The sequence below is a fragment of the Cochleicola gelatinilyticus genome, from assembly GCF_001637325.1.
Lineage (GTDB): Bacteria > Bacteroidota > Bacteroidia > Flavobacteriales > Flavobacteriaceae > Cochleicola > Cochleicola gelatinilyticus.
Genome location: NZ_LRXL01000052.1, coordinates 230686 through 288356, shown reverse-complemented (window position 1 = coordinate 288356; position 57671 = coordinate 230686). Strand labels below are relative to the sequence as shown.

The 57671-nt window shown below is 36.0% G+C and carries 59 protein-coding genes (2 of these 59 only partly in view); 37 read left to right on the top strand and 22 right to left on the bottom strand.

The window, feature by feature from the left end:
* The 3 genes in view from folP to ULVI_RS14230 are tightly spaced (at most 56 nt apart) and all read left to right on the top strand, a layout consistent with a single transcriptional unit that may run on beyond the window.
* Positions 1 to 435: the 3' portion of a dihydropteroate synthase gene (folP, locus tag ULVI_RS14240; RefSeq protein ID WP_068593497.1), read on the top strand. Its footprint begins 348 nt before the window's first position; only the last 435 of its 783 coding nucleotides appear in the window; its start codon lies beyond the left edge, outside the window; the stop codon is at positions 433 to 435.
* Complete coding sequence (locus ULVI_RS14235) at positions 425 to 787, top strand: hypothetical protein (RefSeq protein WP_068593460.1); 363 nt, start codon at positions 425 to 427, stop codon at positions 785 to 787. The genes folP and ULVI_RS14235 overlap by 11 nt, the downstream gene beginning before the upstream one ends.
* 56 nt (positions 788 to 843) lie before the next feature.
* Positions 844 to 1617 carry a diadenylate cyclase gene (locus ULVI_RS14230; protein WP_068593459.1) on the top strand — a complete coding sequence of 258 codons (774 nt, stop codon included), beginning with the start codon at positions 844 to 846 and terminating at the stop codon, positions 1615 to 1617.
* Between the two features lie 42 nt (positions 1618 to 1659).
* Here ULVI_RS14230 and ULVI_RS14225 read toward each other — a convergent pair whose 3' ends face one another.
* Complete coding sequence (locus tag ULVI_RS14225) at positions 1660 to 3423, bottom strand: ABC transporter ATP-binding protein (RefSeq protein ID WP_068593458.1); 1764 nt, start codon at positions 3421 to 3423, stop codon at positions 1660 to 1662.
* A gap of 21 nt (positions 3424 to 3444) precedes the next feature.
* A complete protein-coding gene (gene truA / locus ULVI_RS14220) occupies positions 3445 to 4191 on the bottom strand; it encodes a tRNA pseudouridine(38-40) synthase TruA (protein ID WP_068593457.1) in 747 nt (248 codons plus the stop codon).
* Between the two features lie 170 nt (positions 4192 to 4361).
* Between truA and ULVI_RS14215 the strand changes: the two genes are divergently transcribed.
* Complete coding sequence (locus ULVI_RS14215; protein WP_068593456.1) at positions 4362 to 4853, top strand: metallophosphoesterase family protein; 492 nt, start codon at positions 4362 to 4364, stop codon at positions 4851 to 4853.
* Between the two features lie 112 nt (positions 4854 to 4965).
* On the opposite strand, the gene ULVI_RS14210 is transcribed toward ULVI_RS14215, so the two are convergent.
* Positions 4966 to 5376, bottom strand: a complete 411-nt coding sequence (locus tag ULVI_RS14210; protein ID WP_068593455.1) for a DUF4293 domain-containing protein — start codon at positions 5374 to 5376, stop codon at positions 4966 to 4968.
* Positions 5377 to 5578: 202 nt separating this feature from the next.
* Between ULVI_RS14210 and rho the strand changes: the two genes are divergently transcribed.
* Positions 5579 to 7261, top strand: a complete 1683-nt coding sequence (gene rho / locus ULVI_RS14205; RefSeq protein ID WP_068593454.1) for a transcription termination factor Rho — start codon at positions 5579 to 5581, stop codon at positions 7259 to 7261.
* A gap of 425 nt (positions 7262 to 7686) precedes the next feature.
* Here the strand turns inward: rho and ULVI_RS14200 are convergent, their stop codons facing one another.
* Positions 7687 to 8535, bottom strand: a complete 849-nt coding sequence (locus ULVI_RS14200) for a T9SS type A sorting domain-containing protein (RefSeq protein WP_068593453.1) — start codon at positions 8533 to 8535, stop codon at positions 7687 to 7689.
* Between the two features lie 116 nt (positions 8536 to 8651).
* On the opposite strand from ULVI_RS14200, the gene ULVI_RS14195 reads away from it, so the two are divergent.
* Positions 8652 to 10424 carry a M14 family metallopeptidase gene (locus ULVI_RS14195; RefSeq protein WP_157632640.1) on the top strand — a complete coding sequence of 591 codons (1773 nt, stop codon included), beginning with the start codon at positions 8652 to 8654 and terminating at the stop codon, positions 10422 to 10424.
* Here ULVI_RS14195 and ULVI_RS14190 read toward each other — a convergent pair.
* On the bottom strand, positions 10392 to 11015 hold the full coding sequence (locus tag ULVI_RS14190; RefSeq protein ID WP_068593452.1) for an NUDIX hydrolase: 624 nt from the start codon (positions 11013 to 11015) through the stop codon (positions 10392 to 10394). The genes ULVI_RS14195 and ULVI_RS14190 overlap by 33 nt on opposite strands.
* Before the next feature lie 7 nt (positions 11016 to 11022).
* On the opposite strand from ULVI_RS14190, the gene pyrE reads away from it, so the two are divergent.
* Entirely contained in the window at positions 11023 to 11664 is a 642-nt protein-coding gene (gene pyrE / locus ULVI_RS14185; protein WP_068593495.1) for an orotate phosphoribosyltransferase, read from the top strand.
* A 66-nt stretch (positions 11665 to 11730) separates the two neighbouring features.
* Positions 11731 to 12123 (top strand): orotate phosphoribosyltransferase, encoded by a 393-nt coding sequence (locus ULVI_RS14180; protein ID WP_068593451.1) that lies wholly within the window; start codon positions 11731 to 11733, stop codon positions 12121 to 12123.
* Here the strand turns inward: ULVI_RS14180 and ULVI_RS14175 are convergent.
* Positions 12120 to 12851 (bottom strand): biotin--[acetyl-CoA-carboxylase] ligase, encoded by a 732-nt coding sequence (locus ULVI_RS14175; RefSeq protein ID WP_068593450.1) that lies wholly within the window; start codon positions 12849 to 12851, stop codon positions 12120 to 12122. The two genes, ULVI_RS14180 and ULVI_RS14175, sit on opposite strands and share 4 nt — an antisense overlap.
* A gap of 82 nt (positions 12852 to 12933) precedes the next feature.
* Here ULVI_RS14175 and rsfS point away from each other — a divergent pair, with 82 nt between their 5' ends.
* From rsfS to ULVI_RS14145, 6 genes are all read left to right on the top strand, one after another.
* A complete protein-coding gene (gene rsfS, locus ULVI_RS14170) occupies positions 12934 to 13305 on the top strand; it encodes a ribosome silencing factor (protein WP_068593449.1) in 372 nt (123 codons plus the stop codon).
* Positions 13306 to 13320: 15 nt separating this feature from the next.
* On the top strand, positions 13321 to 15282 hold the full coding sequence (gene ftsH / locus ULVI_RS14165; RefSeq protein WP_068593448.1) for an ATP-dependent zinc metalloprotease FtsH: 1962 nt from the start codon (positions 13321 to 13323) through the stop codon (positions 15280 to 15282).
* Between the two features lie 115 nt (positions 15283 to 15397).
* Positions 15398 to 16003 carry an LUD domain-containing protein gene (locus ULVI_RS14160; protein WP_068593447.1) on the top strand — a complete coding sequence of 202 codons (606 nt, stop codon included), beginning with the start codon at positions 15398 to 15400 and terminating at the stop codon, positions 16001 to 16003.
* A 1-nt stretch (position 16004) separates the two neighbouring features.
* A complete protein-coding gene (locus tag ULVI_RS14155; protein ID WP_068593446.1) occupies positions 16005 to 16808 on the top strand; it encodes a phosphatidate cytidylyltransferase in 804 nt (267 codons plus the stop codon).
* Positions 16798 to 17448 carry a phosphatidylserine decarboxylase family protein gene (locus ULVI_RS14150; RefSeq protein WP_068593445.1) on the top strand — a complete coding sequence of 217 codons (651 nt, stop codon included), beginning with the start codon at positions 16798 to 16800 and terminating at the stop codon, positions 17446 to 17448. The genes ULVI_RS14155 and ULVI_RS14150 overlap by 11 nt, the downstream gene beginning before the upstream one ends.
* Complete coding sequence (locus ULVI_RS14145; protein WP_068593444.1) at positions 17445 to 17711, top strand: acyl-CoA-binding protein; 267 nt, start codon at positions 17445 to 17447, stop codon at positions 17709 to 17711. The genes ULVI_RS14150 and ULVI_RS14145 overlap by 4 nt, the downstream gene beginning before the upstream one ends.
* Positions 17712 to 17783: 72 nt before the next feature.
* Here the strand turns inward: ULVI_RS14145 and ULVI_RS14140 are convergent, their stop codons facing one another.
* Together ULVI_RS14140 and ULVI_RS14135 are read right to left on the bottom strand one after the other, a co-directional pair.
* The gene (locus ULVI_RS14140) at positions 17784 to 18026 is read right to left on the bottom strand and encodes a hypothetical protein (RefSeq protein WP_068593443.1); all 243 of its coding nucleotides are present in this window, start codon (positions 18024 to 18026) and stop codon (positions 17784 to 17786) included.
* A gap of 107 nt (positions 18027 to 18133) precedes the next feature.
* Complete coding sequence (locus tag ULVI_RS14135; protein ID WP_068593442.1) at positions 18134 to 20764, bottom strand: valine--tRNA ligase; 2631 nt, start codon at positions 20762 to 20764, stop codon at positions 18134 to 18136.
* 129 nt (positions 20765 to 20893) lie between these two features.
* Here ULVI_RS14135 and ULVI_RS14130 point away from each other — a divergent pair, with 129 nt between their 5' ends.
* Positions 20894 to 21289, top strand: a complete 396-nt coding sequence (locus tag ULVI_RS14130; RefSeq protein ID WP_068593441.1) for a DUF1573 domain-containing protein — start codon at positions 20894 to 20896, stop codon at positions 21287 to 21289.
* Positions 21290 to 21345: 56 nt separating this feature from the next.
* Here ULVI_RS14130 and ULVI_RS14125 read toward each other — a convergent pair whose 3' ends face one another.
* On the bottom strand, positions 21346 to 22692 hold the full coding sequence (locus ULVI_RS14125) for an aspartyl protease family protein (protein ID WP_197463518.1): 1347 nt from the start codon (positions 22690 to 22692) through the stop codon (positions 21346 to 21348).
* 102 nt (positions 22693 to 22794) lie between these two features.
* Here ULVI_RS14125 and ULVI_RS14120 point away from each other — a divergent pair, with 102 nt between their 5' ends.
* The gene (locus ULVI_RS14120) at positions 22795 to 23985 is read left to right on the top strand and encodes a pyridoxal phosphate-dependent aminotransferase (protein ID WP_068593439.1); all 1191 of its coding nucleotides are present in this window, start codon (positions 22795 to 22797) and stop codon (positions 23983 to 23985) included.
* Entirely contained in the window at positions 23985 to 24998 is a 1014-nt protein-coding gene (gene murB / locus ULVI_RS14115; RefSeq protein WP_068593438.1) for a UDP-N-acetylmuramate dehydrogenase, read from the top strand. The genes ULVI_RS14120 and murB overlap by 1 nt, the downstream gene beginning before the upstream one ends.
* Before the next feature lie 21 nt (positions 24999 to 25019).
* Here the strand turns inward: murB and ULVI_RS14110 are convergent, their stop codons facing one another.
* A complete protein-coding gene (locus tag ULVI_RS14110) occupies positions 25020 to 25619 on the bottom strand; it encodes a fasciclin domain-containing protein (RefSeq protein WP_068593437.1) in 600 nt (199 codons plus the stop codon).
* Between the two features lie 86 nt (positions 25620 to 25705).
* Here ULVI_RS14110 and ULVI_RS14105 point away from each other — a divergent pair, with 86 nt between their 5' ends.
* The 7 genes from ULVI_RS14105 (at position 25706) to ULVI_RS15355 (ending at position 33083) form a co-directional block, all read left to right on the top strand.
* The gene (locus ULVI_RS14105; protein ID WP_068593436.1) at positions 25706 to 25909 is read left to right on the top strand and encodes a membrane or secreted protein; all 204 of its coding nucleotides are present in this window, start codon (positions 25706 to 25708) and stop codon (positions 25907 to 25909) included.
* A 21-nt stretch (positions 25910 to 25930) separates the two neighbouring features.
* Positions 25931 to 27025: a glycosyltransferase gene (locus ULVI_RS14100; protein ID WP_068593435.1), complete on the top strand. Its 1095-nt coding sequence runs from the start codon at positions 25931 to 25933 to the stop codon at positions 27023 to 27025.
* Positions 27016 to 27588: an RNA polymerase sigma factor gene (locus tag ULVI_RS14095; protein ID WP_068593434.1), complete on the top strand. Its 573-nt coding sequence runs from the start codon at positions 27016 to 27018 to the stop codon at positions 27586 to 27588. Before ULVI_RS14100 ends, ULVI_RS14095 begins: the two co-directional genes overlap by 10 nt.
* The gene (locus tag ULVI_RS14090) at positions 27585 to 28796 is read left to right on the top strand and encodes an Nramp family divalent metal transporter (protein WP_082830883.1); all 1212 of its coding nucleotides are present in this window, start codon (positions 27585 to 27587) and stop codon (positions 28794 to 28796) included. Before ULVI_RS14095 ends, ULVI_RS14090 begins: the two co-directional genes overlap by 4 nt.
* Positions 28797 to 28904: 108 nt before the next feature.
* The gene (lipA, locus tag ULVI_RS14085; RefSeq protein ID WP_068593432.1) at positions 28905 to 29777 is read left to right on the top strand and encodes a lipoyl synthase; all 873 of its coding nucleotides are present in this window, start codon (positions 28905 to 28907) and stop codon (positions 29775 to 29777) included.
* 6 nt (positions 29778 to 29783) lie between these two features.
* Positions 29784 to 30782 (top strand): type I glyceraldehyde-3-phosphate dehydrogenase, encoded by a 999-nt coding sequence (gene gap, locus ULVI_RS14080; RefSeq protein WP_068593431.1) that lies wholly within the window; start codon positions 29784 to 29786, stop codon positions 30780 to 30782.
* Between the two features lie 114 nt (positions 30783 to 30896).
* On the top strand, positions 30897 to 33083 hold the full coding sequence (locus tag ULVI_RS15355) for a response regulator (RefSeq protein ID WP_241780997.1): 2187 nt from the start codon (positions 30897 to 30899) through the stop codon (positions 33081 to 33083).
* Here ULVI_RS15355 and lpxK read toward each other — a convergent pair.
* On the bottom strand, positions 33080 to 34093 hold the full coding sequence (lpxK, locus tag ULVI_RS14070) for a tetraacyldisaccharide 4'-kinase (protein WP_068593430.1): 1014 nt from the start codon (positions 34091 to 34093) through the stop codon (positions 33080 to 33082). The genes ULVI_RS15355 and lpxK overlap by 4 nt on opposite strands.
* 177 nt (positions 34094 to 34270) lie before the next feature.
* Between lpxK and ULVI_RS14065 the strand changes: the two genes are divergently transcribed.
* The 3 genes from ULVI_RS14065 (at position 34271) to msrA (ending at position 36944) form a co-directional block, all read left to right on the top strand.
* Positions 34271 to 35365 (top strand): Nif3-like dinuclear metal center hexameric protein, encoded by a 1095-nt coding sequence (locus ULVI_RS14065; protein WP_068593429.1) that lies wholly within the window; start codon positions 34271 to 34273, stop codon positions 35363 to 35365.
* Between the two features lie 3 nt (positions 35366 to 35368).
* The gene (locus tag ULVI_RS14060; protein WP_068593428.1) at positions 35369 to 36151 is read left to right on the top strand and encodes a zinc ribbon domain-containing protein; all 783 of its coding nucleotides are present in this window, start codon (positions 35369 to 35371) and stop codon (positions 36149 to 36151) included.
* A gap of 109 nt (positions 36152 to 36260) precedes the next feature.
* On the top strand, positions 36261 to 36944 hold the full coding sequence (msrA, locus tag ULVI_RS14055; RefSeq protein ID WP_068593427.1) for a peptide-methionine (S)-S-oxide reductase MsrA: 684 nt from the start codon (positions 36261 to 36263) through the stop codon (positions 36942 to 36944).
* 52 nt (positions 36945 to 36996) lie between these two features.
* Here msrA and ULVI_RS14050 read toward each other — a convergent pair whose 3' ends face one another.
* The gene (locus ULVI_RS14050) at positions 36997 to 37800 is read right to left on the bottom strand and encodes a class I SAM-dependent methyltransferase (RefSeq protein WP_068593426.1); all 804 of its coding nucleotides are present in this window, start codon (positions 37798 to 37800) and stop codon (positions 36997 to 36999) included.
* 208 nt (positions 37801 to 38008) lie between these two features.
* Here ULVI_RS14050 and ULVI_RS15475 point away from each other — a divergent pair, with 208 nt between their 5' ends.
* A complete protein-coding gene (locus ULVI_RS15475) occupies positions 38009 to 38167 on the top strand; it encodes a lmo0937 family membrane protein (protein ID WP_157632639.1) in 159 nt (52 codons plus the stop codon).
* A 212-nt stretch (positions 38168 to 38379) separates the two neighbouring features.
* On the opposite strand, the gene ULVI_RS14045 is transcribed toward ULVI_RS15475, so the two are convergent.
* Entirely contained in the window at positions 38380 to 38664 is a 285-nt protein-coding gene (locus ULVI_RS14045) for a GNAT family N-acetyltransferase (protein ID WP_082830881.1), read from the bottom strand.
* A gap of 94 nt (positions 38665 to 38758) precedes the next feature.
* Here ULVI_RS14045 and ULVI_RS14040 point away from each other — a divergent pair, with 94 nt between their 5' ends.
* Entirely contained in the window at positions 38759 to 39454 is a 696-nt protein-coding gene (locus tag ULVI_RS14040; protein WP_068593424.1) for a hypothetical protein, read from the top strand.
* On the opposite strand, the gene ULVI_RS14035 is transcribed toward ULVI_RS14040, so the two are convergent.
* Positions 39455 to 41614 carry a T9SS type A sorting domain-containing protein gene (locus ULVI_RS14035; protein WP_068593493.1) on the bottom strand — a complete coding sequence of 720 codons (2160 nt, stop codon included), beginning with the start codon at positions 41612 to 41614 and terminating at the stop codon, positions 39455 to 39457. It lies immediately after the preceding gene.
* 151 nt (positions 41615 to 41765) lie between these two features.
* Between ULVI_RS14035 and kynU the strand changes: the two genes are divergently transcribed.
* From kynU to ULVI_RS13995, 8 genes are all read left to right on the top strand, one after another.
* A complete protein-coding gene (gene kynU, locus ULVI_RS14030) occupies positions 41766 to 43028 on the top strand; it encodes a kynureninase (protein ID WP_068593423.1) in 1263 nt (420 codons plus the stop codon).
* A 39-nt stretch (positions 43029 to 43067) separates the two neighbouring features.
* Positions 43068 to 44483 carry an FAD-dependent oxidoreductase gene (locus ULVI_RS14025; RefSeq protein WP_068593422.1) on the top strand — a complete coding sequence of 472 codons (1416 nt, stop codon included), beginning with the start codon at positions 43068 to 43070 and terminating at the stop codon, positions 44481 to 44483.
* Between the two features lie 4 nt (positions 44484 to 44487).
* Positions 44488 to 44904 (top strand): RidA family protein, encoded by a 417-nt coding sequence (locus ULVI_RS14020; RefSeq protein ID WP_068593421.1) that lies wholly within the window; start codon positions 44488 to 44490, stop codon positions 44902 to 44904.
* Positions 44905 to 44920: 16 nt separating this feature from the next.
* Positions 44921 to 45757, top strand: coding sequence for an alpha/beta hydrolase (locus ULVI_RS14015; protein WP_068593420.1), 837 nt, complete (start codon positions 44921 to 44923; stop codon positions 45755 to 45757).
* A gap of 13 nt (positions 45758 to 45770) precedes the next feature.
* Positions 45771 to 47222, top strand: a complete 1452-nt coding sequence (locus ULVI_RS14010) for an aldehyde dehydrogenase (protein WP_068593492.1) — start codon at positions 45771 to 45773, stop codon at positions 47220 to 47222.
* 166 nt (positions 47223 to 47388) lie between these two features.
* On the top strand, positions 47389 to 48174 hold the full coding sequence (locus tag ULVI_RS14005) for an SDR family oxidoreductase (protein WP_068593419.1): 786 nt from the start codon (positions 47389 to 47391) through the stop codon (positions 48172 to 48174).
* A 216-nt stretch (positions 48175 to 48390) separates the two neighbouring features.
* Positions 48391 to 49476, top strand: coding sequence for an amidohydrolase family protein (locus tag ULVI_RS14000; RefSeq protein ID WP_068593418.1), 1086 nt, complete (start codon positions 48391 to 48393; stop codon positions 49474 to 49476).
* Between the two features lie 35 nt (positions 49477 to 49511).
* A complete protein-coding gene (locus tag ULVI_RS13995; protein ID WP_068593417.1) occupies positions 49512 to 50153 on the top strand; it encodes an O-methyltransferase in 642 nt (213 codons plus the stop codon).
* 90 nt (positions 50154 to 50243) lie between these two features.
* On the opposite strand, the gene ULVI_RS13990 is transcribed toward ULVI_RS13995, so the two are convergent.
* The 8 genes from ULVI_RS13990 to ULVI_RS13955 all read right to left on the bottom strand — a co-directional run.
* On the bottom strand, positions 50244 to 51758 hold the full coding sequence (locus tag ULVI_RS13990) for a S8 family peptidase (protein WP_068593416.1): 1515 nt from the start codon (positions 51756 to 51758) through the stop codon (positions 50244 to 50246).
* Positions 51759 to 51798: 40 nt separating this feature from the next.
* Positions 51799 to 52353 (bottom strand): phosphatase PAP2 family protein, encoded by a 555-nt coding sequence (locus ULVI_RS13985; protein WP_068593415.1) that lies wholly within the window; start codon positions 52351 to 52353, stop codon positions 51799 to 51801.
* A complete protein-coding gene (gene tatA, locus ULVI_RS13980; protein ID WP_068593414.1) occupies positions 52354 to 52641 on the bottom strand; it encodes a twin-arginine translocase TatA/TatE family subunit in 288 nt (95 codons plus the stop codon).
* Between the two features lie 121 nt (positions 52642 to 52762).
* On the bottom strand, positions 52763 to 55069 hold the full coding sequence (locus ULVI_RS13975) for a M1 family metallopeptidase (RefSeq protein ID WP_068593413.1): 2307 nt from the start codon (positions 55067 to 55069) through the stop codon (positions 52763 to 52765).
* 68 nt (positions 55070 to 55137) lie between these two features.
* On the bottom strand, positions 55138 to 55647 hold the full coding sequence (locus ULVI_RS13970) for a DUF6702 family protein (protein ID WP_157632637.1): 510 nt from the start codon (positions 55645 to 55647) through the stop codon (positions 55138 to 55140).
* Positions 55648 to 55700: 53 nt separating this feature from the next.
* Positions 55701 to 56492, bottom strand: coding sequence for a hypothetical protein (locus tag ULVI_RS13965; protein ID WP_068593412.1), 792 nt, complete (start codon positions 56490 to 56492; stop codon positions 55701 to 55703).
* Positions 56461 to 57276, bottom strand: coding sequence for a hypothetical protein (locus tag ULVI_RS13960; RefSeq protein ID WP_068593411.1), 816 nt, complete (start codon positions 57274 to 57276; stop codon positions 56461 to 56463). Before ULVI_RS13960 ends, ULVI_RS13965 begins: the two co-directional genes overlap by 32 nt.
* A gap of 15 nt (positions 57277 to 57291) precedes the next feature.
* A protein-coding gene (locus tag ULVI_RS13955; RefSeq protein WP_068593410.1) for a carboxypeptidase-like regulatory domain-containing protein crosses the window boundary here: on the bottom strand, positions 57292 to 57671 show its final stretch. It continues 424 nt past the right edge of the window; only the last 380 of its 804 coding nucleotides appear in the window; its start codon lies off the right edge, out of view; the stop codon is at positions 57292 to 57294.

Genomic DNA, 57671 nt, shown 5'->3' with positions numbered 1-57671 from the left:
TTACAGGTGCCTTATATCATGATGCACATGCGCGGCACACCAAAAACAATGTCGAAGCACGCAGATTACGAAAATGTTACTCGAGAAGTGTTATTTTATTTTTCGGAACAAATTGCTGCTGCACGGTCGCAAAGAATTAACGATATTATTGTAGATCCCGGTTTTGGTTTTGCAAAAAACTCTGCACATAATTTTGAATTGCTATCAATGCTCGATCTTTTTAAAACACTCGAAGTTCCTATTCTTGGGGGGCTTTCTCGGAAATCGATGATTTATAAAACTCTTGAGAGTACTGCAGAAAAGGCTCTTAATGGTACAACTTCGCTTAATACGGTCGCACTATTAAAAGGAGCTTCAATACTTCGAGTACACGATGTAAAGGAAGCAGTTGAGTGTATTACACTGACTCAAAAACTACATGTCCATGGGGCGTAGAAAAGCACTATTACTTACTATCGCTATCACTATAACCGCAGGAATGATGATCCTATTTGGTACTTCTTCAGATTGTGAGTATCTAATTAAAAATGAAACTGAAAAGTATTTTAGTGGTATTTTAATTGAGAAAAAGCGTGAGAACGGAATCCCTTTAATGGTTCTTTCAGATCATGGAAAATTTAAGAACATATCGTTGCACGGTGAGACTACTGGAGCAAGAGCGTTTTTAAAAATAGGAGATTCCATCGTTAAAAAAGCCGGAGAATTAAACCTTACTATTTTCAGAAATAATACTATGTACACACACGACCTTCGCTATAATTGTCAAGAATTAACAAACAATCTGTAGCCTATTCAAATTTAGAAAAACTAATTTTTAACCTACATTTACATAAAACCTAACGCTTGGAATTTCTAGACATTCGCATTATTGATATTATCGACATCGTTCTGGTGGCGTTTCTCCTTTACTACCTCTACAAACTGGTCAAGGGAACAGTTGCTATTAATATCTTTATTGGGATTGTAATTATTATTGCGATCTGGGAGCTAACCAAGTTGCTTCAAATGGAACTTCTTAGTAAGATTTTAGGAGAGTTTCTGGGAGTAGGAATGTTCGCTTTAATTGTAGTGTTTCAGCAGGAAATTAGAAAATTTCTATTAATGATAGGATCTACAAACTTTGGTGCGCGACGACGATTTTTTAAGCAGTTTAAATTTAATAGTGACGCGGTAACTAAAACGAACGTTGAAGCGGTAATGGCAGCTTGTAAAAAAATGAGCAAAGATGGCACTGGTGCCCTGATAGTTTTTCACCGAAATAACAGTCTCGATTTTGTAAAAAATTCGGGAGACGCCATGCATATGGAGGTTAATCAACCCACTATAGAAAGTATTTTTTTTAAGAACAGTCCGTTGCACGATGGTGCCATTATTATCGAAGAAAACACCGTGACAGCCACAAGAGTAATTTTGCCTGTTTCGAACGATCGTAAAATTCCATTACGCTTTGGATTACGACATCGAGCAGCAGTAGGTATTTCTGAAAAAACCGACGCAGTATGTTTGGTTGTTTCTGAAGAAAATGGGCAAATTTCTTATTTAAAAGATGGAGAATTTGTTTTGTACGATGATTTAGAAGATTTAAAAAATCAACTCAAACAAGACCTTATATTTTAGAGTGAAACTTACTAAATCGATGACGTTTATGTACGTTATTTATTACATCGTTTCTTCTGCCATAAATTGCACTTCGTAAAGATTGCGATAATAGCCATTCTCTTTTTGTAATAATTCTGAATGGGTTCCTGTCTCTACAATTTCACCGTCATCCATTACTAAAATTTTATCAGCCTTTTTAATTGTTGCCAAACGGTGTGCGATTACGATAGAGGTTCTTCCTTTGGTTATTTTTTCGGTGGCCGTCTGAATCATTTCTTCTGAATAGGAATCTACAGAAGAAGTGGCTTCATCCAAAATTAAGATACTTGGCTTACTTACATAAGCGCGCAAAAATGCGATAAGTTGTCTTTGCCCAGAGGATAACATCGACCCACGCTCTTTCACATTATAATGATACCCTCCTGGAAGGGTTTTTATAAATTTATCTACTCCAATGGCTACAGCTGCGGCTTCTACTTCTGCTTCAGTAATATCGGGGTGATTAAGAGTAATATTGTTAAGTATGGTATCAGCAAAAAGAAAAACATCTTGCAACACTACGGCGATCTGGCTGCGCAATGAGGCTAATTTATAGTCTTTTATAGAGGTATTATCGATAGAGATTGTTCCGCTGTTTATCTCGTAAAAACGATTCAGTAAATTTATTATAGTAGATTTTCCAGCTCCAGTGGCCCCTACAATTGCAATGGTTTCTCCCGGAACTACATTAAAAGAAATCCCCTTAATAACTTCTTCTCCCTCTAAATATCCGAAATGCACCTTATCGAAATCGATACGACCTTGAGCATTTTCTAACGTAAGGATTCCACTATCTTGAATGTGCGATTGGGTATCGAGAATTGCAAATACCCTGTTGGCAGCAACCATACCCATTTGAAGGGTATTAAACTTATCGGCGATCTGTCGCAATGGGCGAAAAAGCATTTGAGCTAATTCAATAAATGCAACAATGAGTCCTAGGCTAATCACCCCTCCTTCCACAGCGTTTAAGCCACCATACCAAACTAATAGTCCAATTGCTACCGAAGAAGCCATTTCTGCAATGGGGAAAAAGATCGAGTTGTACCAAACTGTTTTCACCCATGCTTTTTTATGTTTCTCATTAATTTCTTTAAACTGTTTGTAATCTTTTTGTTCTCGATTAAAAATCTGAACGATTTTCATTCCCGTAATGCGTTCCTGCACAAAAGAGTTTAGGTTCGCAACCTGATTTCTCACGTCTTCAAAAGCTACTTTCATAGCACGTTGAAACACTCGTGTTGCATAAATTATAATAGGAAGAATAGCAAACACAATTAAAGACAAGCGCCAGCTTTGATACACCATATATCCTGCAATTACAAACATTTTGAGCAAATCGCTAATAATCATAAACAACCCCTGACTAAAAATACTCGAAATAGTCTCGATATCGTTTACGGCTCGAGTGGTAAGTCTTCCCACAGCACTTTTATCGAAATATTGCATTTTAAAGCTGGTCATAAGTTTAAATAACCGAACTCGCAAATCTTTAATCACACTCTGTCCCAACCAATTTGCATAGAAAATAAAAGCAAATTGAAATAATACTTCAAGTATGAGTACAACTCCCATTACAACAACAAAATACAAAAAGCCTTCTCCATCTTTTGGAACGATAGACTCGTCGATCGCTCGTTGCAAAAGATGAGGACGAATTATGGACAATAACGACATAATAATTGCCGCAAAAGCCACAAAGTAAAAGATCCAACGATAAACATTGGTAAATGCTAATAATCGCCTAAACAACTTAAAATCAAATGCCTTTCCTGAATCTGCCATAGTATTCCCTTCTGGGATCTGTTATTTTGTAAATAGTGTTTCGGGATATGCAACTTCTGTAAGATACAACCCATGAGCTGGAGCCGATGCCCCTGCATTACTTCGGTTTTTCGAATCGAGAATAGTTTGCAATTCATTTAAAGAGCATTTACCATATCCCACTTCAAGCAACGTACCAACAATAGCTCGCACCATATTTCGTAAAAATCGATCTGCCGAAATTTTAAATACCAGTTTTTCGTTTTCTTCTTCCCATTTTGCAGTACTTATATGACAATAATACGTTTTTACATCGGTATTAGAACGCGAGAAACATTGAAAATCTCTATGTGTTAATAGCAATTCTGCGGCCTTATTCATTGCCGTTACATTCGGTATTCGGTGCACCCAATAAGCAAATCCTTCCATAAATGGATTTTTTGAAGTGATAAGCATATATTCATAAGAACGTTTTGTTGCATGAAAACGTGCATGCGCTTCAGAGGTAACGTTACGAATACTTTGAATGGAAATATCCTTCGGCAACAACGAATTTAAACGATATTTTAAATCAATTTCATCTAATTCAAAATCGGTATCAAAATGGGCAAAAAGTTGTTTGGCGTGAACCCCTGTATCGGTCCTCCCTGCTCCAACAACAGGAGTTTCTTTCCGAAGTAATGTGCTTAATGAAGTTTCAACAACCTCCTGCACGGTGATAACAGTGGGTTGGCGTTGCCATCCAAAGTAGTAAGTTCCGAGGTATGCTATTTCTAAAAAGTACCGCAATAGAAAAGATTATTTTTTTGCAAATTTACTAAAACCGTTTCATGAAATTTCGATTTAAGCATGGCAAGTTTTCTTCTGAAATAATACGGGTACTTTTCTTTGTTCTATCTTATTTCTGAAAGAAAAACCATTATTTTTGAAACTATTATTTACTTCTGAAAGCTTTTTGTTTGAAAAAAATACTTCTTCTTAGTGACACTCACAGCTATATGGATGACGCCATTCTGAAACATGTTAAAGAAGCCGATGAAGTGTGGCACGCAGGAGACATTGGAGACCTTAAAGTGACAGACACCATTAAAAAACTAAAACCCTTGCGTGCTGTTTATGGCAATATAGATGACGTTGAAGCGCGGGCAGAATTTCCGTTACACAATCGTTTTGTTTGTGAAGGTGTTGATGTTTGGATTACCCATATTGGAGGCTATCCCGGAAGGTATAATCCTTCAATACGAGAAGAAATTCACAACAATCCTCCTAAATTATTTATTTGTGGTCACTCGCATATTTTAAAGGTAATGCCCGACAAAAAAACAGGATTACTCCATATGAATCCGGGCGCTATTGGTACTCATGGGTTTCATAAAGCGAGAACCATGCTCCGATTTCAGGTTTACAAAGGAAATATCTCAAATCTTGAGGTGATCGAATATGCTAGGTAATTAGTCTTCCGAAGGATCTTTCAAAAAAAAAAAAAAAAAAAAACAGAAAAACAAAAAACCCTTAAAGATGGCATTCTCTAAGGGTCTTGCACTAATAATACTAAGATTGGTTTTAACGTAACCTGTCAACAGATTTTACGAGATCCTCGTCCTTTTTAACGGCCTTATTGGCCAGCACTAAAAAAACGATAGAAATGATAGGAAGTAGCACCCCAATACCCTTCTCTGAAACCAAAGTTTCTCCGGATAATGTTAGTGACCTGTACACGAAAACTCCCAGTAATACAAAGTTTAATATGATATTTAAGCGATTAAGTACAAATTGCAATTGTCGCTTTTTAAAGCTTAAAATAGCGATTATAGCTAATGCAATAGAACCAAATATAAGTCCAAACACTAGCGGTTCGCTACGTGCTATTACAATTCCTCCTTCGGCATCCTGCACTAAAGGAAACCATATATAAAGCGCTCCCATTAATAGGGCTGCAATAATCATATAGATGGTTTGTATTCGTTGTAACATAGATTTATTTAAATTCTCTCAGCAAAAATAGTGTTTCTTTTTAAAAAATTTAAACACAAAATTTAATTTATTGTTGTATTATTGCAGTACTATCCGTAACCAATTCAATAACGGTTACTTAGTCTTCAATAAACTTTTCAATTAATTTACTCTTTCCTATAAGGATTCACAGTAATCAATTTAAACCTATATTCTTACTTACATGTTTGAAATTTCAGAATTAAAAGCAAAAAAGTTACCTGAACTTCAGGAACTAGCTAAAACTTTAAATGTCCCAAAATATCGTACATTAAAAAAATTAGATCTTGTATACCAAATACTTGATTATCAAGCTGCCAATCCTAAAGCAGTCAAAGAAGCCGTCTCAGACGACACTACAAGTTCTTCCGACACTAAATCAGAAGTAAAAAAAGCTCCTGTAGCTAAAAGAGCTCCTAAAAGTTCTAAACCTCGAACTCCTAATCCTAAAAAAGATAATCAGGAAAAGGACACTCGTGATAATAAACCAAATCCGAGAGCTTCACAACCTAAAAAACAAGAAGACTCTAAAAACGATACCAATTCGAAAGATTCTTCTCGTTCGAAACAGGATGACAAACGATCTAACGACTCAAAAAATCAAGACAATCGTCAAAAAAATCAACGAGATAATAAAAAGAACGATAACCGTTCTAACAAATCGAATGACAACCGCAATAGCAAATCGAATGATAATCGCAACAACGGAAATAAGGACAATCGCAACCGTTACCGCGAACCAGATTACGAATTTGATGGTATAATAGAAAGCGAAGGGGTTTTAGACATTATGCAAGACGGCTATGGTTTTCTTCGCTCAAGTGACTACAACTATTTATCGTCTCCTGATGACATTTATGTATCACAATCACAGATTCGCCTTTTTGGGTTAAAAACTGGAGATACAGTTTTAGGAGAGGTACGTCCACCAAAAGAAGGTGAAAAATACTTTCCTCTTATTAAAGTAAATAAAATTAACGGTCTAAATCCGAATGTAGTTCGTGACCGTGTTTCTTTCGAGCATTTAACTCCATTATTCCCACAGGAGAAATTTAATATTGCAGATAGACAAAGTACTATTTCAACTCGAATAATTGATTTGTTCGCTCCTATTGGAAAAGGTCAACGTGGAATGATTGTATCGCAACCAAAGACGGGAAAAACAATGTTGTTAAAAGACATCGCCAATGCGATTGCTGCTAATCACCCTGAGGTATATCAAATAATTTTATTAATTGATGAACGCCCAGAAGAAGTTACCGACATGCAACGTAATGTAAGCGGTGAAGTAGTAGCCTCTACCTTCGATAAGGAAGCAACCGAACATGTTCGTGTAGCAAACCTCGTAATTGATAAAGCAAAGAGATTGGTTGAATGTGGACATGATGTAGTTATTCTCTTAGATTCTATTACACGTCTTGCTAGAGCGTATAATACCGTACAGCCTGCCAGTGGAAAAATATTAAGTGGTGGTGTAGACGCGAATGCATTACACAAACCAAAACGTTTCTTTGGTGCTGCTCGTAATATCGAAAATGGTGGATCTTTAAGTATTATTGCTACGGCACTTACTGAAACTGGATCTAAAATGGACGAAGTTATTTTTGAAGAATTTAAAGGTACTGGTAACATGGAGCTTCAGTTAGATCGAAAAATCTCTAACCGTAGAATCTTTCCGGCGATCGATCTTACTTCTTCAAGTACACGTAGAGATGACTTATTACTTGATGACACAACCATTCAGCGAATGTGGGTACTGCGCAAATATCTTGCAGACATGAACCCTGTTGAAGCCATGGAGTTTATCAACGATCGAGTAAAACAAACACGAAATAATGAAGAGTTTTTGGTGTCTATGAATGGCTAGCTTTTTATTTTAAGAGTACACAAAAAAGGCTGTTGATATTCAACAGCCTTTTTTTTTAAGTATACCTTTAGAGAATACTTTTTACAAGAACCGAGCAATAATTCTCAACGAACTTTTTAAAAGCTAAAAGCATCGGTTACTATAATATTCAGAAAATTATTCTAATTCTCGTAGCACATTTTTTTTGCAATACATTCTAGTTAGTTGAGAGCAGAATTCAAAAGCATTCCCACGTAAAGAAAATGTTCTGTGTTACAAACTAGAGTCAATATTTATTGATCAACAACTGGTATAATTTCGAATGTTAAAATTAAAAAGCTTCAGTAAAACCAGCCGTATAGTCTTTTCATATTAAGCACACGAATAGTATAAAACTAAAAAAGCCTCGCAAATGCGAGGCTTCTTATTAAAGTTTATTGTAAAACTTATTGCTTAACAATCTTCTCTGTAAGTGTTCCAGCAGAAGTAGTAACTTTTAAAATGTAAACACCAGCAGATAAATCAGCTGTATTCATTTTTCCTCCTACTAATTGAGCATTAACTTTCTTACCTAATACATCGTAGATAGCAGCATCCATGATCTCTACAGAAGCAGGAACTTTTACGTTCAACTCATTAGATGTAGGGTTAGGATACACAGCAACTTGAGATAATAAGTTATCATCAACTCCTAAAGTTGCATCAACTACAAGGTTTAATACATAATCATCTGGAAAACCTCCACCAATGTCCTCAGTTGGCGTTGGGTCAGTAATTGCACACCCGTCAGAAGAAAGGTAAGAAGGAGCTGTTTCACCAGAAGTGTTTTGTCCAATTCTGAAGTTTACTGTCTCGTCAGCGTCAAAAACTTCAATAACGATTTCATCAGAAGCTTCAACTCCAATAGGAGCGTCTAAAGTTAAAATCTTAAGTGTGTTAGCATCACTTTCTTCGAAATTTAATTCTTGAGAAGCGATAAGAGTTCTTGTTCCACCAGGGAAAGCTCCATCACTTGTGTAAAGATTTACAGTAACAAAAGATGCTGCTGTTGCACCATTCGCAGAACCAACAGCTACTTCTACTTTAACTACGTTAGTTGCTTCAGTAATATCAAAATCAGCTAAAACGTAAGATCTCCAAAAACTATTAGTTGTTGAGATACCAGAATCTGTATTTGCACAAGCTACACCACCTCCAAAGTTAAGTGCATCTGTTGAGTGAGACAAAATCATCTCTTGAGCAGAAAGCCCCCAAGATGCGATTATTGCCATACATAATAAAGTAATTTTTTTCATAATTATTTGTTTTAAAATTAGGATTAAAGCTCAAATATAGAAAAACGATTTCTAAATATCTATAAAATTTTCAGAGATTTGTAAAAATTAGCCTAAATCACTTAAACCAATACTCAATGATTATTTTTCTTAAAGAAAAGTCATTATTCATTTTTTTTGCATGTGTAAATATTTTCTTTCTTTACAGCTGTTCATCTAAACAAAACGAATCGAATTTTGATTTCACCACTAAATTCGAAACATCTAACGGGACTGAAACCTCAAAGTACCACGAAGTAATTAATTTCTACGAGAAATTAGCAGAGACTCAAAATTCTGTTTCTATTTATACGATGAATAATACCGACAGCGGAGAACCATTACATTTGGTTACATTCAATCCAAATCGCAGTTTCGAATCTGAATTCTCAGGAGAACGTGACAAAAATATACTCCTAATTAATAACGGTATTCATCCTGGAGAAAGTGATGGTATCGATGCTACTATGATGCTAATGAGAGATCTAGCAGATGGAACAATCGAAGCTCCTAAAAATACAATTATTGCAACCATACCTATATATAATATTGGTGGTGCATTAAACCGAAACAGCGCTACACGCACGAATCAAAATGGACCTACAGCATACGGATTTCGAGGAAATGCTAGAAATTACGACCTTAATAGAGACTTTATTAAATCCGACACTAAAAATGCAAAAGCTTTTGCTCACCTCTTTCAAATCGTAAAGCCCGATTTCTTCATAGATAATCACGTAAGTAATGGAGCAGATTATCAATATACACTTACTCATTTATTTACCCAGCATAACAAATTAGGAGGCCCGCTCGGCAACTACCTTCATACTTCATTAATGACACAACTTGAAGACTCCTTAGCTAAGCAAGATTGGGATATTACTCCATATGTAAATGTTTTTAATAGCACTCCAGAAAAAGGATTTACCCAATTTATGGATTCTCCACGTTACTCAACTGGATACGCGACCTTATTTAATACGCTGGGAATGATGGTGGAAACTCATATGCTAAAACCCTACAAACAACGTGTTGAAGGCACCTACGAACTCATGAAACAATTCATCTCCATCGCCGACAAAGACGCAGAACTGGTAAAAGAGCTTCGTAAAAATGCACCTTCCAATTACAAACCTGGAAGTGAATATCCAATTCAATGGACAACAGACAGCACACAAACAACCACCTTACATTTTAAAGGATTCGAAGGCACTATGGAACCAAGTAATATTACAGGATCAAACCGACTTCGATACGATACAAACAAACCTTTTACACGTGACGTTACGTATTACAATTATATAAAACCAACAAAAAACATTACTATTCCTTCTCATTATATTATTCCAAAAGGATACTGGGACATTATAGAACTTTTAAAACTGAATAAAATTAAATATACCACAGTAAAAAAAGACACTATAATTGCTTCGGAAGTGTACCATATAAAAAGCTACAAAACTGTAAATACTCCTTATGAAGGTCACTACCTTCATTACAACACAGAAACCGAAACCACTTCTGAAGACGTATCGGTCCAAAAAGGAGACTATCTAATAGACACACAACAACGAGGAGTTCGTTATCTTCTTGAAACGTTAGAACCTTCAGCTCCAGATTCGTTTTTTAATTGGAATTTCTTTGACCCGATACTTCAGCAAAAAGAAGGATTTTCACCTTATGTTTGGGAGGATAAGGCAGAACAATTTTTAGAACAACACCCTGAAATTAAAAAAGAATTCGAATCGAAGAAACAAAATGACCCCGAATTTGCCGCAAATTGGTATGCGCAATTAGACTGGATTCATAAAAAATCACCTCATTACGAAAAAGCACATTTACGATACCCGATCGTTCGGGTGCGTGGTTAAATATTCCTTTGGAAAGAGCAACTTTATATTTTCATAAGAATCTTGAAGAGCTTTTTGAGCTTTTTCAAAATTTTTCCATCGCACTTTTTTAATCCCTTCTTCTGGTTCGGGAATTAAATCCCCATCGTAATCGGTGTACATTTCGAACCAATAAGTCACTTTTAAGCGAAACTTATCGTTGCGTTTAAAGATGTGATATGTTTTTTTAATAAACCGACGTACTTCGAGATTCTTTACACCTGTCTCTTCTTCCGTTTCCCGAATAGCAGCTTCCTCGTACGATTCTCCTTTCTCCACCTTTCCTTTCGGAAGATCCCACTTTCCGTTGCGACGTATAAATAAAATTTCTTTTTTACTATTGTAAACCAATCCACCACCAGCTTCTACTACCTTAATTTTCTTCCGAAGAAATTGCTCTAACTTCTCAGCATTTTTATGGTAAATATTCACATAGAGCAACTCACCATTTGTAATCTTACGAATTAGTTTTTTAAATTTCACCTCTTTAAGTGGGATCGAGGTATACTGCTTGCCTATTTTTTTCTCTGTTGAGAGAATTATGGGAATTTCTTTAACAAAAACTTTATACATTTGCAGTATGATATTAGACAAAGAAACAGCTCAAAAAACCGCTGAATTATTATTGCAAATTAATGCAATTAAATTACAACCACAAAACCCTTTTACGTGGGCTTCGGGTTGGAAATCTCCTATTTATTGTGATAACCGTATTACACTTTCATACCCGATGATACGAAATTTCTTACGGGAAAATTTGGCGAAACAAATTGAACACCTTTACGGGAAACCCGACTGCATCGCAGGTGTAGCGACTGGAGCTATTGGTATTGGTGCTTTAGTAGCGGACTATCTAAACCTCCCTTTTTGTTACGTTCGTCCAGAAGCTAAGAAGCACGGAAGACAAAATAAAATTGAAGGTTTTATTGAAGCTGGACAAAATGTAGTGGTCGTAGAAGATTTAATAAGTACTGGAAAAAGTAGTCTATTGGCAGTAGAAGCACTACAAGAAGCAAACATGAATGTAAAAGGTATGGTTGCAATATTCACCTATGGATTTGATGTTGCTGAAGAGAACTTTAAAAAAGCCGCTATTCAACTTCATACGTTAAGTGATTATGCCAGTTTATTAATTCAAGCTGAAAAATCTCAATACATCACTACGGAAGATAGTAATCTATTATCCACTTGGCGTAACGACCCATCCATTTGGGGTAAATAAAAGTCATTAAAAAAAGGCACTGTTATTGCCATACATAAGATCCTATAAACCTTCTTAATTTTATCTATGAAACTAAATAGTAAAAAAGTATTAGTAAAAAAATCTGCGGAGGATCTCTGTGTTTTTTTGAGTGATGTCAAAAATTTTAAACAATTAATGCCTGAAAATACATCTAAGTTTGAAGTTATTAATGAAAAAGCATTTGTGTTTGCATTAAAAGGCATGCCCGAAATCGCGTTAGAAGTAAAAGAAGTGAATTCACCAAATTCAGTAATATTAGGTGCTATGAGTGATAAACTCCCTTTTACACTAACAGCAGACATTACCCCAATAGACGAAACGTCTTCAGAAGTTGAACTACTCTTCGAAGGAGAATTTAACAGCATGATGGCAATGATGATTAAAAGTCCGATCTCTAAATTTATTGGAACTTTAAGTGAAAAGATGAGTACACTCTAATATAGAAGCCTAATTTGTTTTACTTCGAATGTTTTAATAACATCTTGCTCTTTTTCTACAATTAATTCACCATTATCCTTAACGCCACGGATAATTCCAGAAAATTGATTGCCATTGGGAGTTTCAAAAGTGGAAACGACGCCTTTTTTAAATAATGATGCCTCGTACTTCGTTTTAATTTCTTCGGAAGAAAACCTCTCAATTTCAGAGAGATGCTTCAGTAGTATTTTTGAAACATGTTGCAATACATCATCTAGATTAAAAATACAACCAGAAGCTAAGTGTAAAGAAGTTGCTTGTGGCAATTCATCAAACTCAGTTTCATTCACATTTAAGCCTACTCCTACTATTGCCGTAGCGATTGTATCTTGTTGCAACTGATTTTCAATTAGAACACCACAGCATTTCTTCCCTCCTGCCAATATGTCGTTAGGCCATTTAATTTCTATATTAGAAATATTTAATTGTTCTAAGGCCTCTTTTATAGCGATGGCCGTGGTAAATAAAACAGTTGCATGCGCAGATATTGGCAACGAATTAAATGACTTAAACACACTAAATGTAAGGCTTTCCCCCTCTTTCGACTGCCATGAAGCCCCTACCTGTCCACGACCATTTGTTTGCGCATTTGCAACAACGACCAAACCATCTTCGGGGCGTGTTTCCCTACTTAAATTTTTAAGGTAGGTGTTTGTTGAGTCAATGGCATTAAGTTTGATTATCTTCACAGCGTAAATGAAACGTTTAGTATTGCAATTTTAAGCGTTTCAAGAAACAAAAAAGTAATAACTTTGCGGAAATATTTTTTTAATGTCGAAAAAGGAAAAAGAAACAGATCAACTTATTACCCAAATAATTATAGGAATTGAAGATGTTAAGGGACAAGATATTGAAATACTTGACCTTAGAGAGATAGAAAACACCGTATGCGATTATTTCATTATCTGTAATGGAACTTCAAACACACAGGTAAATGCAATCGTAAATTCAGTTCAAAAAACCGTTAGTAAGGCTTTGAAAGAAAAGCCATGGCATGTAGAAGGAAGCGATAATTCTGAATGGATTCTTATGGACTTCGTGCATGTAGTGGTTCATGTCTTTCAGAAACATATTCGTGAATTCTACGATATAGAAGGACTTTGGGGCGATGCAAAATCGGTAAAAATTGAAACAACACACTAAAAGAAATTAAGCCTCATGGCAGAAGAAACAAATAAAAAAGGAAAAGACAACAAACCAGAAAAGAAGAAGCCTAAATTTAGTGCTTATTGGCTATACGCAGCCATCTTACTTGGTTTTATAGGAATTCAATTTTTTGGCGGTGGTAGCTGGGCACAACCTGAAAAAACCACACAATCTCAATTTGAATCCTATCTTCGAAATGGCGATGTAGAAAAAGTAGAAATTGTAAATAAAAAAATAGCCAAGGTTTTTTTAACACCCGACGCTAAAACAAAAGAAGTTCATTCTAAAAAGAATGGAAACAGTATTCTTTCGCCTGGACCGAATGACGCTTCGTATCAATTTGAATTTGGTGATTTACAGAATTTTGAAAATGACATCAACACGATTAAGGAAAACAATAATTTAGATACGCAGGTAGTCTGGAACACCGAATCGAATATGTGGGGTGATCTATTAATTACCCTACTCCCATTTGTTGTTATTATTGGTATCTGGATATTTATCATGCGACGAATGTCATCTGGTGCCGGCGGAGGAGCTGGAGGTCAGATTTTTAATATTGGAAAATCAAAAGCAAAATTATTCGACGAAAAAATGGATGTGAAAACATCTTTTAAAGACGTTGCAGGACTTGAAGGAGCTAAAGAAGAGGTGCAAGAAATTGTAGACTTTCTTAAAAACCCAGAAAAGTATACTTCATTAGGTGGTAAAATTCCGAAGGGAGCTTTATTAGTTGGTCCTCCAGGAACAGGAAAAACCTTATTGGCTAGAGCTGTTGCAGGAGAAGCTAAAGTGCCTTTCTTCTCACTATCAGGATCAGATTTTGTAGAAATGTTCGTAGGTGTGGGTGCTTCTAGAGTACGAGACCTTTTTAAACAAGCTAAAGAAAAATCTCCATCGATCATTTTTATTGATGAGATTGATGCAATTGGTAGAGCCCGTGGAAAAAGTAATTTTTCTGGATCTAACGATGAACGAGAAAATACGCTGAACCAACTCCTAACAGAAATGGACGGTTTTGGAACCAACACCAATGTTATTGTTGTAGCGGCAACTAACCGCGCCGATGTACTTGACAAAGCTTTAATGCGTGCAGGTCGTTTTGATCGACAGATTTATGTTGATCTGCCAGATGTAAGAGAACGAAAAGAAATTTTTGAAGTACACTTACGCCCATTAAAAAAAGACGACTCTCTTGACACCGATTTCTTAGCAAAACAAACTCCTGGATTTTCGGGAGCAGATATTGCAAATGTTTGTAATGAAGCTGCATTAATTGCTGCCCGTAAAGAAAAGAAACATGTTGGAAAACAAGATTTTCTAGATGCTGTTGATAGAATTGTTGGAGGATTAGAAAAAAAGAATAAAATTATTACACCTGGTGAGAAAAAAGCCATTGCATATCATGAAGCAGGACACGCTACTGTTAGCTGGATGCTCGAACATGCTGCGCCGTTAGTAAAAGTAACTATTGTGCCTCGTGGACAATCATTAGGAGCAGCTTGGTATTTACCAGAAGAACGCCTTATTGTTCGTCCTAATCAAATGCTTGATGAAATGTGTGCTGCCTTAGGGGGGCGTGCTGCAGAAAAAGTTATTTTTAATGAGATCTCAACGGGAGCCTTGAGCGATCTTGAAAAAGTAACAAAGCAAGCAAGAGCTATGGTAACTGTATACGGACTAAACGAAAAATTAGGAAATCTAACCTATTACGATTCGAGTGGACAATCGGAATATAACTTTTCTAAACCTTATAGTGAAAAGACCGCTGAAATGATCGATAAAGAAATTTCGAATCTTATCGAAACTCAATATCAGCGTGCTATAGACCTGCTAGAAAAGAATAAAGATAAGTTAACCGAACTCGCAGAAGTTTTACTTGAAAAAGAAGTAATTTTCAAGGACAATCTACAAAAAATCTTTGGAGATCGCCCGTTTGAAGGAACACAAGAAGAGAAAGTGGTAACTACATAGTTACCATTTTTTCTTACTTAGCAGAAAGAACAGACATCTAAATCGTAATTTGCTTGAAGATTTCCTATCTTTGAAGAACGAGTAAATAACACAACTCCTCAATTGTTTAAACTAAATGGGTCTATTTAAAAGACTTTTAAATCCTAATTACAAATCGTCGGAAGAAAAATCGAAAAATTCTGACCATGGGAAATATTATCCAGATGAGAAACTTCCTCTGGACGAAAAATTTACATTTAATTTTAACAGAAACGGAGGTAAATTTCTTTATTGTGAAACCAGTGAAGAAGTTATGGAAGCGTTCGATAATATCTTATTGGAAAATGATTGGTATGAAAAAGATGTCTTTTGCATCAATCAACAACTTACTTCCAAATTTGATGGCTTCAATCTTAACTTTGTAAAAAATACCAACGCACCGTTTTTTGTTTCCACTTGCGAAGCATTGGTTGCTGCAAATGGTTCCATCTTATTATCTTCAAATCAGATTAAAGAAAAGAAATTAAAAGAACTTCCATTCAATATTATCATTTTTGCGACTACAAGTCAGCTTATTGAGACCATAAGTGAGGGACTTCGTAAAATCAAAGATCAAAGCGGTACACATATACCTACCAATATCACTACAATTCAAGACTTTGAAACAGAAAAAGAAAAGGACTTTATGAGTTATGGAAGTAGCACAAAAAACCTATATTTGTTGCTACTGGAAGACCTATAATATGAAGGAACTTATTGTGCGAACCCTTTCGGGAGCACTATACATTTCAATAGTACTATTCTCAATGTTCACCTCGCGTGAATGGTTTATGGGACTCTTCTTAGTACTCGCCGTTATTACCTTAAGTGAATTTTTAAAACTAGTACATTTAACAAGCTACCTTGCGTATGCTCTATTAGGACTTGCACTATATTTCTTAAGTTATGATACGTTTGAAATGAATGCCGTGTACGTATATTTAATTCTTTCAGGGTTTGTAAATTTATTTCTCCTTAAAGATGTTCTATGGGTAAATAAAATCCCTATGTTCGAAAAGAAAAAATATGTAACAGTTGTTTTATATATAATTAGTGGGTTTGTCTTTTTAACCTTAATCCCTATGGTTACTGGTGAATTTATACCAACAATTGTTGTTGGGGTATTTATACTCATCTGGGCAAATGATACGTTTGCATATCTAATTGGTAAAAATTTCGGTCGAACCAAGCTTTTAGAACGTATCTCTCCTAAAAAAACAATAGAAGGATTTGTTGGCGGACTTTTAGGGGCGGTTATCACAAGTTTTATTATCTTTAAGTATACCAATATTTACGAACTTTGGGTTTGGATCGGGATTGCTTTTATGGCATCTATCTTTGGAACAATTGGAGACCTCATACAATCTAAGTTTAAACGACAGGCAGGAGTAAAAGACAGCGGTGTTTTAATGCCTGGTCATGGAGGTTTGTACGATCGTCTCGACAGTATTATTTATTCGAGCCCTTTTATATATGCATTTTTAGAAATTGTAGAGTATGTTTCATAAAGAAGGACATAAAATTATTTTAGGCACATTGGGTATTGTCATAGCCTTTAGTCTAGCTGCTAATTATTTTATTGAAGATTCAATAATTAAAGGAGGTATTGTAATTACACTCATAGCACTGTTGGTACTAATTCTTCAATTTTTTCGAAATCCGAAACGTTCTTTTTCCGCAAGTGATCTTCAAATACTTTCTCCAGTGGATGGTAAAGTGGTTGTTATTGAAGAAGTCTTTGAAAAAGAATATTATAACGAAAAACGACTACAAGTCTCTGTATTCATGTCCCCTTTAAATGTGCATGTTACTCGTTATCCTGTAGGAGGTGAAGTGGTATTTAGCAAATACCATCCTGGAAAATTTTTAGTGGCGTGGCATCCAAAATCTTCCGAAGAAAACGAGCGAACTACCGTAGTGGTACGAACAAAAAATTTTGGAGATATTTTACACCGCCAAATTGCAGGTGCATTAGCCAAACGAATTGTAAATTATGCTAAAGAGGGCGAACAAGTTGCACAAGCATCAGATAGTGGGTTTATTAAATTTGGATCTCGAGTTGACGTCTTCTTACCTTTAGGCAGCAAACTAAATGTAAAACTTAACGAAAAAGTTAAAGGCGGACTTACAGTACTTGCTTCAAAATGACATCCGAAGAAATAGATATCGCTTTTAAAAATGCTGTAAAAAGTATTAATGATCACGAGAAACCCTTTCCAGCCGATTTTCTTTTACGCCTCTATGCGTATTATAAAAGAGCTACAAATTCTAACGACCTCCCTTCAAGCAGCAATCCGCTTATAAGTGCTTTCAAAACCAATGCACTATTTCAAACAAAGAATTTAGAACCAGATGAAGCAAAAATTCTTTATATCGAAGCTGTTACCCATTATTTTTTATATCGAAAATAGCACAACTTAAATTCATAGCATAAAAAAAGGACCACATAACTGTAGTCCTTTAGAATTAGTGAGAAAATATAATTAAGCCTGTTGAGCCTTATTAAATTTAATCTCATAGGTTTCTATTGCCTCATTGATTTTTTCGACATTATCTGAAGCTTTTTGATGTGCCGCTTCCATCGCTTTTTCCAGTTCTGAATCAGGGTTCTGAAAAAGATCTGTAATTATGTGGTTAATTTTATCGATAATGCTCTCTTGACTATTCTTAACATCTTCAAGCTTCGCAAGCATTCCTTGCATTTGGTCATATTTAGACTGATCCATGATTTTATATTTTTAAACAATATACCATCACGATTAATCACCTAACAAGTAATTAACTGCCTTTTAAAACAATTTAAGAGTTTTTAACGCAATTGAAGAGATTTCTATTATTGAAGCCCCGCAAGACTCGTTTTTAATGTTTCAATTTTCGCAAGGGCATCTGCCTCTTTTTGTTTTTCCATTGCTACCACTTTTTCAGGAGCCCCTGATACAAATTTCTCATTTTTCAATTTCCCTTGTACACTTTTTAGAAAACCTTCTGTGTATTTTAATTCTTCAGAAAGTTTTTCAATTTCCTCTTCCACATTAATGGCACCTTCAATAGGAACAAAATATTCATTCGATTTTACACGAAATGTAAGTGCACCCTCTATTTTTTCTGAAACATACGTCAATACATCAATGTTCCCTAGTTTCTGAATAACAGCATCAAACGTAGTGGTTGCATTATCATTATTTATAATGTGAAGGGAAATTGTTTCTTTAAATGAAATATTTTTTTGTTTCCGAATGGTTCTAATGCCCGAGATCACTTCTGAAGCAAACTCAAATTCCTTAATAAGTGTTTCATTAATTGGCTTTAATTCTGGCCATTGTGAAACAACTAACGCCTCTTTCGGAGTACGTTTTGCAATATGCTGCCATAATTCTTCAGAAATAAATGGAACAAAGGGATGTAACACCTTTAGATTGTCTTCAAAAATCTCAATAATACTTCGGAAGGTTTTTCCCGAAATTGGTTGTTGGTATCCGGGTTTTACCATTTCTAGCAACCAAGAACAGAAATCATCCCAAACCAATTTATAAGTTGCCATTAAGGCATCGCTAATTCTGTATTTGCTATAATGATCTTCAATTTCTGCTAATGCCATTTGAAATTTCGCACGATACCAATCTAATGCAATCTTAGAGGTATCTGTTTCTTCTAAAGATTCTGAAATTTCCCATCCATCAATTAAACGATAAGCATTCCAAATTTTATTTACAAAGCCACTACCTTGTTTACAAAGATCTTCGTCGAACATAAGATCATTTCCTGCCGGAGAACTTAATAACATTCCAACACGAACTCCATCGGCACCGTATTGTTTCATTAATTCGATAGGATCTGGCGAATTACCAAGCGACTTGCTCATTTTTCGCCGTTGCTTATCGCGCACAATACCTGTTAAATATACATTATTAAAAGGCTTTTCACCTCGGTATTCGTATCCAGCAATGATCATACGTGCCACCCAAAAGAAAAGAATTTCTGGAGCAGTGACAAGATCATTTGTTGGATAGTAATAATTAATTTCTTTATTATCAGGCTCCATTATACCATTAAAGACACTCATGGGCCATAACCATGAAGAAAACCAAGTATCTAATGCATCTGGGTCTTGTTTTAGGTTAGAAGCTGTAAGCGCGCTATTTCCAGATTTTTTTTGTGCTTTTGGCACTGCAGCTTCTAGCGATTCTGCCACCACAAAATCTTCTTTTCCATCTCCGTAAAAATAGGCGGGAATTTGATGTCCCCACCACAATTGTCGTGAGATGTTCCAGTCACGGACATTTTCCATCCAGTGACGGTAGGTATTAATAAATTTCTCTGGAACTAAATTTACTTCCTTTTCGAGTACTGCATCTAACGCAGGTTGTGCCAGTTCTTTCATTTTAAGAAACCATTGGTCACTTAATCGTGGCTCAATAACCGCCCCTGTACGTTCGCTGGTTCCTATTTTATTGGTATGTGTTTCAATTTTTTGAAGCGCTCCTATCGCCTCTAACTCCTTCGTGATTTCTTTTCGAACTACAAATCTATCTTTTCCTTGATAGTGCATTCCGAAGCTATTTAATGTAGCGTCTTCATTTAAAATATCGATCACTTCGAGACCATGCTTATCACCAAGGACTTTATCGTTCTCATCATGTGCAGGAGTTACTTTTAAACATCCTGTTCCAAATTCAACATCAACATATTCATCTTCAATAATGGGAATTACACGGTTGCAGATAGGGACAATTGCCTTTTTACCTTTTAAGTGAGTAAAGCGTTCATCGTTCGGATTAATACAAATAGCAGTATCACCCAAGATAGTCTCGGGTCGAGTGGTCGCAATAGTAAGTGTATCGTTAGACCCTTCAATTTTATAGTTTAAATAATATAAATTTCCTTGCTTTTCTATATGAATCACTTCTTCGTCAGAAAGTGTAGTTTTCGCTTCAGGATCCCAGTTTACCATTCGATATCCGCGGTAAATATTTCCTTTTTCATATAGATCAATAAACACTTTTATAACTGAAGCTGACATGTCGTCATCCATCGTAAACTTTGTACGTTCCCAGTCGCAGGAGGCTCCCAAATGTTTTAATTGATCTAAAATAATTCCTCCATGTTTGTAAGTCCAGTCCCAAGCATGCTTTAAGAACTCTTCTCTAGTAAGGTCTTCTTTATTAATTCCTTCACTTTTCAGTTTTGCTACAACTTTAGCCTCCGTAGCAATGGAAGCATGATCTGTTCCAGGCACCCAGCATGCATTAAAACCTTTTAAGCGTGCACGTCTTATTAGTACATCCTGTAAGGTGTTATTTAGCATATGCCCCATGTGAAGTACACCCGTCACATTCGGTGGTGGAATTACAATGGTATAAGGCTCCCTCTCATCTACTTCACTGTGAAAATAATTATGTTCCATCCAGTAGGAATACCAGCGTTTTTCAACAGTTTGCGAATTATATGTAGCCTCTAAAGCCATAGTTTGGTCTGATTTTTGAAATAGTAGATTGCAAAAGTAGTTATATCTGTATGATTATAAAAGTGAATAACTAATTTTGCAGATTGCTTAAAAGATGCCTATTTTTACATGTACTAAAAATTAGAAATTATGAAAAAATTAGTTTTAATTGCTGTTGTAGCACTAGTTAGTTTTGCTGCTAATGCACAGGCTAAAATTAGCTTTACATCTGAAACGATCGATTACGGTAGTATTTCGAAAGGAAGCGACGGAGTTCGTGTTTTTGAATTTAAGAATGTTGGAGATGCTCCACTTATTATATCTGACGTAAAATCAAGTTGTGGGTGTACTGTACCAAAGAAACCAGAAGGACCAGTTGCTGCAGGTGATTCGGGAGTAATAGAAGTTAAATACGACACAAATCGTGTGGGTCCAATTAGAAAGACCGTAACTGTATATTCTAATGCAGACGAACCTATAAAAGCCTTGAAAATTAAAGGTGAAGTTATGGGAGCCGATAAAAGCGTTCTTGAAAAGACAAAATAATCTTTCTATTATTTTATTTTAAATTTAAACCAGTTTCTTATCGAGACTGGTTTTTTTTATAGTATTTTTTTAAGAGTAATTTTTACTTTCGACTCAACGTTATTGTTTCTTACACGCAATGTAACCGTTCTTCCTTCTTTAGAACGAAATAGTTCGTTGAGTTCAGAAAGTTGCATTTTATGCGCTGCCGCACCATTAATTTCAATTATTTCATCGCCGACCTCTAATCCCATTCTTGCCGCAGACGATCCCTTACTCACCGCTGCAATAATATATCTTGGCACTAATACAATACGTGATTCTTCCACGAGACTCACTCCTGTATATTGCTGACTTTGACCGGCACGATCGGTAAAATAGTCTGACGAATTAAAAGAAGAGAATTTCTCTTTTATCATTTCAATACCATCATGGGCTACAGTAATTCCACTCATATTATAATGGAAAGGATCTGAAAAATTGCTGTTTTTTCTAAGCTTGATACGATTGTTTGGATAATCATAAAAAACAGTAAATCGTCTCAAAAACTCTCCTCCTAGACTCCCATCACGTTTTGCATACTTACGAGCTTTTGCAATCGATTCTGCCTCTGGAATGGCTACATGAACATCTTTTAAAACAAAATCACCTAATTTTAATTGCTGTATTCTAGACCTTTTTCCATGAATATCTCCGCTAAGTCCTAATCCCAAAAAATCTTCAAAATATTTCGTTGGTCCGTTAGAAAAAACATTGAATTCATCAAACAACCATACTGCATCACTAGAACCTGAATCAACTAATAGCGTTGTGTATTTCATGCTGTCTTGAATCGTCATTTTTGTGGTAACAAATGGTTTTTTATTATTTAGCACAATATCAAAAGATTCACAATTACGACAATTCTTGAAATCATGATTTCTCGGATCCCAAAACTTTATAGTTTTTGACATATAATTTGTGCGCACTAAAAAGCTTCTAAAAAAATCGTAACCAATTATACCATGGATTGGAACTCCCATTCTAGGTGAGAAATTTAAGGATTCATCGTATACAACATAAAGTGAATGGTTTAAATCGTAAGCTGCTCCAATTTTAATTTTATTGTTTACACTTTTATATGCCGAGACACTACCGTTTTGTCCCAGCCCTTGAATCTTAATAGATTTTTTATTTTGAAGACGTAACGAATCTTGGACGGCAGCACCAAAAAGTATGGTAGAGCTAACCCCAGTATCCAATAAAAATGTAAGCTCTACACCATTAATGGTAACAGGAATCAGCATTAAATTATTTAGTAATTTGAAGGCAATACGGTCACTTTTTTTTCCTTCATCCAGAACAAAACGATTTTGAGAGGTTCCGTTGAGGGGAAGTAACAACAAAAAAACCGCTAGAAAAAAACAGCCTGCTATTTTTCTCACTTCATACATCTCTATGAAGATAATCTTTTTTTTCTTAAAGAACCTCGTCGAATAGCGATTTATAAAATATATTTTGCAACTTTGCTTTTAAAATTAAACGCTATGCCTGCAGTATCTAATAAAGGTCAAAACATGCCGGAATCACCTATTAGAAAGTTAGTTCCGTTTGCCGAAAAAGCTTATAAAGCGAACAAGACCGTGTACCATTTAAACATTGGTCAACCCGACATAAAATCTCCTCAAATAGCAATGGATGCAGTAACAAATCATTCTCTTGAGATTTTAGCCTATACCAGGTCTGAAGGTTCTGAAGGGTATCGAAAAAAGATCGCAGCATATTATCAATCTAAAAATATTCCAGCTACTCACGAGGATATAATTGTAACAACAGGCGGAAGCGAAGCATTGCTTTTTGCTATGGGTAGTATTTGTGATGTGGATGACGAAGTGATTATTCCAGAGCCATTTTACGCAAACTATAATGGTTTTGCAACTGCTTCGGGCGTAACTATTGTTCCAGTAATTTCTAAGATTGAAAACAACTTTGCCCTTCCACCCATCTCAGAGTTCGAAAAATTAATTACTCCAAAAACAAAGGCAATTCTTATTTGCAACCCAGGAAATCCAACGGGATATTTATATTCGAAAGAGGAGATTCAGAAATTGGCCGAAATGGTTAAAAAACACGACCTATTTTTGGTTGCAGACGAAGTATACCGAGAATTTACTTACGATGGTTCTAAGCACTATTCTATACTCGAAGAAGAAGGTATGGACGATTACGCTATAATCATAGATTCGGTTTCAAAACGCTATAGTATGTGCGGTGCCCGTATTGGTTGCCTTGTTTCTAAAAACAAAAAAGTAATTACGACTGCCTTAAAATTTGCCCAAGCACGGTTAAGCCCACCAACCTTCGCTCAAATTGCAAGTGAAGCCGCATTGCAGACACCACAAAGTTATTTCGACGATGTAATAACAGAATATACAGAACGAAGAAATACACTAATCGCAAAATTAGAAGAGATACCAGGTGTGAAAGTTGGTCATCCCAAAGGTGCTTTTTATTGTATTGTAGAACTTCCAATAAAAAACAGCGACGCTTTTGCTCAATGGCTTTTAGAAGATTTCGATGTAAACGGAGAAACGATCATGGTGGCTCCTGCCGCTGGATTTTATTCGAGTAAAAATGTTGGACTTAACCAAATTAGGATCGCTTACGTCCTTAAAGAAGAAAGTCTAATAACAGCTGTAAATATTTTGAAAATTGCGCTACAGGAATACAACGAATAATGCGTATTGAACAGCAAAAATCTTTAAAAAAGCACAATACCTTCGGAATCGATTGTACTGCACAATCGTATGTTTCGGTTACATCAGTTTCAGAATTAAAACAAGTACTTTCTGAACATAAAAATGACCCTCTATTCGTTTTAGGTGGTGGCAGTAATATGCTACTTACGAAAGACATTGAAGCTCTTGTTATTCACTTAAATTTAAAAGGAATAACAATTCTTTCAGAAAATAACAACGAAGTGCTTATTGAGTGTATGGCTGGTGAAAACTGGCATGAGTTTGTACTGTATTGTACTGAAAATGGTTACGGCGGACTCGAAAACCTATCTCTCATTCCTGGTAATGTAGGTACAGCTCCAATCCAAAATATTGGTGCTTATGGTGTCGAATTAAAAGACAGTTTCGTTAGCTGCCATGCAATTTCAATACACGATCAAAACGAACGTGATTTTAGCAAAGAAGAATGTAACTTCGGATATCGCAATTCAATTTTTAAAAATGAAGTTAAAGGTGAGTATATCATTACTAGTGTCACTTTCCGACTTACAAAAACAAATCACATTTTAGCAACTTCGTATGGTGCTATTCAAGAAGAACTTGTTAGGCAAAATTGCGACACACCTACCATTAAAGCAATTTCTAATGCAGTGATTGCAATTAGACAATCGAAATTACCCGACCCCCAAAAATTGGGTAATAGCGGGAGTTTTTTTAAAAATCCTGTAATCGACGTAGAAACTTTTCGGCAGTTTCGAAGGGAGCATCCCACCGCTCCTTTTTACGAGGTTTCTCCCACCGAATTTAAAATTCCTGCAGGTTGGCTTATCGAACAAGCAGGATTTAAAGGACTTAGATTTGGAGATGCAGGAGTACATAAAAACCAAGCTTTGGTCCTAGTGAATTACGGAAATGCGACAGGTAAAGAGATTTGGGAATTAGCCATGAAAATTCAACGTAGAGTAAAAGAAGATTTTGCAATCTACATTGAACCAGAAGTAAACGTATTTTAAATAAGTAATTGAGAATTTCGATTATTTATTCCAAACAGAGTCGACGATATGAATTATACCATTAGAAGCCTCTATATCTGTTTTACCCAAACGAGCCCTCTTTAATTTAGCGGTAGAAATAAAAATATCAAAATCTGAACGTAAAATATTCATATTTTCTTTAGAAAGAGAATATAATACCAAAGCACCTTTTACTTTTTTAAGCCTTCTAATTAAGTCGATAGAAGTTATTTTTTCTTCAATTATTTGCCGAGCTAATTCTTCCACCACAGAGTCGTTTATAGATTGAGTTCGTAAGGAATCTACCATTTCGAAACCAAATACATTATTAGAAAGCGCAAATATTGTAAAAGGACCTTTTTTGTATTGCATTTGTTCTTGAAGTTCGGTGCCTTTAAGAGCTTGTTGAAAATTTTTTAATTCTGAAATGTTATTCATTTTTTCATACAAACTTTCAGAAATATTTTCTTCGGAAAGCAACGTTGTATCTATTAAAACTTTATTTACCACAGGAGTTTTAACCGCTTCTGAAGCAGGCATAGGTTTTGTAGTTTTTTCTTTACAACTTAGACTTACTCCTAATACTGCAAAACCAAAAAGAAAAGCAAAAAAGCGTTTCATATACTATCTAAATTTAAGTGCTAAAATTAACTAAAATGGATGCAAAACAGTAAGAAAGATTGTACTTTTGCAGCAAAATTATACACATGGGACTTTTAGTTATCACATTGATATTATTACTTTTAGGAGTTGCCGGTATCGCTATTAAGATTTGGGCTAAGAAAGATGGTAAATTTGCAGGTACGTGTGCAAGCCAAAGCCCTTTTTTAAATAAAGATGGCGAAGCTTGTGGATTTTGCGGTAAAACTCCCGATGAGTTTAAAGACTGTAACGAAGAGGCACACACATAATCTAAAAATTCTACCAACCGTATGGTGCTACTTTACGTGTTTGCAGCAGTTGTTTTTATAAATTGTTGTTATTTTATTCTTTTCTCTCGCTTTTCTTTTGCTACAACCCCTGAAGTAATTTCTTCGGAAACACCCCCCGTTTCTCTAATCATCTGCGCAAAAAATGAAGCTGAAAATCTTCAAAAATACATCCCTGAATGGCAAGCACAAGAATATCCCGATTTCGAAATTATTCTTATAAATGATGCGTCTGCAGATAACACGCTCGAGGTTATCGAATCTTTTGCTGAAAAAGATTCCCGCATAAAAGTTGTAAATGTAAAAAACATTGAAGCTTTTTGGGCTAATAAAAAATATGCCCTAACATTGGGATTAAAACGTGCAGTAAATACGCGACTCGTTTTTTCAGATGCCGATTGCAGCCCTGCATCTAAGCAATGGCTAAAAGAAATGGCATCACGATTTTCCGAAGAAAAACAGCTCGTTTTGGGTTATGGTGCTTATCAGAAAAGAAAAGGAATTTTAAATAGGTTAATACGTTTTGAGACTCTTATGACCGCCGTTCAATACTTTTCGTATGCGAATGCAGGAATTCCTTACATGGGGGTAGGGAGAAATCTTGCATATACGAGTGATCTATATTACGGTAATAATGGATTTATGTCTCATATTAAATTGTCTTCAGGAGATGATGATCTTTTTGTAAACGAAGTAGCCACTAAAAACAATACAGCATTATCCACAAACCCATCTTCTTTTACGTATTCTATTCCGAAGAAAACGTGGAAAGCATGGAAGCTTCAAAAAAGAAGGCATGCCACAACTGCATCACATTACAAATTAAAACATAAACTACTACTCGCACTTTATTACACTTCAAACCTACTTTTCTGGGTTCTAGGTATAGTTTGCTTTTTTCTAATAGATTGGAAAATTCCGTTAGCCCTTGTAACACTTCGCTTTCTAGTTCAATTCATTGTGATAGGTAAAGCAGCTAGTAAGTTAAATGAAAAAGATTTGCTCTATTTTCTGCCTCTCTGGGAACTGTTTTTAGTATGGATGCAAATGAGTATCTTTATTTCTAATAAGGTCTCAAAACCTGCACAGTGGAAATAAGAAAAGAATCGGTTTTACATCAAATACAACAAGCAAAATTAGGAAAACAATCTGCTTTTAAATTCTTGTTGGATCACTATTGGAATGAAGTTTTCGGCTTTCAATTAAAACGTGTTAACAACGAATATGAAGCAGAAGATATTTCTATTGAAACTTTTGCTAAAGCCTTCGATAAAATTGAAAGTTTTAATGAAACGTATACTTTCAGTACGTGGTTAGTTGCTATTTCAAAAAATATTCAAATCGATAAGAGTCGGAAAAAAAATGCATTGTTGTATGCACATGTTACCGACACTTCCGAAGAACATCTTCAAAAAATTGTCGATCATGCTCCATCCCCCGAAGATAAATTAATTGGCGAGCAAAATCTGGCAGAATTACTTCGATTTATCAAGCAACTAAAGACTCCTTATCAAGAGGTTATTAATCTTCGTTATTTTAATGAAATGAGTTATAAAGAAATTTCTGAAGCGCTTGACGAACCCTTAAATAACATAAAGGTTAGATTACTTAGGGCACGAAAATTACTCGCCGAAATTATTACCGAAAAAAGAAAAAATTGATTGCAACCTTAAAGAAACTAGGCCCAGGTTTTTTGTTTGCTGGTGCAGCAATAGGAGTTTCTCATTTGGTACAATCTACACGAGCAGGAGCAGATTTTGGATTCGGGCTACTATGGGCATTACTTTTAATAAATTTTATTAAATATCCTTTTTTTGAATTCGGATCTCGTTACGCACAAGCTACCGGAGAAAGTTTACTTTACGGATATCGCAAATTGGGCAAAGGAGTACTTATCTGTTATTTCCTGCTTACATTCGCTACAATGTTCACCATTCAAACTGCCGTTACAGTTGTTACAGCAGGAATCGCTGCGTCGGTATTTGGTTTTGGCTCTGTCGTATTTTGGACAGCGATTATTACCGCAATCTGTTTCACTATATTAATTATAGGGCGTTATAAGGTATTAGATACTCTTATGAAGTATATAGTAATCTCGCTTACCGTAAGCACCTTAGTTGCAGTAATTTTGGCGATTCAACCAGAAACAGCTATAAGCTTTAAACAAATTCTTCCTAAAGATCCTGTTTCTATTGCCTTTCTCATAGCATTTATGGGCTGGATGCCTGCACCATTAGACATTTCTATTTGGCAATCGGTTTGGGCAGTAGAAAAGAAAAAGCTTGACCCTTCAATTACTAATAAACAATCCCGCTTCGACTTTAATATTGGTTTCATTGTAACCACTGTTCTTGCGATGGGCTTTTTAGCATTAGGAGCCTTAGTGATGTTTGGAAATGGCTCCAGTTTTTCCCCAAAAGGAGGGGAATTTGCCAACCAATTAATTTCCATGTATTCGTATAGTTTAGGGGAAGGAGCAAAAATAATAATAGGTATTGCTGCACTCACCACTATGTTTAGCACCTCACTTACCACACTCGATGCTTCTCCTAGGGTCATGCATACTACAAGTGAAATCTTAAGTGGAAAGATTTATAAAAAAGGCTATCTTATTTGGTTACTCATTCTCGTTATGGGAACGCTAGGAATCTTTTTCTTTTTAGTATCCGAAATGGGCACCCTTATAAAAATAGCAACAATTTTATCGTTTTTAACAGCGCCTTTTTATGCGATTTCTAATTACATATTACTTACAGGAATTCATACTCCGGAATCTGCCAGACCTTCAAAAGCAATGAAAACTTTTAGTTTGTGCGGTATTTTACTGCTAATTATTTTTAGCGGATGGTATCTCAGCACCTTATTATAAATACTAAAGTTAATACATATCGTATAAAAAAATCGTATTTCTTCTGAAGTAAATCCAATTTCAGATTTATGTTTTAGGGGCTTTTTATTTGTATCTTTGTGCTACCTTATGAGCACAGAAATTTTAGACATACCGAAACGAAATCCGAAGCCAAAATGGTTGCGTGTTAAGTTACCTACCGGAAAGAAATATACCGAACTAAGAGGACTTGTAGACAAATACGACCTTCACACTATTTGTACCTCGGGAAGCTGCCCTAATATGGGAGAATGCTGGACCGAAGGAACCGCTACTTTTATGATCCTTGGAAACACCTGCACACGCTCCTGTGGATTTTGTGGCGTTAAGACAGGAAGACCAGACACCGTAGATTGGGACGAGCCAGAAAAAGTAGCCCGCTCTATAAAAATCATGGACATTAAGCATGCGGTAATCACATCGGTAGATCGCGATGACCTTAAAGATATGGGATCGATAATTTGGGCTGAAACAGTAAAAGCGATTCGCAGAATGAATCCAGATACAACCCTAGAAACTTTAATTCCAGACTTTCAAGGTGTGAATAGAAATATCGATCGAATTGTTGCTGTGAATCCAGAAGTGGTTTCTCACAATATGGAAACCGTAAAACGATTAACACGCGAAGTTCGAATTCAAGCAAAATACGAACGAAGCCTTGAAGTACTGCGTTATTTAAAAGATCAGGGAATACAAAGAACTAAAAGTGGGATCATGCTTGGCCTTGGGGAACAAGAAGATGAAGTATTACAAACCATGACAGATCTTCGTGAAGTTGGGTTAGATATTGTTACCATAGGACAATACTTACAACCTTCCAAAAGACACTTACCTGTAAAAGAATTTATTACACCCGAGCAATTTAAAAAATACGAAACTATTGGTTTAGAAATGGGATTCCGTCATGTGGAAAGTGGTCCATTGGTTCGTTCATCGTATAAAGCACAAAAGCACCTTACATAAAAGTTCATGGCACATACCATAACCATAGGAATTAACGGTTTTGGTCGTATTGGACGCAATGTTTTTAGGTTGCTTCTAAATCACCCTTCTATACAAGTAGTAGCTGTTAACGATCTATCTAACGCTTCCACCTTAGCGCACCTTCTAAAATACGATAGTATTCATGGAGTACTACAAAACGATGTTTCAGCCACACCCAACAGTATTCAAGTAGGAAATAAAAAATTCCATTTTACTTCAGAAAAAAATATTGAAAAGCTTTCGTGGGAGGGTATTGATATTGTCCTCGAGTGCACTGGAAAATTTAAGACAAAACAAGAGCTTCAATATCATTTAAAAAATGGTGCCAAAAAAGTAATTCTTTCAGTACCTCCACTCGAAGATGATATTAAAACAGTTGTTTTAGGGGTAAACGATTCGATTATTGATGGTAATGACACTATTATTTCGAATGCCTCTTGCACCACTAATAATGCAGCACCCATGCTTAAGGTAATCCGCGACTTATGCGGTATTGAGCAAGCATACATTACTACGGTCCATTCGTATACAACCGACCAAAGTTTGCATGACCAACCTCACCGAGATCTTCGTAGAGCAAGAGCTGCAGGACAATCTATTGTACCTACTACTACGGGTGCGGCAAAAGCCTTAACAAAAATTTTCCCTGACCTGGCAAATGCTATTGGAGGATGTGGTATACGTGTCCCTGTCCCTAATGGATCATTAACTGATATTACTATAAATGTAAAAAAAGAAGTGAGTATACATCAAGTTAACGAATCTTTTAAAACCGCATCTACTTCACATCTTAAAGGGATATTACAATATACCGAAGACCCTATTGTATCGATAGATATTGTTGGAAACCCACATTCCTGTATTTTCGACGCTGGCATGACATCGGTTATAGGAAAAATGGTAAAAATTATTGGCTGGTATGATAATGAAATTGGTTATTCCTCAAGATTAGTAGATTTAATTCTACAAATATCGAGGAAATGACTATATTTATCGCCTAACTACAGATAAATGCGTCTAATTTTTCGATCACATAAGATGGTGATGCCCCTCTTGGCGTGCTTTTTTATCTCATTTCTTTTGCATGGTCAAAATACTGTGCAAGATACTACCTCATTGATAAAACATCATCAACAGCTTGCAAGCAAGTCCATTGTATCTCAAGATTTTGAAAATGCTATAGTTCATTTAGACTCTGCAAATCAATTGGCAATATTAAAAAAGGACAACTTGTTACGGGGCGATATAAAAAGAATTGTTGCACTGCTTCACTACTATCTTGAGAATTACAATAAAGCCGCTTCTGAGCTTGATAAAGGAATTAAATACATCCAAAAAAGTACAGATCAAACAAAAACCTCAGATTTAAACATACTTGGAAAAAGCTACACAATGAATGGCTTCATTCTAACCAAAAAGGGTGATTTTGTTCAAGCAGAAGCGTTTTTTAATAAAGCGGATGGGATTTTCACTAGCTTAAATAACGAAGCGGAGCAGGCTAACGTTATTATGGGTCGGGGTATATTAGAATTAAAAAAAGGAAATTATAAAACTGCAATTAATTATTTCGACGCAGGAATTCCATTTTTCACATCCGACGATATGCGCTACAAAACAGCACTATCATACCTTAATAAAGCAGATGCCTTAACCCTCTTAGAGGATAGCACAGTTGAGAATAAAATACAGGAAGCAGAAACATCTTTAGAAACCGCTAATGCAATTATCGATTTAGACAATTATCCCAAACTTAAAACTGAAAGTTACCGTATTGCTTCAAATATCGCAGCACTTAAAAACCAAACCACAGCAGCTTATACCCTATTAAAAAAGTACAATACCCGGCATGATTCTACTAATAGAGTATACATGAATGCAATTTCTAAAGTTGCAGAATCTGAATCTAATATTGGCGATTTTACTGCAACAATTGCAGCTCAAAAAGATGAGTTAGATAAAAAACAAAAATCTATTAATGTTAATAAACTTACAACAGGACTTGCTATTGCCTTAATTGTGATTTTATCGTTATTAACGCTTTCATTATATAAAAACAATAATTTAAGAGCAAAGGCAAACGATCTACTACAAGACAAAAACAGCGAATTACAACTTGCTAAAGAAAAAGCAGAAAAAGCTTCACTCGCCAAAGCACAATTTCTTTCAACGATTACTCATGAGTTAAGAACCCCTCTTTATGCGGTTACCGGTCTTACCCATTTATTAATGGAAGAAAACCCGAAAGCGCATCAAAAAGAACACTTAAACTCCCTAAAATTCTCTGGAGAGTATCTCTTATCACTTATCAATAACATACTCGACCTCAACAAATTGGAGGCTAATAAAGTTGAAATAGAGAAAAGAAGTTTCAACATTAAAAAACACATTAACGATGTATTAATTGCATTGCGAAAATCGGCGGAAGACAGAAAAAACAAATTAAATTTCGAATTTGACGAAAAAGTTCCCGAAAACCTAATGGGTGATCCCTTAAAGCTTTCTCAAATTCTAATTAATCTTGTTGGGAACTCTGTAAAATTTACACAAAACGGAGATATTTATATTCGCGTTAAAAAAGTAGAGCAAACCAACAATAAGGTGATGCTTCATTTTGAAATTCAAGATAATGGCGTAGGAATTTCGAAGAAAAAGCAAAAAAGTATTTTCGAAACTTTTTCACAAGGTTCTTTACAAATTAACCGAAAGTTTGGAGGGACAGGTCTTGGTCTTTCCATTGTAAAGAACTTATTAGAATTAATGAATAGTAAAATTCATCTGGAAAGTAATCTTGGACAAGGCTCTAAATTTTGGTTTAACATCCCTTTTGAAGTTTCCGAATCACAAATAAAAAGCAACGTTCAAAACAACAGTTCTTTCAATATAGATTATACTGCATTAGAAAATAAAACTGTGCTGGTGGTTGAAGACAACAAGATCAACCAGATGATTACCAAAAAAATTCTTGAAAAGAACAAAATGGAATGTCAAGTTGCAGATAACGGGATGGATGCAATTAAGTTGGTAGAGCGAAATAACTTCGACATTATCCTAATGGATATCCATATGCCAGGAATTAGTGGTATCGAAGCCACTCAAAAAATTCGTGATTTTAATAAAGAAATTCCAATTATTGCCCTTACCGCTGTAACCATCGATGAAAATTTAGATGATTTTTACCGTGCTGGATTTAACGAAATCATACCAAAACCATTTAAAACCGAAGAGTTTTTCGAGAAAATCTACCATACATTAGATGGGAAAAAATTCCCTGTTACTTCTACCTAGCTAAGGCGCTTCACATCAATATGTTGTTTTACATATCTATTCAAAAACTCTGATTGTTCTCTTAATATAAGTGTTTTAATTGGCAGGTAATACAACGCAAATTTCTGTAGAGAGGGTTGCAATCTTACATAATCTTTTTCAGTAGTAAGAATAATATCTTTTTGTTTAAGACGCGCTATTTCCGAAGTTGTAAAATGATGATGATCTGGAAATTTCTCATGGTCAAATGAGAAATTCTGTCGCTTTAAAAACTCAACTAATGGAGCAGGATTGGCAATACCAGTAACTAGGGTAAAAGACTTATTGGCTAAATATGCTATTGGAAGTATTTCTGAAACCCCATAAAGCATCGCATCGTACCCTATTTTAGAAAAATAAACTTTCTGATTTTCTTTTTTCTTTAAAGCCAATTCAACCTCCTGCAATTTTGCATACGATACTCCTTCGGGACACTTAGTTACAATAATAAAATCAGCACGTTTTGCACCCGATCTAGGCTCCCGAAGATTTCCAGTAGGCAGCATGTAATCGTGTATGTATAAATCGTTAAAAGGAGTTAACAAGATGTTTGTCGAAGGCTTTACTTTTCGGTGCTGAAAGGCATCATCTAATAAAATAACATCTGCATTTTCTTTAAGTTTTGAAATCCCCGTACGTCTGTCCGCACAAACTGCAACAATAATATTAGGAAATTTCTTTTTAAACTGAAGAGGCTCATCCCCCACTTCTGAAGCAGTATGTGTAACCTCAACTTCAAGAAAACCGGTTGTTTTCCGCTTGTAACCTCTGCTTAATACTTTTACCCGATACTCTTGTTGTAACAATTCTATGAGGTATTCGATCATTGGTGACTTCCCAGTTCCTCCCGTAGAAAGATTTCCTACGCAAACAACAGGGATGTCGAATTCGGTACTCTTTAACCAACCAATGTCATAAAAAAAGTTTCGAAGCCACGTAATTATTCCGTAGAGAATCGAAAAAGGAAATAAAAGTTTCCGAAGTAATTTCATGAAAAGAGGTTCTAATTTTTACAACGAAATGAAGCAATGGTCCTTTCAGTTGTATTCCTGTTGTGTGACGAAAGTACAAATTCCTCTAAAAGTATGAATCGTTCCGTTCAATTAAAATCATCGATGTCTTTTCCGAAGTAAAAAATAGAATCTGTTATCTTTACTAAAATTTTAAAAATGATTGTACAAGACGTCATCCATATATTGGAGGAAATTGCTCCTCTTTCCTATTCTGAAGATTTCGACAATACTGGCTTATTGGTTGGAGATTCTAAAGCAAAAATCACAGGGATTCTCGTAACTTTAGACACTTTAGAAGCCGTAGTTGATGAAGCAATCGCCAATCGGTGCAATTTAGTTGTTAGCTTTCATCCTATTATTTTTAGCGGACTTAAAAAAATTACTGGAAAAACCTATGTAGCACGCGTAGTACAAAAAGCAATTAAAAACGACATTCATATCTTCGCAATCCACACTGCTTTAGACAACGCATGGAATGGGGTGAATGCAATGATTTGCAAAAAACTTGATTTAAAAAACAGAACCATTTTACTTCCGCAAAAAGGAACCATTAAAAAGTTGGTTACCTATGTCCCTAAAGAGGATGCTTTAACAGTACGAAATGCTTTGTTTGAAGCTGGAGCTGGAGACATTGGGAATTATTCTAACTGCAGTTTTTCTTCAGAAGGCGTTGGTAGCTTTAAAGGCAATGATGCTTCAAATCCTGTGAAGGGACGTAAAGGAGAAACACATTTTGAAGAAGAAACGCAATTAGGAGTAACATTCGAAAGTCATAAACAAAGTATCATTTTAAAAGCACTTCGGAAAACACATCCGTATGAAGAAGTTGCTTACGAGATAACAACTTTAGAAAATACCAACCAAAAAATTGGTATGGGAATGGTAGGAAGTTTTGAAACTGCTAAATCTGAAACAGCTTTTTTAAAATTTCTGAAAGATTCTATGCAAACAGATTGTGTTCGACATTCACATACTACAGGAAAATTAATTACAAAAGTGGCAGTTTTAGGTGGAAGTGGCAGTTTTGCTATAGATGCAGCCAAGGCAGCAGGAGCCGATGCCTTTGTCACTGCAGACCTAAAATATCACGACTTTTTTAAAGCTGAAAGTTCCATTCTTTTAGCAGACATTGGGCATTATGAAAGTGAACAATTCACAAAAGACCTTTTACATGATGCGCTTACAAAAAAAATCACTAATTTTGCAGTCGTTTTATCACAAACAAACACCAATCCTATTAGCTATTCTTAATATATGGCAGCAAAAACTGAAATTACGGTAGAAGAAAAATTAAGAGCATTGTTCGACCTTCAATTAATCGACTCGCGAGTTGATGAAATTAGAAATGTTCGAGGAGAACTTCCTTTAGAGGTAGAAGACCTTGAAGATGAAGTGGCCGGAATGAATACTCGAATGGAGAAGCTAAACGCCGATCTTGAAGTTATTGAGAACAATATCAAAGAAAAAAAGAACGGTATTGAAGAAGCGAAAACGCTGATCAAGAAATACACCGCTCAACAGGATAATGTTCGAAACAATAGAGAGTATAATTCGCTTAGTAAAGAAATTGAATTCCAAGAATTGGAAATGCAATTAGCAGAAAAGCACATCAAAGAATTTAAAGCTCAGATCGAACAGAAAAAACAAGTTATCGAAGAGACGAAAGAACGTCTTACTGCGCGTCAAGATCACTTAAAACACAAGCAGGGAGAATTAGATGAAATTCTTGCTGAAACTGAAAAAGAAGAAAAAGCACTTATTAAAGAGTCTGAAAAATTTGAAAAACAAATTGAGGAACGTTTGGTAAAGGCTTATAAGCGTATTCGAAGTAATGTAAAGAACGGATTAGCTGTAGTACCCGTAGAACGTGGTGCTTCTGGTGGTTCTTTCTTTACCATTCCTCCACAAGTTCAAATGGAAATTGCAGGGCGTAAAAAAATTATTACCGATGAGCACAGTGGACGTATCTTAGTAGATCCAGAGCTTGCACAAGAAGAAAAAGAAAAAATGGATGCATTATTTTCGAAAGTAAAATAAGCTTCCTTTCATAAGTTATAACAAAACCTTCACATCCAGTGAGGGTTTTTTTTCGTTTATATAAGAAAGGTACGACTCGTATTACCGACTCACAAAAAAAATAAATATTATGAAAAACCTATCATTTCTTCTCATTGCTACGTTACTTTTTGCTATTCCTGGCGCATGTAAACCATCTAACGATAAGAACAAAGAATTAGAAGCAACTGCGCAAAAAGAAATTACACCTGTTGAAGTAGAGGTCCAAGACGGACTTTCGAAAGCGTATTTTGCAAGTGGTTGTTTCTGGTGCGTTGAAGCTGTATATGAAAGTGTAAAAGGAGTAAAAGAATCTATATCTGGCTATAGTGGTGGACATACAGAAAATCCAACGTACGAGTCAAGTAATACCGGACGAACCGGCCATGCCGAAGCCGTTGAAATTATATACGATCCAAAAGTTGTTTCTTTTAAAACCTTAGTCGATGTCTATTTTGGGTCTCAAAATATCACTCAAGTAAATGGCCAAGGACCCGATAATGGCTCACAATATCGATCTATAATTTTTTATCAGAATCAAGAGCAAAAAACTATTATAGACTCTAAAATAGCTTCTTTAGAAAAAGAAGTTGGAAAAGGAAAAGTTGCCGCTCAAGTATTACCGTTTGAAAAATTTTGGATAGGTGAAGATTATCATCAAAACTACGAGAAAAACAATCCTAATAATCCTTATATTCAAAATGTTTCTATTCCAAGATTTAAACGTTTTGCTAAAAAATATCCAGAATTACTAAAAGAAGGTGCTGCTCATTAATTTAGAGTAACATATTAATATATAGAGATAAGGCATTGTTTACGACAGTGCCTTATTTATTTGTCTTTAGTGCTTTAATCTCATACACTAATGGATAAAGTGAATTATCGAGCGCAAACATCCCAGGGGAGGATTTCTTTAAATTAGGAAAAACATCGTAGGGGCTTTCGTTATGCTCTTTTAAAAACTCAATTGAAAGTCCTGCGTCTAAAAGAGCAGAAAGCACGTCTCCTAATCCATGGTTCCAACCGTATTCTTTGGTAACAATGTCCGCTTGCTCGTCGGCATAAGTACCTTTATATTCTTCATATATCGCTTCTGTTTGGTTATACCCATACCTCATAACGGGTGGTGAGACTTCATAATCGAACATCCAAGCAATAGGATGAAACTCTACCATATAAAAAAGCCCACCAGGTTTCAATCGTTCAGCAATCATTTTGGCCCAAGGTTTTAAATCTGGCAGCCAACCTATAACACCATAACTCGTAAAAACAATATCAAAAGTTTCAGAAATAAAACTAGAACTATCCAACACATTACAACAAACAAATGTTGCGTCTAAGCTCAATTCGTTAGTTAATTTTCTAGCAAGATTTATTGCTTCATCACTAATATCTACTCCAGTACATATAGCCCCTTTCCTACTCCAACTAAGAGTATCTTGACCAAAATGGCACTGTAAATGTAAAAGTGATTTCCCAGAGACATCACCTAAAGCTTCCAGTTCGTATTGCTGCAATGTGGAAGCACCTTTTTTAAAAGCTTCCATATTATAAAAAGAACTTGCCGCATGTACTGCAACTTTTTTGTTCCATGTTTCCTTGTTCACTTGAAAAGCTTTTATATGATCCATTGCTATATTTTTTACGAAGGTAGCAAAGAATTTTAATGTAGGCTGAAATCATAATCCACCACACTAATTACCTCATAAGGTTTCGAATGCTTATTACTTTAACTCATTTAAGATAAAATAATGAATTATTGTTAAGGGTGGGTTAAACTAGAAGTATTATAATATAATTTTCTATAATTTTAAACTACTAACAATTAAAACAACCGTTATGAGAGATTTAATTTGGTTAATCGTAGTAATATTAATTATTGGATGGCTAGTAGGATATTTTGGTTTTGGGGAGTCTGTAGGAAGCCTCATTCATATTTTATTAGTTCTTGCTGTAATTGGTATTCTTTACCGTTTAGCAACTGGTCGTAGACCCTAATACATTTAAAATAATTTTCTAACCATTAACACTTAACATTATGAAAAGACTTATCGTACTTTTATTATTAGCAGGATTTTTCACCACAAGTTTTACTAGTTGTCGCGAAAAATCGACAGTAGAAAAAGTTGCTGATGATGTAGAAGATGCAATAGATTAATTGCATTTTTAAGATAATGAAAAACCCGTTCAATAATTTTGAACGGGTTTTTTTATGTTGCGGCTATTAAGAATCCCCACTCAGGATGTTTTTGAAGATAATGAGAGATGAATGGACACAATGATTTTAATTGCAACCCTTCGCTTTCTAAAAGTTGAAATACATTTTTAATTAACTTAGAGCCAACTCCCTTTCCCCTTAATTTATTAGGGGTTTCGGTATGAAGAAGATATACAATTCCATCTTTCACTTTATAATCAACGAAAGCAGTCATACCCTCCACGATTAGTTCGAAGCGATTTGCTGCAGTGTTATCAATTAGTTCAGAACTCATCATGTGGGTTATATGTAACAATCTAATATATTCTTAAAGTTACTAAAATTATGTTTGTGATGCTACTTTCTTTATTTTTACAAAAAAAACAATCCTTATGCGAGTCATTTTAACGCTTTTTCTTTTAACCATATTCATTCTAAGCTGTAAGAACGATAGGTCCACAAGAACTAATAATGATACAGAATTAACAGCTGAGCTTGAACAGGACAAAACTTTTTCTACAGCAGAAATGATCGCAAATAAAAATGGTTTTGAAAATTGGGATAACATTTCTGAAATTCAATTCACATTTAACGTTGACCGAGGCGTTAATCATTCAGAAAGATCATGGATCTGGAAGCCTCAAACCAATGATGTAACCATGATGACTGCTACCGATACTGTGAATTATAATCGAACTTCTATGGATAGCATCACAATGAAATCGGATGCTGCTTTTATAAACGACAAATATTGGCTGCTCGCACCTTTTAATCTTGCTTGGGATGAAGGGACGACATTTTCTGAAAAAGAGAACGTGGTTGCCCCTATTTCAAAAGATACGTTAAATCAACTTACTGTTGTTTATGGAAATCAAGGAGGGTATACGCCTGGAGATGCATATGATTTTTACTTCGGAAAAGATTTTATTATTAAAGAATGGGTATTTAGGCAAAAAAATGCTTCTGAACCTTCTATGATTACCACATGGGAAGATTACGAAACGTTTGAAGGAATAGAAATTGCAAAAATGCATAAAGATCCAACTGGAGATTTTAAGCTATATTTTACTAATATTAAAGTGAAGTAATTATCTTTTCAGCAAACGCTTTACCAAAATTTTCTTGCCAGAATTGTTAACAAGGCTTATAAAATAAACCCCTTGACTCAAATTTGAAATTGAAATTCGAGTTCGGTTGGTTGCATCAAATGAAACCTGTTCAAAAAAGACACGTCGTCCTGCCATATCATTTATTATCGCAGATACAGGACCTTCAACATCGTTTACAATAGTTATTTCGTCTGTTGCAGGATTAGGATATATAATTCCTCCTGAAGCAGGGTTGCTAGTAAAATAATCACTCCCTAATTGAAATGCATCTTTCCCTATTTTAGCGCCCGCAATGCGTCCTGGAATATCATCAATAGGAGGATGAATTCCTCCCCATATTCTAGACAAACTTGTTTGATCGCTGGCATCATAGTAGGTTGCCCACTGCAATTGCATCGATGCTGTAGGACCTACCTCAAATTTTAAAAAAGAATTTGCTTCAATATCGAAAACACCCATCCCACCGGGAAAATATTCCGTTCCCGTTAATAACGTTAGGATTTCTGCGGCTGCTCTCGAATAGGTAGAATGACCACTAAAATAACCGGCAAATGGTGGGGTCACAAAAGAAGCTCGTTGATACGGAAACCATTCTGACCCTAAAATCCAGTCTACCCCAGCAATGTCAAGAGCAGGATCAACAATGTAATCAGGACCTCGCCAAGCATATAGCTTAACTTTATTTAAATTCTCTTGAAAGTTTCCAACCAAAGGATCATCTTCTTTTATTAACTCACTAAACCCATCAATTAAAGGCATGCCATGGGGATGATAGTTTGGAAGTGCTGGATCACTCGACTGGCCATTAGAAACCATATATCGAATTGCACTAATGGGTCGAATATAATCGTAATACCCTTTACTTCCCCAAGCCGTAATTGCTGCATCGTGCATAGCTCCACCCAAAAGAAAATATCCTTTAACATCCCACTCTAAATTAGACAACACGTGTCCTTGTCCTTTAAATTTTTTAATTAAACTTGGTTGATCGTTTACATAATTCAAAATCGTAAACCAATGCCCAGGCGGTGTTTCACTATCGGGGCCATCTGCCCAAAATTCTGCTAGAACTCTAGTATAATTACCCCGAAGCACTTGTTGTTCTTGATATGGCATTCCTGTTACAGGATTGGTAATACGCCCAGTGCTGGAATCACCCCCATTTTCATATTTGTAAAAATCTTTAAAACCCTCGAACGTAGTTGGAAAGGTCGTACTTTCGATATTTCCTATATTGCGAGGTGAGATATCTATCATAGTTGTATCTTCCATAGAAAGGTGAGAGCTCCATGCGGCAACTAACGCAAATCCCCATTTATAAGGATCTTCAATCCCCAATCCTTCTTGAATATACGAGGGTGGTCCGGGATCGTGATAGGTCCAAAAATCGAATTCTGGAGTTTCGTGTATGGTAAGATCTTCTTCAGTTAGAGCAAAAGGAGTTACAATTCCCCATTCTGGACTTAAAAATTCTGGTGTTCCTCCAGGAATTGTATTGCCACTTTGATCTACAAAATTTTCAATACTCAATGGTTGCCACCTATTAGGATCATTCAAACCAGTCGACCCTGAAATTGCGGTAACTAAAGGATTATTTATAGGTTCATAAAATAAATTGGCATAATCGTTCGCTTCATTAGAACCATCCTGTAATCCAAAAGCAATGAGCTGAGCTGCTAAATAATTACCTAAAGCTGCTGCATTTCCCGATTGATAAGCTGTACTTGTAAAAGACGTATCGTAATTATGGGTTGTCATTAAGGTTTCGATCGATTCGTATATTTCTTCCTTCCCAGGAGCCAAAGAAAATCGATGTTTCATCAGTCGATACACTGCGTAACTTATTGCCTTTTCTCGAGCTTCCGGAATGGACTCGTCTGGTTCAAACCCTTCAAAATCACAAAAGTAATTGCCGAATTGTTTCCCAAGAAAAAAAGGAGTAGCAGTATCTTCAAAAACCGCCCACAGATCGTACATTAGGATCGAGGAATGAAACAGGTTTCTAGCGTGAACGGTAGGACGAGCAAAATCATTCCTTATTCCGTTTAGTACTTCTTCATTCCATTCGCGCGCTATCGACTGAGCAACTCCCTGAAAAAAAACCATCATACACCCTAGCAGTAATACGAATCGTTTCATGTGTTTTCTTTCAAAGATAAAAACTATTTTGAAACCTACTTTCATCTACTATGATTTGCCGTATGCATCTACTCAAATGGTTGTCAATATGCATATAATTACCGATATTAATCGTTAATTTTGTTAGACACGCTAAAAGTATCTTTCCTCTATGCACACAAATGATTTAAGTTATGCTCGAAAATGTGATGAAAATGATGATCTTTCTCACTTCCGCCAACGTTTTTTACTTCCGAAAGATTCTAACGGAAACGAGTTGATTTATCTCTGTGGAAATTCTCTAGGGCTACAACCCAAAATTACTTCAAAATACATTCAAGATGAATTAGATGACTGGGCGAATCTTGGGGTTGAGGGGCATACCGAAGGTAAAAACCCATGGCTTCCTTATCACGAAGCTCTAGCAAAACCTATGGCTAATATTGTTGGGGCGAAACCTTCCGAAGTAGTTATTATGAACACACTAACTACCAACCTTCATTTAATGATGGTATCGTTTTACCAACCTACAAAAATCCGGTATAAAATTATCGTGGAAAGTGATGCTTTTCCCAGTGATAAATACGCCATGGAGAGTCAGTTGAAATTTCATGGTTTCGATGCAAAAGAGGGGCTTATTTTATGGAAACCTCGTAAAGGAGAAGAACTTTGTCGTTTTGAAGATCTAGAGAGTATCCTAAAAGAACACGGAGAGTCGGTTGCGTTACTTATGATTGGAAGCACTAATTATTATACAGGACAGCACTTTCCGTTAGAAAAAATTACCGAATTAGGACATAGACATGGTGCAATGGTAGGATTCGATCTGGCGCATGGTGCGGGAAATATTCAACCCAACCTTCACGACACTGGGGCCGACTTTGCAGTTTGGTGTACTTATAAATATTTAAACAGTGGTCCAGGAAGTTTGGGAGGTTGTTTTGTTCATGAGCGACATGCTAATAATGAACAGTTAAAACGTTTCGCAGGTTGGTGGGGACATAACAAAGATACTCGTTTTAACATGCGTCACGACTTCGATCCATTACCGGGCGCAGAAGGTTGGCAACTAAGCAATCCACCCATTTTATCAATGGCAGCTATTCGTGCCTCACTAGATACGTTCGAGGAGGCGGGGTTTCAAAATCTTCGGAATAAATCGGAAAAACTTACCGGGTACCTTGAGTTTTTAATAAATAACCTTAAAAACGATCGAATAACTATTATTACCCCCAAAGATCCGACACAACGAGGGTGCCAATTATCCATACAAGTTCGTAATGCTGATAAAAATATTCATAAAAAACTTACAGAAGCAGGCGTAATAAGTGACTGGCGAGAGCCCGATGTAATTCGAATCGCCCCTACTCCACTATATAACAGTTTCGAGGATGTTTTTCATTTTACCCAGCGACTCAAAGAAGTACTTGCATAAAACTATAACAGGCCATTGTAAAAATTCTATTCTTGAACCATGAAAGAAAAAAGTAACATATTAATTATAGGAGCTGGCCTTTGCGGAAGCCTTTTGGCATTACGAATGGCACAACGCGGACACGAAGTGACTTTAGTTGAAAAACGTCCAGATCTACGCAAAGAAACGCAAGATGCCGGACGCTCTATCAACCTTGCCTTAAGCGATCGAGGATTAAAAGGGTTAAGACTTGCAGGTGTAGAAGAAGCAGCTAAAAAACTTTGCATTCCCATGCATGGACGAATGATCCACGACAGGAAAGGAGCTACTTTTTTAAGTAAATACAGTGGACGAACTAACGAATACATTAATTCAATTTCACGTCCAGGATTAAACATGTTGCTGTTAGACAAAGCAGAAAAAATGCCTAATGTAACCCTAAAATTTAATCATGGATGTAAAACAGTAGATCTTGAAAATGCCTCTGCCACCTTTAAAAAATACGACACCAATGAAGAAGTCACCCTCGCTGGTGATATTATTCTAGGAACCGATGGCGCAGGATCATCTGTTCGAAAAAGCATGTTTAATCATAAAAAATTCCTTTTTAGTTTTTCACAAGAATGGCTTACTCACGGGTATAAAGAAATCTCAATTCCACCAGCAGAAGATGGAGGATACCGAACCTATATCAACGCATTGCATATTTGGCCACGTGGTGAAGACATGCTTATTGCATTACCTAACCTTGACGGCAGTTTTACGGTCACCCTATTTTTACCCTACTCCAACAGTGATTATTGTTTCGATACGCTTACCACACGAGAAATGGTTCACGAATACTTTAATAAAGAATTTCCCGATGCAGTCGAATTAATGCCACATTTAGCAGAAGAATTTTTTAGCAATCCCACAGGCCCCTTAGGAACTATAAAATGTTCTCCCTGGAGTAGCTATGGCAAGACTTTACTCTTAGGAGATGCAGCCCATGCTATTGTTCCTTTTTACGGACAAGGAATGAACGCTTCGTTTGAAGATGTGGTGGTATTTGATGAGATCTTAGAAAAGTTTTCTTCGGAAGGAAAAGAGTCTCATTGGGCTGAAATCTTTCAAACGTACGAAGCCGCTCGAAAAAAAGATACCGATGCAATTGCCGATTTGGCGGTAGATAATTTTCACGAAATGAAAGAACACACGGCAAGTCCTTTGTTTCAGAAAAAAAGAAAGTTAGAAACTGCTTTTGAAGCTGAATTTCCCGAGAAATATTATTCAAAATATTCGCTAGTTACCTTTAATGAAAACATCACCTATTCTGATGCCTTACACCGTGGGCGAGCACAGGATAAAGCTATTCTAAATCTCATAGACGACGGAAAACTTCCCGACTCGTTCAGCTTAGAAGAAAAACTTGAAAAAGTAAAAAAAGAAACCGAAGAAATACTGCACGACGATGCGGTAGTTCGCAATTTAAAATAAAACAATGAAAAGTAATTTAATTGATGGAAAAGCAACGCCCAGAGGCGCTTACCCACATGTAAAAAGAGTGGGCGATTTTATATACATGAGCGGTACAAGTTCCCGATTACCCGACAATACCTTTGCGGGGGTGCACCAAATAGACGAAATGGGCAGCATGCGATTGGATATAAAAGAACAAACCCGAGCGGTATTAGAAAATATTAAAGATTATCTCGCAACCGAAGGCGCTACTATGGAAGATGTTGTAGATGTTACCAGTTTTTTGGTTAACATGAACGATTTTGCTGGCTACAATGAGGTATATGCAGAATACTTTAAAAAAGAAACAGGCCCTACCCGAACTACGGTTGCCGTACACCAATTACCACATCCACATTTGGTTGTGGAAATTAAAGCGGTAGCATATAAAAAAGCCTAATTTAAATTAAACAATTATGAATTGGAAAAATATTTTCTTCGGAATATGTTGTCTCAGTGCTTCCCTACATGCACAGCAAGAACAACCCAATTCTGATATCGACATACAACCGTTCACCATTGGGGAAACTGTGACCTTACAATCGCAGTTATTGAACGAACAACGCACTTTAAATATCTACCTTCCAAATGGATACCACCAAAATTCTGAAACAGAATACCCTGTTATTTATTTGTTAGACGGCTCGGTCGATGAAGATTTTATTCATATCGCAGGACTGGTACAATTTGGTTCCTTTTCATGGATCAATATGATTCCGGAAACAATCGTCGTAGGTATTGCTAATGTAGATCGTAAACGTGATTATACCTACCCTTCTACCGATGAAGAATACAAAAAAGAGTATCCAACGACAGGTCATTCAGAAACATTCATCAAGTACCTAGAAAAGGAAGTACAACCTTTTGTTGAAAATAAATACAGAGTGACTTCACAAAAAACACTCATCGGACAATCGCTCGGCGGATTGGTTGCGACAGAAATTCTCTATAAAAAACCCAACCTTTTTACCAATTACATTATCGTGAGTCCAAGTCTTTGGTACGATTATGAATCGTTATTAAAAACCACTCCTACCTCCTATAATTCAGAAAAATCTATTTATATCGCTGTAGGTGAAGAAGGACCAATCATGAAGCGAGTTGCAAAAGAACTATACAATACTCTAAATCAAAATAAGAAGAAGAATACAAAAGTTTACTATCATTTTCTAGAGAAACAAGATCATGGCGATGCGTTACATTTAGCCGTGTATAGTGCTTTCGAAACAATATTTTCAGAAACAAAAAAATAGCATTTTACAACCCATGCAAAAAATCAAAAATTATATTAATGGCGCCTATTGTGACCCTATTGCTTCGAAATGGTTAGATAATTATAATCCGAGCAATGGTAGCATTTATTCAGAAATTGCCGATTCGAATGTTGACGATGTAGCGGTGGCTTATAAAGCTGCTTCGGAAGCCTTTCCTTCATGGTCTAATACCACTCTTGAAAAAAGAAGTCGTATTCTTTTAGATATCGCCAATCTTATTGATGAGAAATTACTTCCTTTGGCTGAAGCAGAAGCCAAAGATAATGGCAAACCATTAAGCCTTGCATTGGCAGTAGATATACCCAGAGCGTCCTCAAATTTTAGATTCTTCGGAAATGCGATCACACAGTTTGCCAGTGAAGCCCATGAAAGCCCTGGACTAAATACGATGAATTTTACCTTGCGACAACCTTTAGGAGTTGTGGGCTGTATCTCTCCTTGGAATTTACCTCTTTATTTATTTACTTGGAAGATTGCACCCGCCATTGCGGCAGGAAATACGGTAGTTGCAAAACCTAGTGAGGTAACTCCTATGACTGCCTACTTATTAGGCGAGATATGTACAGAAGCAGGGCTACCCAAAGGAGTTCTTAATATTGTACATGGCACTGGTCCTTCTGCAGGGCAAGCCATTGTGGAACACCCTAATATTAAAGCAATTTCTTTTACAGGAGGCACTAAGACCGGAGAACATATCGCAAGAACAGCAGCCCCAATGTTTAAAAAACTATCGTTAGAATTGGGAGGGAAAAATCCGAACATAATCTTTGCCGATTGCAACTACCAAAAGATGTTGGAGATTACAGTACGTTCGTCTTTTGCAAATCAAGGGCAGATTTGTCTCTGTGGAAGTCGTATCTTTATTGAGCGATCCATCTATGATAAATTTAAAACCGATTTTATAAACAAAGTATCGTCGCTTAAAATAGGCGATCCTTTTAATGCAGAAACCAACCTCGGGGCTTTGGTGTCTAAATCGCATTTAGAAAAAGTACAATCGTATATTAGTATTGCTGAAAAAGAAGGTGGAAAAATTTTATTTGGTGGGAAACAGGTTATAGTAAAAGGATTAGAGAATGGCTACTATTTACAACCCACAATTATTGAAGTTCCCGACGATCAATGTCGTGTAAATCAAGAAGAGATTTTCGGCCCAGTTGTTACGTTACTTCCATTCGACACTGAAGAAGAAGTATTGAAGATGGCGAACGGTACGAAATATGGACTATCCGCCACCTTATGGACGAACAATCTTGATAGAACCATGCGTATTTCAAAACAATTGGAGGCGGGAATTGTTTGGGTAAATACATGGTTAAACAGAGATCTCCGTACTCCTTTTGGAGGAACAAAAGATAGTGGTATGGGGAGAGAAGGTGGATTTGAAGCATTGCGCTTCTTTACTGAGCCTAAAAATATTTGCATACAATACGAGGGAAGGTGATACTATAAAGAAATTTTAAAAAAGCCGCGGGAAATCTTCCTTTAACGTATAAATAAATTGGCTCCTAACAATACGTAAACGAGGTATGATGCCCCATTAAAAAGGTAAAAATAGTATTTTATCACTAAAGAAAAATAGTACCAATTATAAGAAAGAAATTTAACCTATGAATTTAGATTTAACAAATAAAAACGCATTAGTCTGCGGAAGTACTGCCGGAATAGGAAAAGCTTCTGCTAAACAACTAGCTAAACTGGGAGCTACAATCACATTAGTTGCTCGAAATGAAGAAAAATTAAAAGAGGTTCTTATTGAATTATCTCACGAAAAAGGACAGAAACACAATTACATTGTTGCCGACTTTACAAACCCAGAAGAGTTGAAGAAAAAAGTAACGGAACGAGTTAAAGAAAAACCGTTTCACATTTTATTAAATAATACAGGTGGGCCGAAAGGAGGTCCTATATTTTCTGCGGAAGTAGACGAGTTTACCAATGCATTTCAGCAACATCTGGTGTGCAATCAGATATTAGTACAAGCGGTGGTTCCTGGCATGAAAGAAGCTGACTACGGAAGAATAATCAATATTATTTCAACTTCTGTAAAACAGCCTATCGACGGTTTAGGGGTAAGCAACACCATTCGCGGAGCTGTAGCCAACTGGAGTAAAACTTTAGCGAACGAATTAGGTCAATTTGGAATTACTGTGAACAACGTACTTCCTGGGTTTACAGCGACCGATCGACTTGAAAGTATTGTTAGCAACGCAGCAAAAAAAATGAACAAGACAGAAAGTGAAGCGAGTAAATTCATGCAAGGATTGGTTCCAGCACGACGTTTTGCACAACCGGGAGAGATTGCCAATGCAGTTGCTTTTTTGGCTAGCGAAGCGGCGAGTTACATTAACGGAATTAACCTTCCTGTAGATGGTGGACGCACAAAATCCCTGTAATCGGGCTGTGTAGACTCTTTAAAGTTTATTAACTTTATCGGGAGTTGCGTGAGGGATTGAGTAGGCTACCATGTAGCCACGAAAGCCCGACCCGACCTAGGGGCACGCCCAACATTTATTGCTTTAAAACAATGCATTAAATTTCTGAAATTGAATAGCTATAAGGATATCTATTGAACCAATTAAATGAGACCTCCACTGCTGTGAGGAAAGCCTATGAAACGAAAATTGCGTATTAACGGACATTCACATTTACTTCCATACCCAGAAGAAATCCCTCAGTTTATGAAGGATAAGGGAATATTTTGGGTGGATAAAGATCGAAAATTTATGCTTCAGAAAGATTGGAGCCGGCCGGTCACCGATTCTAGCTTTTTTCTCGATGAAAAACTGGAGTGGATGGACCGTTTTAAGATCGATCATGCGGTAGTATTAAATTTATCTCAGTTATATGGAAATGGGTTGCGTGTAGAAGAAATGAAGCAGGCACTCCGATTTCAGAACGATTTTAATGCGAAGGTACAGCACGAGAATCCGTCGAAATTTACGTGCGGATTTGTGGTTCACCCTGGATTTGTTCGTGGAGCACTATGGGAAATAGAACGTTGCGTGGAAGAATTAGGGTTGCAATTATTATGTCTACCCACACATTATATGGATACTATCGGGACTTGGCGTTGTATTTTTGATGAGGAAAATGAACCCATTTTTGAACTTGCAAGTAAGTACAACCTCGCTGTAGAAATACATCCATATGATGGTGAAAAATTTATCAAACTCGAAAATACTTCATGGCGTTTTCACCTAATTTGGATGTTAGCGCAATGTGCCGATGCGTATCATTTTTTAACTCTAAATGGGTACGCCGATAAATACCCAAACATGCGTACGTGCTTTGCACACGGAGGACAATTAGCACAAATTAATTTGGGACGACGCATTCAAGGATTTGATGGTCGCCCTGATTTGTTTGAAGGGAAATCCCATCCTAGGAAAGCCGTTGGACATAAAAATATATTTTTTGATACGCTTGTACATGATACTGGTTCGTTAGAGTTAGTGATTAAAAATCAAGGCGCTAAACAGGTTTTAATGGGGCTTGATGATCCGTATCCTTTAGGTGAAATGGAGAGTGCCGTGCAGTCTTCGTATCCTGGTAAAATTCTGGATCTTGCTATGGAACGTAAAATTTTATCTTCGGAAGAATGCGATGCAATCTGGGAGCACAATGTAATACAATGGTTGTGTGGGGATGATGAAGATGCCAAGAAAAAATTAATTCAACGAATTACGGGAGAATAATTTGAAGGTTTATAAATAAAAATGTCTTAAGAAATATGAATTTCTTACCCGAAAAAATTGACAATTACGTAGAAACACATTCGCAACCTGAGCCAGATTTATTGCAAGAGTTATATCGTGAAACTTGGCAAAAGGTTTTAGCGCCACGAATGTTGAGTGGACATTTACAAGGACGTGTTTTAAGTATGCTTTCGAAATTAATTCGACCAAAAAACATTTTAGAAATTGGCACCTATACTGGATATTCGGCATTATGTTTAGCCGAAGGAATGCAAAAACAGGGTGCATTACATACCATTGATCATAACGAGGAGTTGCATGATTTTCAACGTAAATATTTTGACAAATCTGGTCTTGGGTCACAAATTATTCAGCATACGGGAAATGCATTGGATATTATACCAACACTTTCTATTGATTTTGATCTTGTTTTTATTGATGCTGATAAGGTAAATTATCCTAACTATATTGAATTGCTGCTTCCTAAGCTCCATACAGGTGCTGTAATCTTAAGTGACAACGTACTTTGGAGTGGAAAAGTTGTGGAGCCTGTTGCTAAAGATGATAAGGATACAAAGGCACTTCTTACTTATAATACGTTGTTGAATGAGCATCCAAAATTAGAAACTGTTTTATTGCCTATTCGAGACGGACTTACTATTAGTCGTGTTTTATAAGGAAATCTGTGTATAAACTTAAATACAAATACACGAATAATTTGCATTATTCGTGTATTTATGTTTTTAAGAATCTTTCGATGGTATATATTATTGTACTGCTTCTAACGCATTAATATTCCCATATCCTTTATTTCCGTCACGGTTTGGATAAAATTCGCTACTTTGACGTAATCGATTCAGTACTTGAGAGCGTGACCAATTAGGATACTTTGCCCATACTAATGCAGCTATTCCCGCGGTTGTTGCTGTTGCTACAGACGACCCACCAACATAATCTGTATCTCCATTGTAAAAACCTAAGGTAGTTCCTGTTCTATTGTTATTTGAATCTCTTTGCATCACAATGGTAAATTCTATTTCGCTTCCGTCGTGGCAAGTGTCGCATTGCTGATAATTCCCATTATCTGTAATTCCTGTAACTGCTATAGTTTCAGACATGCTTGCAGGGAAAATTACTGGATACCAGTTTGTAAAATCTAGTGAGGTACCTCCTGCTGCAAAAATTAACTTCCCCCTTGAGTATGCATACCGAATTCCGTCTTTAACATTTCCTATTGACCAAGGGTACCCTATCGACATAGAAATTATTTTTACGTCACTTCTGTTACCCAATGCGACCAATGCATTTTTTACTCCTTTGCGTTCGTGATAATCGTTTAATAATACGTCTTCGGTCGCGCGATACGAAACCAAGTTGCAGTTGTAGGCAACTCCCACTGGCATAAAGTTATTGTTTCTTGGTGATGCGATGGTAGATGCCATACTGGTACCGTGTCCACATTTATCGTTAGGGCCATCGGTAGTACTAGACCACCACCAAGAAGAATCGATAAAGGTTCCATATTTCTGAATAGTTCTTCCCGAACTGTGCCCATCATTAAAATTACTCCCTAGAAATGGTTGATTTGGAGAAATTCCAGTATCGATTAACCCTACAGTAACATCTGCTCCTGTACTATGACTCCATGCTTGCTCGATATTGTGTTGATCATAGGTCCAGCTAATTAATGAATTAGGAGCAATTGTTCGGTAATCGTTTGTGTTAAGAATTTCACCAGATTTATCACACCCACTAGAAGAACGATTTTGAATATTAGAATTGGTGGGAGCGTAAAAAGAATATCCATTAGGTTCTAAATATCGAATATTGCTGCGACCTCTTAAGGCAGAAATCGTTTCGATATTTTTTACTTCAAGATCAATCACATTAAGTATTGGATCGTCTTCAAGAAGTGCTTCTTTAAGAGATACTCCTTCTGAAGTCATCACATCGAATATAATATCCCCTTTTACGGTCTCTAATCTACGATTATTTTCGGTTCGGAAACTCTCTCCCGACGCACCATATCCTATCGTTAAAATATGGTCTCCGTGTACTGTAGCACTCCACAGTACTTGATCTGAAACATCGGACCAATTAAAATCTCCTGTGGTTTGAAGATATCGATCTATAATCGCATTAATTTGGGGAATTGTTAAAAGATCTTTTGTACTTTCTACTTTTAAGTCTGTCGACAGATCGTCTTCGGTTTCGAGTGTGTCTCGGGAACAACTGGAAAATAATACGGCTACGGCAAAAATGCCAGAAATAATTTTTTTCATACTAAGAAGGTTTTTGTTAAACCTTTAAAATACAAAAAATTTAAACGCGTTCTAATGCCTTCACGCTTAATCGATAAAAAAGAAAAGCAAATACAGTTCCTACTAAAGCACCTACAAAAATGTCACTAGGATAGTGAACTCCAACATAGATACGGCTTAACACAAATAATAATGGCCATAAATAGGCTACGTAAATCCATTTTGTAAAATTACGTAAGGATAATACCACAAACGTAGTTACAGCAAAACTAGTGGAGGCATGTCCTGAAAAAAAACTGTAATTGGTAGGTTTCTGAAGAATTCGTATAAGTTCAGACAAAGCTTCTACATTATTTGGACGAAGCCTTTCTATATATTCCTTTACAAGATCTGTGAAAAGAATAGTAATTCCGAAAGTAAGCAACACAAAAAATATAACACCAAACCCTTTTCTTGCTTTATAATAATAAAGAATTATCGCAAAGAAAAACGCAAAAAGTGGAAGCCAACTTTCAATTTGAGTTACGTAGATCCAAAAGCTATCAAATCGTTCTATCCCTAATCCGTTAAGAAAAACAAACAATTCTCTATCCCATTCCTTGAGGGTATCGAACATTTAAAACCTTCTTTTAATGGGTCCTGTGATTTCGTCAACATCATCTTTCACTTTGTCGATCTCGCTTCGAACATCTTTTGTTATATCGATATCAACACCGTGTTGTTCGGCACTTTTAGTAATTTCAGATTTAATATCGTTCGTAGCATCTTTAATTTGCCGCATCCCTTTCCCTAATCCACGGGCAATTTCTGGAACTTTATCAGCACCAAATACAAGCAATACGATAAATAGAATAAATACTATTTCCGCTCCGCTAATAAAAAGAAAAAAAGCTTGAAAAATCATTTTGCAAATATACTAATTATGAATTCTGTATTAGAATTTAGATTCCTAAAATATCGAAAACGAAAAAACCTGCTTCACATTATTTATGAAGCAGGTTTTTTAAAAATAAGATTGAAGACTTTTAGTTTTCTTTTACTTTATTTTTAAAGGTATCGAACTCTCCTAGTTTTTTACGTTTAGGCCAAGTATTATTGGAAGTATCAATATCTGCAGTCTCCTCATCGGGATCTACCACGATTTTAGTAATTTCCTTGTCTGAAGCAAGTAGTTTACCCACAGATTTATCGTTCTTTCTCCAAATTTGTGCAGGATATGTAACCCGTTCTGTACTTCCATCACTGTATGTGTATTCAGCAATAATAGGCATTGGTATTCCTCCTGGCTTATTAAAAGTTACCTCATAGAAATACTTAGGGTTTTTAAGATTTGCTCTTTCATTTGCTGGCACATTGTCCATAATATATTCTTGAAGTGTTTTCACATCGTTTAAAGTTGCCGTTCTCATGCTTTCTTCAAAATCTTCACTTCCTTCCTCAACAAGATATACCAATGGTGGAAGATCACTTTCTTTCATTCCACGTTGCTCCATCATATCACGAACTTGTTTGTTCATTTTTGAAGTTACATAAAATGTTTTTACATCTTCAACTCCTATATCTGTGTAATCTGTACTGTAAAACCATGCTCTCCAAAACCAATCAAGATCTACAGCTGAAGCATCTTCCATCGTACGGAAAAAATCTTCTGGTGTTGGGTGCTTAAACATCCATCGTTGAGAATAGGTTCTAAACGCATAATCGAACAATTCACGTCCCATGATTGTTTCCCTTAGAATATTTAATCCTGTCGCTGGTTTAGCATAAGCATTTGCACCAAAATTGTAAGTGTTTAACCCCTTCGTCATAATTGGAGCCATTTCATCTTGCTCACCTGCCATATAATTTACAATATTTTTAGCAGGTCCTCTTCTTGAAGGATATGCTTTGTTTGGAGCAATTGCTTCCGGATACCACTCGCCAAAATCTTGCTCTGCTACATACTGTACAAAGGTATTTAAGCCTTCATCCATCCAAGTCCATTGACGCTCATCACTATTCACGATCATCGGGAAGTAGTTGTGTCCTACTTCGTGGATAATTACACTCATCATTCCGTATTTGGTACGCTCACTATAAGTTCCATCTTTTTCGGGACGGCCATAATTCCAGCAGATCATAGGATATTCCATTCCTTGATTCTTTGCATGAACCGAAATTGCTTTATGATACGGGTAATCGAAACTCATTCTTGAATACGACTTTAAGGTACTTGCAACAACTTTAGTTGAGTAATCTTCCCAAAGTGGATTTCCTTCTGGGGGATACATAGAAACTGCCATTACATTTTTAGAACCAAGCTTTACAGCCATCATGTCCCAAATATATCTTCTTGACGTAGCAAAACCGTAATCACGAACATTTTCTGCTCTAAACTTCCATGTTTTAGTTCCCGTTGCAAAACCTTTTGAAGCCGCTTCAGCTTCCGCCTGCGTTACAATAATTACAGGTGTATCGAACGATTTTTTAGCTTTTTCGAAACGGTTCATCATTTCTTTAGAAAAAACTTCTTTTCTATTTAGCAACTCTCCAGTAGCGTCTAATGTGTGATCGGCTGGCACAGTGATATTAACGTCGAAATTTCCGAAAGGCAATGCAAATTCATCACGTCCCCAGAATTGACTGTTTTGCCATCCTTCCACATCATTATAAACTGCCATACGCGGATAAAATTGAGCAATTACGTACCCATTGTTTCCGTCCTCGAATTTCTCGTACCCACTTCGTGCACGATCTACAGTATGGTCTGGAATGTTGTAATTCCATTTAATAGAAAAAGTAAATTTATCTCCACTTTTAAGCTTGCTTGGCATGTCAACACGCATCATTGTGCGATTAATCGTGTGTGGTAAATTACCTCCTTTTTCATTTTTAACTTCAATGATATTAAAACCACCGTCGAAACCACTTCCCATGTGCTCTTGTACAAAACTTCCAGCCATTGTAGCAGGTTGTGCACCGTTAGGCTCGATAAGTTTCGACTTCGAATCTTTAGCTCGAACATTTTGATCTAATTGTACCCATAGGTACTCTAAATCATCAGGAGAATTATTCGTGTATGTTATTGTTTCGTTACCACTAATTCTAGCGTTCTTGTCATCCAACACAATGTCCATTTTGTAGTCGGCTTGCTGTTGGTAATAATTTGGCCCAGGGGTTCCGCTGGCACTTCTATATACATTAGGAGTTGAAAACTCTTCGTATAACTGCTTAAATCGGTTGTTATTCGTGTGTCCCGGTTTACGCTCATCTGTAGTTGTATCATCTTGAGCATAAGACATTCCTGCAAAGAGGAAAAGTGCTGCAAAAGATGCGTATTTCAATAATTTCATACTAGTAATTTATGGTTTTGGATATATAGTTGGCTAAAAATAGTTTTTATGATCTTTAATGTAATTGATTAATGGAAATTTAACAATCCTTTAGGATTTTCTTTATCGAGAATTAAACTGCGTCTTTTGGAAGCAGTTTTTAAATGAATAATATTTTGTTGTTCTTCAAAAAGATCCATAAGTACGGTGTTATCAATCTCAATATTTTTAATATTCTTCACACCTTTTATTTCAAAATACGATTTTACAATATCGATGTCATATTCTTTTCCGATATACTTTAATTCAACAAGCTCTCCGTTAACTTTAATTTTCAATTTCTGAAGAATATACTTTGTAAGTAATTCGATATCGGCTTCCCTCTCCTTTTTTGTAGCTAATGACACATTTGGATCGTATCGTTTTTGAAGCACATCCTCCACATCATCGATAAATATCTGCGTAATAATTTGTAAAGACTCTTTTTCTTCTACATATTCAATTTTAGTAATACTTACGTAAAACTTATGCGCAGAAGAAGCTGTTAACAAAGGAAATAACAATAGCACGAAGGCTATTCTCACGAATTTAATACCCATAGAAATATATAATCTTTTTATTAGACTGTTGAGAGTGCGCAATGTTACAAAAACTATTCCTTTATTTGTTGAAGTCGATTTGTATATTCTAATGCGCTTTCTTTAAAAACTTCTAAAACTCCAGAATAATTTTCCGATTTAAAATAAGATTGTACGTCTGTTGTTTCCATGCAAAATAAGAGAAAGTCGTATAACCGATCGTTCGGAATTCCATACGCTTCTTCGAAAAACAATACACCGTAGCGATTTAAAAGATTTGCTACATCAATATTTTGTTGCTCCCACTTTCTACGTATCTTCAGCTTTTTATAATATCCGCTAAAATGCTTGTACAATGCTTCAATATCTACTTGGGTAGGAAACGCAGCTACGTATAATGGGACTATTCTCTCTTTCGGAGTTCCCTTATATCCTGGAATACCCACATCATCAAAATTAATAGGCCGCTCCGTTTTAATGTTTTTAAGGTCTGTTGCTAAATTTCCAGTTAACGTACTCCCTAGCAATACCTCATCAAGTTCATTTACCAAAGGAGTTAATGTAATTGTTATTTTACCTGTTTCGAATACTGTTTTGGAAATAACTTCTTTCTTCGGAAAGTAATTAACTGAAGAAACTATTAAAGTATCATTTTCATGCGCTCTTATAGAAAATCCTCCGTCTGTATTAGTGATAGTATTATAGCGGGAAGTTGTATTTATTATATGGATCCCCTCTACCTCAATGGTATTAATAATGGCTCCATCTATTATTTTTTCTTGCGCCCGTACTACCGTGCTACTTATTAAAAAACAAAATAGAATACTGCAAAAACTAAGGTTCCAACTCGAGAAGATACGCCACACTTTGTTCTTGCATAAAGGTTAATAATTTTAATTCGTTTTCTGGTTTTAGATAGGATGCCAATAACCCATTATCTTCTAAATAGTATAAAAAATCAATTTCTTTACCAGTGGGAATTGTATACGTTTCATTTAAAAACTCTATACTAAAACGTTCTTTTAATACTTCTAGAACATTAATCTTTTCGATAATTGAAGGAACAATAGGAATGTTTTTCTTCGGAAACAACAACGCATATAACGCTACCACATCTACTGAAACTCCTTGATTACTAGAAAACCCTAAGGCCTCTAATGATGCATTCCCTTTTATAGCACTCCAGCGATCGGATTCCATATTTTTCTGTGAAAGTATTTCTGGTAACGATAGTTGAATATTAGGAATTACGTGTGTTTTAATTTGCTTTGCATCTACCGCCATATTTCCCGTAAGGTCATGAGATTTTAAAAGCACCTCATCTAACTGATTTACATTAGGATTTACATAAATTTTCATTTTTCCAGAGTAAATCATCTCTGCATCAACAATCACTTTAAAATCCTGAAACTGCAAAGAGGAAATATACAGACGATCGTTTTTCCCGACTTCTAAAGTAAACAAACCATTTTCTGATGTAACAGCCCCTTTTTGAGTAGCGGTATTATATATATGAATACCTTCTACCTCAAGGTCCTCTGGTGCAGAAATAACACCCGCGATCGTAATACGTTCTGCCCCTTGTTGTGCCCTTCCGAAAAAAGAATTAAAGACAATAAGAATTAAAAGGAAAGGTAATTTTTGCATCATAGATTTTAACTTGGCTTACTGCTGTTTCAGTTGTTCTTTGTACACTTCGCTTTGCTTTTTCAAATAATCGACCAATAATAATCTGTTCTCATCCTTCAGTAATCGGGATTCAATTCCTTTCTCTTCTAGAAAATATAAAAAATCAACAGCTTTTTCATCTGGAATTCCAAAGTTTTCAGAAATAAATTCAGAAGGAAATATTCTTTTTAATAATTCGCCTACACGCTCTGTCGTGATCGGTTCTGCATCGCTTCCTTTATCTTTATTAAATAACAACCCGATAAGTCCTAAAAAGTTTCCTCCTCTAAAAACCGGACCGTTGTGATAAGCTTCTTCCGCTTTATTACCTTGAATTGATGTGGAAGCATCGTTTTTAAAATCATATTCGAACGTGA

Excerpts from the sequence above, each read along its gene's own strand:
- ULVI_RS14015 (WP_068593420.1), top strand. The coding sequence starts at position 44,921 with ATGAATTGGAAAAATATTTTCTTCGGAATATGTTGTCTCAGTGCTTCC.
- ULVI_RS15475 (WP_157632639.1), top strand. The coding sequence starts at position 38,009 with ATGAGAGATTTAATTTGGTTAATCGTAGTAATATTAATTATTGGATGG.
- ULVI_RS14000 (WP_068593418.1), top strand. The coding sequence starts at position 48,391 with ATGAAACGAAAATTGCGTATTAACGGACATTCACATTTACTTCCATAC.
- lpxK (WP_068593430.1), bottom strand. The coding sequence starts at position 34,093 with ATGAAATTACTTCGGAAACTTTTATTTCCTTTTTCGATTCTCTACGGA.
- ULVI_RS14040 (WP_068593424.1), top strand. The coding sequence starts at position 38,759 with ATGCGAGTCATTTTAACGCTTTTTCTTTTAACCATATTCATTCTAAGC.
- ULVI_RS14190 (WP_068593452.1), bottom strand. The coding sequence starts at position 11,015 with ATGTATAAAGTTTTTGTTAAAGAAATTCCCATAATTCTCTCAACAGAG.
- pyrE (WP_068593495.1), top strand. The coding sequence starts at position 11,023 with ATGATATTAGACAAAGAAACAGCTCAAAAAACCGCTGAATTATTATTG.
- gap (WP_068593431.1), top strand. The coding sequence starts at position 29,784 with ATGGCACATACCATAACCATAGGAATTAACGGTTTTGGTCGTATTGGA.
- ULVI_RS14020 (WP_068593421.1), top strand. The coding sequence starts at position 44,488 with ATGAAAAGTAATTTAATTGATGGAAAAGCAACGCCCAGAGGCGCTTAC.
- ULVI_RS14145 (WP_068593444.1), top strand. The coding sequence starts at position 17,445 with ATGACATCCGAAGAAATAGATATCGCTTTTAAAAATGCTGTAAAAAGT.
- ULVI_RS14210 (WP_068593455.1), bottom strand. The coding sequence starts at position 5,376 with ATGTTACAACGAATACAAACCATCTATATGATTATTGCAGCCCTATTA.
- ULVI_RS14150 (WP_068593445.1), top strand. The coding sequence starts at position 16,798 with ATGTTTCATAAAGAAGGACATAAAATTATTTTAGGCACATTGGGTATT.
- ULVI_RS14110 (WP_068593437.1), bottom strand. The coding sequence starts at position 25,619 with ATGAAACGCTTTTTTGCTTTTCTTTTTGGTTTTGCAGTATTAGGAGTA.
- lipA (WP_068593432.1), top strand. The coding sequence starts at position 28,905 with ATGAGCACAGAAATTTTAGACATACCGAAACGAAATCCGAAGCCAAAA.
- ULVI_RS14195 (WP_157632640.1), top strand. The coding sequence starts at position 8,652 with ATGATTATTTTTCTTAAAGAAAAGTCATTATTCATTTTTTTTGCATGT.
- ULVI_RS14005 (WP_068593419.1), top strand. The coding sequence starts at position 47,389 with ATGAATTTAGATTTAACAAATAAAAACGCATTAGTCTGCGGAAGTACT.
- ULVI_RS14135 (WP_068593442.1), bottom strand. The coding sequence starts at position 20,764 with ATGGCTTTAGAGGCTACATATAATTCGCAAACTGTTGAAAAACGCTGG.
- murB (WP_068593438.1), top strand. The coding sequence starts at position 23,985 with ATGCGTATTGAACAGCAAAAATCTTTAAAAAAGCACAATACCTTCGGA.
- ULVI_RS14160 (WP_068593447.1), top strand. The coding sequence starts at position 15,398 with ATGGGTCTATTTAAAAGACTTTTAAATCCTAATTACAAATCGTCGGAA.
- ULVI_RS14105 (WP_068593436.1), top strand. The coding sequence starts at position 25,706 with ATGGGACTTTTAGTTATCACATTGATATTATTACTTTTAGGAGTTGCC.
- ULVI_RS13975 (WP_068593413.1), bottom strand. The coding sequence starts at position 55,069 with ATGAAATTATTGAAATACGCATCTTTTGCAGCACTTTTCCTCTTTGCA.
- ULVI_RS14065 (WP_068593429.1), top strand. The coding sequence starts at position 34,271 with ATGATTGTACAAGACGTCATCCATATATTGGAGGAAATTGCTCCTCTT.
- ULVI_RS13970 (WP_157632637.1), bottom strand. The coding sequence starts at position 55,647 with ATGGGTATTAAATTCGTGAGAATAGCCTTCGTGCTATTGTTATTTCCT.
- rho (WP_068593454.1), top strand. The coding sequence starts at position 5,579 with ATGTTTGAAATTTCAGAATTAAAAGCAAAAAAGTTACCTGAACTTCAG.
- ULVI_RS14130 (WP_068593441.1), top strand. The coding sequence starts at position 20,894 with ATGAAAAAATTAGTTTTAATTGCTGTTGTAGCACTAGTTAGTTTTGCT.
- ULVI_RS13960 (WP_068593411.1), bottom strand. The coding sequence starts at position 57,276 with ATGATGCAAAAATTACCTTTCCTTTTAATTCTTATTGTCTTTAATTCT.
- ULVI_RS13995 (WP_068593417.1), top strand. The coding sequence starts at position 49,512 with ATGAATTTCTTACCCGAAAAAATTGACAATTACGTAGAAACACATTCG.
- ULVI_RS13990 (WP_068593416.1), bottom strand. The coding sequence starts at position 51,758 with ATGAAAAAAATTATTTCTGGCATTTTTGCCGTAGCCGTATTATTTTCC.
- ULVI_RS14180 (WP_068593451.1), top strand. The coding sequence starts at position 11,731 with ATGAAACTAAATAGTAAAAAAGTATTAGTAAAAAAATCTGCGGAGGAT.
- ftsH (WP_068593448.1), top strand. The coding sequence starts at position 13,321 with ATGGCAGAAGAAACAAATAAAAAAGGAAAAGACAACAAACCAGAAAAG.
- ULVI_RS14025 (WP_068593422.1), top strand. The coding sequence starts at position 43,068 with ATGAAAGAAAAAAGTAACATATTAATTATAGGAGCTGGCCTTTGCGGA.
- ULVI_RS14100 (WP_068593435.1), top strand. The coding sequence starts at position 25,931 with ATGGTGCTACTTTACGTGTTTGCAGCAGTTGTTTTTATAAATTGTTGT.
- tatA (WP_068593414.1), bottom strand. The coding sequence starts at position 52,641 with ATGATTTTTCAAGCTTTTTTTCTTTTTATTAGCGGAGCGGAAATAGTA.
- ULVI_RS14060 (WP_068593428.1), top strand. The coding sequence starts at position 35,369 with ATGGCAGCAAAAACTGAAATTACGGTAGAAGAAAAATTAAGAGCATTG.
- ULVI_RS14035 (WP_068593493.1), bottom strand. The coding sequence starts at position 41,614 with ATGAAACGATTCGTATTACTGCTAGGGTGTATGATGGTTTTTTTTCAG.
- ULVI_RS14155 (WP_068593446.1), top strand. The coding sequence starts at position 16,005 with ATGAAGGAACTTATTGTGCGAACCCTTTCGGGAGCACTATACATTTCA.
- ULVI_RS14200 (WP_068593453.1), bottom strand. The coding sequence starts at position 8,535 with ATGAAAAAAATTACTTTATTATGTATGGCAATAATCGCATCTTGGGGG.
- msrA (WP_068593427.1), top strand. The coding sequence starts at position 36,261 with ATGAAAAACCTATCATTTCTTCTCATTGCTACGTTACTTTTTGCTATT.
- ULVI_RS14235 (WP_068593460.1), top strand. The coding sequence starts at position 425 with ATGGGGCGTAGAAAAGCACTATTACTTACTATCGCTATCACTATAACC.
- ULVI_RS14225 (WP_068593458.1), bottom strand. The coding sequence starts at position 3,423 with ATGGCAGATTCAGGAAAGGCATTTGATTTTAAGTTGTTTAGGCGATTA.
- kynU (WP_068593423.1), top strand. The coding sequence starts at position 41,766 with ATGCACACAAATGATTTAAGTTATGCTCGAAAATGTGATGAAAATGAT.
- ULVI_RS14140 (WP_068593443.1), bottom strand. The coding sequence starts at position 18,026 with ATGGATCAGTCTAAATATGACCAAATGCAAGGAATGCTTGCGAAGCTT.
- rsfS (WP_068593449.1), top strand. The coding sequence starts at position 12,934 with ATGTCGAAAAAGGAAAAAGAAACAGATCAACTTATTACCCAAATAATT.
- ULVI_RS14010 (WP_068593492.1), top strand. The coding sequence starts at position 45,771 with ATGCAAAAAATCAAAAATTATATTAATGGCGCCTATTGTGACCCTATT.
- ULVI_RS14120 (WP_068593439.1), top strand. The coding sequence starts at position 22,795 with ATGCCTGCAGTATCTAATAAAGGTCAAAACATGCCGGAATCACCTATT.
- ULVI_RS14045 (WP_082830881.1), bottom strand. The coding sequence starts at position 38,664 with ATGATGAGTTCTGAACTAATTGATAACACTGCAGCAAATCGCTTCGAA.
- ULVI_RS13985 (WP_068593415.1), bottom strand. The coding sequence starts at position 52,353 with ATGTTCGATACCCTCAAGGAATGGGATAGAGAATTGTTTGTTTTTCTT.
- ULVI_RS14050 (WP_068593426.1), bottom strand. The coding sequence starts at position 37,800 with ATGGATCATATAAAAGCTTTTCAAGTGAACAAGGAAACATGGAACAAA.